General features: G+C 65.0%; 48 protein-coding genes (2 of these 48 only partly in view). 28 read left to right on the forward strand and 20 right to left on the reverse strand.

From position 1 onward, the window contains the following. From sucB to MUG94_RS06715, 3 genes are all read right to left on the reverse strand, one after another. On the reverse strand, window positions 1–1,046 hold the 5' portion of the coding sequence (sucB, locus tag MUG94_RS06705; protein ID WP_227908862.1) for a 2-oxoglutarate dehydrogenase, E2 component, dihydrolipoamide succinyltransferase. It extends 739 nt beyond the left edge of the window; only the first 1,046 of its 1,785 coding nucleotides appear in the window; its start codon is at window positions 1,044–1,046; the stop codon falls past the left edge of the window. A gap of 119 nt (window positions 1,047–1,165) precedes the next feature. Continuing rightward, a complete protein-coding gene (gene lpdA, locus MUG94_RS06710; protein WP_104054649.1) occupies window positions 1,166–2,548 on the reverse strand; it encodes a dihydrolipoyl dehydrogenase in 1,383 nt (460 codons plus the stop codon). Between the two features lie 204 nt (window positions 2,549–2,752). After that, window positions 2,753–4,282, reverse strand: a complete 1,530-nt coding sequence (locus MUG94_RS06715) for a leucyl aminopeptidase (protein WP_227908860.1) — start codon at window positions 4,280–4,282, stop codon at window positions 2,753–2,755. A 382-nt stretch (window positions 4,283–4,664) separates the two neighbouring features. Here MUG94_RS06715 and MUG94_RS06720 point away from each other — a divergent pair, with 382 nt between their 5' ends. The 4 genes from MUG94_RS06720 to MUG94_RS06735 all read left to right on the forward strand — a co-directional run bounded on the left by MUG94_RS06720 (window position 4,665) and on the right by MUG94_RS06735 (window position 10,045). Continuing rightward, on the forward strand, window positions 4,665–5,714 hold the full coding sequence (locus tag MUG94_RS06720; RefSeq protein ID WP_227908858.1) for a proteasome assembly chaperone family protein: 1,050 nt from the start codon (window positions 4,665–4,667) through the stop codon (window positions 5,712–5,714). A 15-nt stretch (window positions 5,715–5,729) separates the two neighbouring features. Further along, window positions 5,730–7,097 (forward strand): MFS transporter, encoded by a 1,368-nt coding sequence (locus tag MUG94_RS06725; RefSeq protein WP_227908856.1) that lies wholly within the window; start codon window positions 5,730–5,732, stop codon window positions 7,095–7,097. A gap of 116 nt (window positions 7,098–7,213) precedes the next feature. Then, window positions 7,214–8,491: a DUF4192 domain-containing protein gene (locus MUG94_RS06730; protein ID WP_227908853.1), complete on the forward strand. Its 1,278-nt coding sequence runs from the start codon at window positions 7,214–7,216 to the stop codon at window positions 8,489–8,491. Between the two features lie 264 nt (window positions 8,492–8,755). After that, complete coding sequence (locus MUG94_RS06735) at window positions 8,756–10,045, forward strand: RNA polymerase sigma factor (RefSeq protein WP_227908851.1); 1,290 nt, start codon at window positions 8,756–8,758, stop codon at window positions 10,043–10,045. Window positions 10,046–10,237: 192 nt separating this feature from the next. Here MUG94_RS06735 and MUG94_RS06740 read toward each other — a convergent pair whose 3' ends face one another. After that, window positions 10,238–10,462 (reverse strand): DUF7455 domain-containing protein, encoded by a 225-nt coding sequence (locus tag MUG94_RS06740; RefSeq protein WP_227889406.1) that lies wholly within the window; start codon window positions 10,460–10,462, stop codon window positions 10,238–10,240. 252 nt (window positions 10,463–10,714) lie between these two features. Between MUG94_RS06740 and MUG94_RS06745 the strand changes: the two genes are divergently transcribed. Then, a complete protein-coding gene (locus MUG94_RS06745; protein ID WP_227908850.1) occupies window positions 10,715–12,826 on the forward strand; it encodes a DNA gyrase/topoisomerase IV subunit B in 2,112 nt (703 codons plus the stop codon). Window positions 12,827–12,892: 66 nt separating this feature from the next. Here MUG94_RS06745 and MUG94_RS06750 read toward each other — a convergent pair whose 3' ends face one another. Then, window positions 12,893–13,861 carry a M56 family metallopeptidase gene (locus MUG94_RS06750; RefSeq protein ID WP_227889408.1) on the reverse strand — a complete coding sequence of 323 codons (969 nt, stop codon included), beginning with the start codon at window positions 13,859–13,861 and terminating at the stop codon, window positions 12,893–12,895. A gap of 29 nt (window positions 13,862–13,890) precedes the next feature. Further along, window positions 13,891–14,268 carry a BlaI/MecI/CopY family transcriptional regulator gene (locus MUG94_RS06755; RefSeq protein ID WP_227889409.1) on the reverse strand — a complete coding sequence of 126 codons (378 nt, stop codon included), beginning with the start codon at window positions 14,266–14,268 and terminating at the stop codon, window positions 13,891–13,893. 223 nt (window positions 14,269–14,491) lie between these two features. Here MUG94_RS06755 and MUG94_RS06760 point away from each other — a divergent pair, with 223 nt between their 5' ends. Genes MUG94_RS06760 through MUG94_RS06775 form a run of 4 tightly spaced genes read left to right on the forward strand, consistent with a single transcriptional unit; the run spans window position 14,492 to window position 21,745 of the window. Beyond that, window positions 14,492–16,138, forward strand: a complete 1,647-nt coding sequence (locus MUG94_RS06760; RefSeq protein ID WP_227908849.1) for a cytochrome ubiquinol oxidase subunit I — start codon at window positions 14,492–14,494, stop codon at window positions 16,136–16,138. A gap of 36 nt (window positions 16,139–16,174) precedes the next feature. Continuing rightward, a complete protein-coding gene (cydB, locus tag MUG94_RS06765) occupies window positions 16,175–17,194 on the forward strand; it encodes a cytochrome d ubiquinol oxidase subunit II (RefSeq protein WP_227908848.1) in 1,020 nt (339 codons plus the stop codon). Continuing rightward, window positions 17,191–20,715: a thiol reductant ABC exporter subunit CydD gene (cydD, locus tag MUG94_RS06770; RefSeq protein WP_227908847.1), complete on the forward strand. Its 3,525-nt coding sequence runs from the start codon at window positions 17,191–17,193 to the stop codon at window positions 20,713–20,715. Before cydB ends, cydD begins: the two co-directional genes overlap by 4 nt. Window positions 20,716–20,749: 34 nt before the next feature. Continuing rightward, entirely contained in the window at window positions 20,750–21,745 is a 996-nt protein-coding gene (locus tag MUG94_RS06775) for a GNAT family N-acetyltransferase (protein ID WP_227889413.1), read from the forward strand. A 42-nt stretch (window positions 21,746–21,787) separates the two neighbouring features. On the opposite strand, the gene MUG94_RS06780 is transcribed toward MUG94_RS06775, so the two are convergent. The 3 genes from MUG94_RS06780 to MUG94_RS06790 form a co-directional block, all read right to left on the reverse strand. Next, window positions 21,788–22,363, reverse strand: coding sequence for a hypothetical protein (locus MUG94_RS06780; RefSeq protein WP_210233477.1), 576 nt, complete (start codon window positions 22,361–22,363; stop codon window positions 21,788–21,790). 4 nt (window positions 22,364–22,367) lie between these two features. Then, on the reverse strand, window positions 22,368–23,078 hold the full coding sequence (locus MUG94_RS06785) for a metal-dependent transcriptional regulator (RefSeq protein ID WP_227908843.1): 711 nt from the start codon (window positions 23,076–23,078) through the stop codon (window positions 22,368–22,370). 114 nt (window positions 23,079–23,192) lie between these two features. Beyond that, window positions 23,193–24,224 (reverse strand): NAD(P)-dependent alcohol dehydrogenase, encoded by a 1,032-nt coding sequence (locus MUG94_RS06790; RefSeq protein WP_227908841.1) that lies wholly within the window; start codon window positions 24,222–24,224, stop codon window positions 23,193–23,195. 151 nt (window positions 24,225–24,375) lie between these two features. Here MUG94_RS06790 and MUG94_RS06795 point away from each other — a divergent pair, with 151 nt between their 5' ends. Beyond that, window positions 24,376–24,951, forward strand: a complete 576-nt coding sequence (locus MUG94_RS06795) for a TetR/AcrR family transcriptional regulator (RefSeq protein ID WP_227908839.1) — start codon at window positions 24,376–24,378, stop codon at window positions 24,949–24,951. Window positions 24,952–24,990: 39 nt separating this feature from the next. On the opposite strand, the gene MUG94_RS06800 is transcribed toward MUG94_RS06795, so the two are convergent. Both MUG94_RS06800 and MUG94_RS06805 read right to left on the reverse strand, forming a co-directional pair. Further along, window positions 24,991–25,476: an SRPBCC domain-containing protein gene (locus MUG94_RS06800; RefSeq protein ID WP_227908838.1), complete on the reverse strand. Its 486-nt coding sequence runs from the start codon at window positions 25,474–25,476 to the stop codon at window positions 24,991–24,993. 9 nt (window positions 25,477–25,485) lie between these two features. After that, window positions 25,486–26,574 carry a hypothetical protein gene (locus MUG94_RS06805; RefSeq protein WP_227908835.1) on the reverse strand — a complete coding sequence of 363 codons (1,089 nt, stop codon included), beginning with the start codon at window positions 26,572–26,574 and terminating at the stop codon, window positions 25,486–25,488. A gap of 34 nt (window positions 26,575–26,608) precedes the next feature. On the opposite strand from MUG94_RS06805, the gene MUG94_RS06810 reads away from it, so the two are divergent. The 4 genes from MUG94_RS06810 to MUG94_RS06825 all read left to right on the forward strand — a co-directional run bounded on the left by MUG94_RS06810 (window position 26,609) and on the right by MUG94_RS06825 (window position 30,261). Beyond that, window positions 26,609–27,010, forward strand: a complete 402-nt coding sequence (locus tag MUG94_RS06810) for a VOC family protein (RefSeq protein ID WP_227908833.1) — start codon at window positions 26,609–26,611, stop codon at window positions 27,008–27,010. A gap of 119 nt (window positions 27,011–27,129) precedes the next feature. Next, entirely contained in the window at window positions 27,130–27,480 is a 351-nt protein-coding gene (locus tag MUG94_RS06815; protein WP_227908832.1) for a metal-sensitive transcriptional regulator, read from the forward strand. A gap of 59 nt (window positions 27,481–27,539) precedes the next feature. Beyond that, window positions 27,540–27,761, forward strand: coding sequence for a heavy-metal-associated domain-containing protein (locus MUG94_RS06820; RefSeq protein WP_104054630.1), 222 nt, complete (start codon window positions 27,540–27,542; stop codon window positions 27,759–27,761). A gap of 79 nt (window positions 27,762–27,840) precedes the next feature. Beyond that, window positions 27,841–30,261 (forward strand): heavy metal translocating P-type ATPase, encoded by a 2,421-nt coding sequence (locus MUG94_RS06825; RefSeq protein ID WP_227908830.1) that lies wholly within the window; start codon window positions 27,841–27,843, stop codon window positions 30,259–30,261. 403 nt (window positions 30,262–30,664) lie between these two features. Here the strand turns inward: MUG94_RS06825 and MUG94_RS06830 are convergent, their stop codons facing one another. Next, entirely contained in the window at window positions 30,665–33,190 is a 2,526-nt protein-coding gene (locus MUG94_RS06830) for a DNA gyrase/topoisomerase IV subunit A (RefSeq protein WP_227889423.1), read from the reverse strand. A 114-nt stretch (window positions 33,191–33,304) separates the two neighbouring features. Between MUG94_RS06830 and MUG94_RS06835 the strand changes: the two genes are divergently transcribed. The 4 genes from MUG94_RS06835 to MUG94_RS06850 all read left to right on the forward strand — a co-directional run bounded on the left by MUG94_RS06835 (window position 33,305) and on the right by MUG94_RS06850 (window position 38,767). Next, window positions 33,305–36,001 (forward strand): bifunctional acetate--CoA ligase family protein/GNAT family N-acetyltransferase, encoded by a 2,697-nt coding sequence (locus MUG94_RS06835; RefSeq protein WP_227908828.1) that lies wholly within the window; start codon window positions 33,305–33,307, stop codon window positions 35,999–36,001. A gap of 94 nt (window positions 36,002–36,095) precedes the next feature. Beyond that, window positions 36,096–36,767, forward strand: coding sequence for a DUF5998 family protein (locus MUG94_RS06840; RefSeq protein ID WP_227889425.1), 672 nt, complete (start codon window positions 36,096–36,098; stop codon window positions 36,765–36,767). Between the two features lie 6 nt (window positions 36,768–36,773). Beyond that, a complete protein-coding gene (locus MUG94_RS06845; RefSeq protein ID WP_227908827.1) occupies window positions 36,774–38,009 on the forward strand; it encodes an alkaline phosphatase family protein in 1,236 nt (411 codons plus the stop codon). Window positions 38,010–38,011: 2 nt separating this feature from the next. Further along, window positions 38,012–38,767, forward strand: coding sequence for a thymidine kinase (locus MUG94_RS06850; protein ID WP_227889427.1), 756 nt, complete (start codon window positions 38,012–38,014; stop codon window positions 38,765–38,767). A 399-nt stretch (window positions 38,768–39,166) separates the two neighbouring features. Here MUG94_RS06850 and MUG94_RS06855 read toward each other — a convergent pair whose 3' ends face one another. Genes MUG94_RS06855 through MUG94_RS06870 form a run of 4 tightly spaced genes read right to left on the reverse strand, consistent with a single transcriptional unit; the run spans window position 39,167 to window position 42,656 of the window. After that, complete coding sequence (locus MUG94_RS06855; RefSeq protein WP_227908826.1) at window positions 39,167–39,982, reverse strand: ABC transporter ATP-binding protein; 816 nt, start codon at window positions 39,980–39,982, stop codon at window positions 39,167–39,169. Between the two features lie 24 nt (window positions 39,983–40,006). Further along, window positions 40,007–40,792: an ABC transporter permease gene (locus MUG94_RS06860; RefSeq protein ID WP_227908824.1), complete on the reverse strand. Its 786-nt coding sequence runs from the start codon at window positions 40,790–40,792 to the stop codon at window positions 40,007–40,009. Continuing rightward, window positions 40,789–41,646: an ABC transporter permease gene (locus tag MUG94_RS06865; protein ID WP_227908822.1), complete on the reverse strand. Its 858-nt coding sequence runs from the start codon at window positions 41,644–41,646 to the stop codon at window positions 40,789–40,791. Before MUG94_RS06865 ends, MUG94_RS06860 begins: the two co-directional genes overlap by 4 nt. Next, window positions 41,643–42,656 carry an ABC transporter substrate-binding protein gene (locus tag MUG94_RS06870; RefSeq protein ID WP_227908820.1) on the reverse strand — a complete coding sequence of 338 codons (1,014 nt, stop codon included), beginning with the start codon at window positions 42,654–42,656 and terminating at the stop codon, window positions 41,643–41,645. The genes MUG94_RS06865 and MUG94_RS06870 overlap by 4 nt, the downstream gene beginning before the upstream one ends. Window positions 42,657–42,925: 269 nt before the next feature. Between MUG94_RS06870 and MUG94_RS06875 the strand changes: the two genes are divergently transcribed. Then, entirely contained in the window at window positions 42,926–43,606 is a 681-nt protein-coding gene (locus tag MUG94_RS06875) for an IclR family transcriptional regulator (RefSeq protein ID WP_227908819.1), read from the forward strand. Between the two features lie 2 nt (window positions 43,607–43,608). On the opposite strand, the gene sepH is transcribed toward MUG94_RS06875, so the two are convergent. After that, window positions 43,609–45,078: a septation protein SepH gene (sepH, locus tag MUG94_RS06880; RefSeq protein ID WP_227908816.1), complete on the reverse strand. Its 1,470-nt coding sequence runs from the start codon at window positions 45,076–45,078 to the stop codon at window positions 43,609–43,611. Window positions 45,079–45,389: 311 nt separating this feature from the next. On the opposite strand from sepH, the gene MUG94_RS06885 reads away from it, so the two are divergent. Then, window positions 45,390–45,692 (forward strand): DUF4193 domain-containing protein, encoded by a 303-nt coding sequence (locus MUG94_RS06885; protein ID WP_227889429.1) that lies wholly within the window; start codon window positions 45,390–45,392, stop codon window positions 45,690–45,692. 20 nt (window positions 45,693–45,712) lie between these two features. Here the strand turns inward: MUG94_RS06885 and MUG94_RS06890 are convergent, their stop codons facing one another. After that, the gene (locus MUG94_RS06890) at window positions 45,713–46,177 is read right to left on the reverse strand and encodes a DUF3093 domain-containing protein (RefSeq protein WP_227889430.1); all 465 of its coding nucleotides are present in this window, start codon (window positions 46,175–46,177) and stop codon (window positions 45,713–45,715) included. Window positions 46,178–46,405: 228 nt separating this feature from the next. On the opposite strand from MUG94_RS06890, the gene dut reads away from it, so the two are divergent. From dut to MUG94_RS06910, 4 genes are read left to right on the forward strand one after another with little or no spacing between them, the layout of a single operon-like run. Next, complete coding sequence (gene dut, locus MUG94_RS06895; protein ID WP_227889431.1) at window positions 46,406–46,855, forward strand: dUTP diphosphatase; 450 nt, start codon at window positions 46,406–46,408, stop codon at window positions 46,853–46,855. 59 nt (window positions 46,856–46,914) lie between these two features. After that, window positions 46,915–47,649 carry a DUF3710 domain-containing protein gene (locus MUG94_RS06900; protein WP_227908815.1) on the forward strand — a complete coding sequence of 245 codons (735 nt, stop codon included), beginning with the start codon at window positions 46,915–46,917 and terminating at the stop codon, window positions 47,647–47,649. A 3-nt stretch (window positions 47,650–47,652) separates the two neighbouring features. Beyond that, window positions 47,653–48,006, forward strand: a complete 354-nt coding sequence (locus tag MUG94_RS06905) for a single stranded DNA-binding domain-containing protein (protein ID WP_227908813.1) — start codon at window positions 47,653–47,655, stop codon at window positions 48,004–48,006. Next, the gene (locus MUG94_RS06910) at window positions 48,003–48,764 is read left to right on the forward strand and encodes a DUF3159 domain-containing protein (protein ID WP_227908811.1); all 762 of its coding nucleotides are present in this window, start codon (window positions 48,003–48,005) and stop codon (window positions 48,762–48,764) included. Before MUG94_RS06905 ends, MUG94_RS06910 begins: the two co-directional genes overlap by 4 nt. Here the strand turns inward: MUG94_RS06910 and MUG94_RS06915 are convergent. Together MUG94_RS06915 and MUG94_RS06920 are read right to left on the reverse strand one after the other, a co-directional pair. Beyond that, window positions 48,761–49,453 (reverse strand): potassium channel family protein, encoded by a 693-nt coding sequence (locus MUG94_RS06915; RefSeq protein WP_227889435.1) that lies wholly within the window; start codon window positions 49,451–49,453, stop codon window positions 48,761–48,763. The genes MUG94_RS06910 and MUG94_RS06915 overlap by 4 nt on opposite strands. Beyond that, the gene (locus MUG94_RS06920) at window positions 49,450–50,124 is read right to left on the reverse strand and encodes a potassium channel family protein (protein WP_227908968.1); all 675 of its coding nucleotides are present in this window, start codon (window positions 50,122–50,124) and stop codon (window positions 49,450–49,452) included. The genes MUG94_RS06915 and MUG94_RS06920 overlap by 4 nt, the downstream gene beginning before the upstream one ends. Window positions 50,125–50,261: 137 nt before the next feature. Here MUG94_RS06920 and MUG94_RS06925 point away from each other — a divergent pair, with 137 nt between their 5' ends. The 4 genes from MUG94_RS06925 to MUG94_RS06940 form a co-directional block, all read left to right on the forward strand. Then, window positions 50,262–51,572 (forward strand): class I SAM-dependent RNA methyltransferase, encoded by a 1,311-nt coding sequence (locus MUG94_RS06925; RefSeq protein ID WP_227889436.1) that lies wholly within the window; start codon window positions 50,262–50,264, stop codon window positions 51,570–51,572. Window positions 51,573–51,866: 294 nt separating this feature from the next. Continuing rightward, complete coding sequence (locus tag MUG94_RS06930; RefSeq protein ID WP_227908809.1) at window positions 51,867–54,692, forward strand: aconitate hydratase; 2,826 nt, start codon at window positions 51,867–51,869, stop codon at window positions 54,690–54,692. A 184-nt stretch (window positions 54,693–54,876) separates the two neighbouring features. Next, window positions 54,877–56,850: a 1-deoxy-D-xylulose-5-phosphate synthase gene (gene dxs, locus MUG94_RS06935; protein WP_227908808.1), complete on the forward strand. Its 1,974-nt coding sequence runs from the start codon at window positions 54,877–54,879 to the stop codon at window positions 56,848–56,850. A gap of 48 nt (window positions 56,851–56,898) precedes the next feature. Beyond that, window positions 56,899–57,671, forward strand: partial view of an SDR family oxidoreductase gene (locus MUG94_RS06940; RefSeq protein WP_227908806.1) — the 5' portion only. 76 nt of this gene lie beyond the right edge of the window; only the first 773 of its 849 coding nucleotides appear in the window; it begins with the start codon at window positions 56,899–56,901; the stop codon falls past the right edge of the window.

A 57,671-nucleotide genomic window follows, 5' to 3' on the forward strand; every position in this document is an offset into this window, starting at 1 on the left:
CTGATCTTTGCCGGTGCAGCCTTGTCCGAGGATGAGGCTGCTGCGGGAGCAGCCGCGGGGGCCGGTGCGGAGTCCGCAGCCTTCTTGGCTTCGGCGGCTTCCAGGACATCCTGCTTGCGGATGCGGCCGGCTACGCCGGAGCCCTTGACCGTGGAGAGATCCACGCCGTGCTGGTTCGCAAGCTTGCGCACCAGCGGAGTGACGTAGGTACCCTCGGAATCAGCGGCAGCGGGAGCTTCCTGCTTGGGAGCCTCCTGCTTCGGAGCTTCGGCCTTGGGCTCAGGCTTCTTCTCCTCCTGCTTCGGAGCTTCCTGCTTGGGGGCTTCCTTCTTCTCCGGTTCGACGGCCGGAGCTTCGCGCTCGTCCTTCGACGCTGCTGCAACCGGCTCGGCTGCCTTGGGCTCGGCCTTGGCCGGAGCTGCGGAACCGGAACCGATGACGGCAAGGACAGCGCCAACCTCGGCGGTGTCATCCTCGTTCACCCGGATTTCCAGCAGCTTGCCGGCAACGGGGGAGGGGATCTCGGTGTCAACCTTGTCGGTGGAAACCTCCAGCAGCGGCTCGTCCATTTCGACGTCGTCGCCCACGGCCTTCAGCCAGCGGGTGACGGTGCCTTCGGTAACGGACTCGCCCAGTGCGGGGAGGGTTACTTCGGTGCCTTCGCCGTTGCCGGAATCGGCGGAACCGGAGTCGGAAGACTCAGCGGGAGCTTCCTCTGCCGGGGCCTCTTCGGAAGCGGGAGCCTCTTCGGCTGCGGGTGCTTCTTCAGCGGCGCTGCCGCCGTCGTCCTTTGCATCAGCTGAACCGGAGCCGTCGCCGATGCGCACGAGCGCCTCGCCAACTTCAGCGGTTTCGTCTTCAGCCACGAGGATTTCCTCAATGACGCCGGCCACGGGGGACGGGATTTCGGTGTCGACCTTGTCTGTGGACACTTCCAGCAGCGGCTCGTCTACCGCGACGGTGTCGCCGACGGCCTTGAGCCAGCGGGTGACGGTGCCTTCAGTAACACTTTCACCAAGGGCGGGTAAGTTCACGGTTTCAGACATATTGTCCCCGTTTCTCCTTATTAGATCTTCTGAACCAGCCGTACCGCTGGTGCTGGTGGTGGAAAGCCTAGTGCACCCGGGGTTTGCGGGCCCGGGTGCACCAGGCGGTAATTCTTTGCCTAGCCGTGCAGCGGCTTGCCGGCGAGTGCCATGGCGGCCTCGCCGAGGGCTTCGTTCTGCGTGGGGTGGGCGTGCAGCAGGCTCGCCAGGTCTTCCGGGTAGGCCTCCCAGTTCACGATCAGCTGTGCTTCACCGATCTGCTCGCCGATGCGGCCGCCGATCATGTGGACACCCACAATGGGGCCGTTCTTTTCGCGGACCATCTTGATCAGGCCGGAGGAGCCCAGGATGGAGGTCTTGCCGTTGCCGGCAAGGTTGTATTCCTGGACCTGGACGTTGTCATCGCCGAGCTTGGCCTTGGCGGCCTTTTCGGTCAGGCCGACCGACGCGATTTCGGGCTCGCAGTAGGTCACCTTGGGGATGTTGACGTCTTCGACGATGACCGGCTTGAGGCCGGCGATTTCCTCTGCCACAAAGATGCCCTGCTGGAAGCCGCGGTGGGCCAGCTGCAGGCCGGGAACAATGTCGCCCACGGCGTAAACGTTGCCGACGCCGGTGTGCAGGCGCTCGTTGGTGATGACGAAGCCGCGGTCCATGGTCAGGCCCGCTTCCTCGTAGCCCAGGTTGGCGGTGACCGGTCCGCGGCCCACGGCCACGAGCATCAGGTCCGCTTCGTAGGTCTTGCCGTCAGCCAGGGTGACGACCACGCCGTCGTCGTTCTGCTTCACGTTGTCGAAGAAGATGCCGGTGCTGAACTTGATGCCGCGCTTCTTGTACGCGCGTTCCAGCTGCTTGATGATCGCTGCGTCTTCGTTGGGAACCAGCGACGGCAGGCCTTCGATGATGGTGACGTCCACGCCGAAGGAGTTCCAGACCGAGGCGAACTCGACGCCGATGACGCCGCCGCCGAGGATGATGGCGCTCTTGGGAACGGTGTCCATCTTCAGCGCCTGGTCGGAGGTGATGACCTTGCCGCCGATTTCCAGACCCGGCAGAGAGCGGGAGTAGGAGCCGGTGGCGAGGATGATGTTGGCGCCGGTGTAGGTCTCGCCGTTGACCTCAATGGTCTTTTCGCTGGTGAGCTTGCCTTCGCCCTCGATGACCGTGATGCCCTTGGACTTGATCAGGCCCTGCAGGCCGCGGAACTTGCCCGCAATGATGTTGTCCTTGTAGGAGTTCACAGCCGTCATGTCGATCGAATCGAAGGTGGCGTTGATGCCGTACTTCGATGCGGTCTTGGCGTTTTCGGCAATCTCGGCCGAGTGCAGCAGGGCCTTGGTGGGGATGCAGCCGTTGTGCAGGCAGGTGCCGCCCAGCTTTCCCTTTTCGATGAGTCCTACAGAGAAACCCAGCTCCACGGAGCGAAGGGCAGCGGCGTAGCCACCGCTTCCTCCTCCGAGGATCAGGATGTCGAATTCTTGCGCAGTTGCCTTTTCGGCCACTTGGACGCTCCCTCGCGTAATCGGTGACGCACATGGGCGCGTCGTTTTAGTGATTTGGGCGGTTGTGATCGTCTCTCACACTATCCCGCCGGCAGGGCTGCATCCACTCAGTGAAGTCCCGCCGGCGGGAAGTGTAAGGAGAAACACCACGCCGATTGCTTATTCCCGGTGGCTCCCGAAGGAGTCCGGTGCTATATGCCCGCCTTAGACGGAGCGGGCGACGACGTCTTCCGCGTAGGCCACCAGCGTGCGGACCGCGACGCCGGTGCCCTCCTTGGGCGTGTAGCCGTAGGGGGAACCCTCGTTGAACGCCGGTCCGGCGATGTCCAGGTGGGCCCACGGGATCTTGACGCCGTCGACTTCGCCGACGAACTCGCGCAGGAACGTTGCCGCGGTCATCATGCCGCCGAAACGCTCGCCGTGGTTGGCAATATCCGCGACCTGGGAGTCCAGGGAGGCACGCAGTTCTTCGGGAATGGGCATCGGCCAGAACAGCTCTCCGGCGCGGTCCGCGGCGGCCTTGACGGCGTCGCGCACCCCTTCCTCGCCCATGACGGCCGAGACGCGGTTGCCCAGGGCGATCATCTGCGCACCGGTGAGGGTGGCGACGTCGATCAGCACGTCAGGAGCTTCCTCCGAGGCGGCTACGAGGCCGTCGGCCATGACCAGGCGGCCCTCGGCGTCGGTGTTCAGCACCTCGACGGTGCGTCCGCCGTACGTGGTCATGACATCGCCGGGACGCTGGGCGGTGCCCGAAGGCATGTTCTCGGCGAGGCACAGCCACGCGGTGACCTTGACGGGCAAGCCCAGTTCGGCGATGGCCAGCAGAGCGTTGAGGACGACGGCGGCGCCACCCATGTCGCACTTCATGGTCTGCATTCCGGCAGCAGGCTTCAGCGAGAGTCCGCCCGAGTCGAAGGTGATGCCCTTGCCCACCAGGGCCAGCTTGGCCTTGGCTCGCTGCGGCGCGTACTCCACCTTGACCATCCGCGGCGGGCGGGAGGAACCCTTGCCCACGCCCATGAGTCCGCCGAAGCCGTCCCGCTCCAGCTTCTTTTCATCCATCACCGTGACCTTGACCTTGGCGGACAGCGGCTTGGCCAGGTCCTTGGCTGCCGCTGCAAAGGTTTCGGGGTAAAGGTGGCTCGGGGGCTGGTTGACCAGGGTGCGGGTGGCGTTGACTGCACGGCCCAGGATGCGGGCACGCTCCACGGCCGCCTTCAGCGCCTTGTCGTCTGCGGCGGGGGAGATGACGGTGATGGTGGTGACCGGCTCCTTGACCTTCGCCTTGTCGGTGCGGTGTTCGCTGTAGCCGTAGGCGCCGAACAGGGCGCCCTCGGCAACGGCTGCGGCGTCCGCCACCGTAGCGGCCGGCAGGGCCAGGGCAACGGATTCGGTGCCGGCCAGCTGGCGCACGGCGGATCCGGCCGCACGGCGCAGGGCTTCGGAACTCAGTGGAACTCCGGCCTCTACCTTGCCGACTCCGGCAAGGACAAGCGTCTGGGCTTCGAGTTCGGGCAGGCCGGGAAGGCGGTGGATCTCGTCGGCCGCACCGGTGACTCCCAGCAGGGGCAGCGATGCCGCAAGGGCGGAGGCAGCCTTGGAACTCAACGGGCTGTCGATCAAAACGGGACCGCCCGGGGTCTGGCCGATGCCCACCACGAGGGCCTGGGCGGGCACCTTCTGCACGTCCTTGGAAATCACCGTTAGAGTCGGCTCGTTCGTTTTCACCACGAAGTTACATCCTTACGTTCACAAATATTGGTTGGCGCCGCGTTTGGCGCGGCCCGCATCCTGCCGGCGCGGTTCCTTGTTACCGATCGTAGTCTCTTGTCCGGAGCGTGCATGTTTGTCCGTCGACTTTGTCTGCCCGCTTTGTCTGCTCGCTTTGTCCTGCGGTGTGTTGCACCGGGTTTGCCGCCGGCCGTGCGCATTCGGCAGGAGCCTGGGGACCTGCGCCCGCGGCGGACGGGAATGAAACCCGGGGGCGGGGACGTTTACCCTTGAGTAAACAGCGCAGTCCGCGCTCTTTCGCCGTTTCGGGGATTTCCCCACGGCGGGAAGATTCCACAATTGTCGAAAGTCCAACGCGCATGGAAGCACAGAAGGGGAAGACATGCTTGATCCGCTGACCCTGTTCAATCTGAATCCGGAGGTGGCCGACGACGCCGCCCTGCACGGGTTGCAGCTTCTGGTGGGCTTTACCGGGTTTGCCGAGGCGGGCCACGTGGTTGCCCAGATCCGCGACGAGCTGCTGGAGAACCTCGATCATGAGGTGGTGGCGTCCTTCGATTCCGACCAGCTGATCGACTACCGCGCGCGCCGGCCCCAGATCTCCTTCGTGGAGGACCATCTGACCGACTATGAACCGCCGGAGCTGAACCTTTACCGGATGTATGACGGTCTGGGTGAACCGTTCCTTTTCCTGACCGGCTTTGAACCGGACGTGCAGTGGGAACGTTTTGCCGCCGCAGTGGTGCATCTGGCCAAGACTTTCGACGTGGAAATGATGAGCTGGATCCATTCGATTCCCATGCCGGTGCCTCATACCCGTCCCGTTGGTGTGACCGTCCACGGCAACCGCCCGGACCTCATGGCCGGCATCAGCGCCTGGCGTCCCCAGGCGCAGATTCAGGCTGCGGTGGGCCATGTGCTGGAGCTGCGCCTCACCCAGGCCGGGTTCGACGTCGTCGGGCATGCCATGCACGTGCCGCACTACCTGGCGGAAGCGGAATTCCCGCCGGCAGCGGTGGCCGGACTGGAATATCTTGGCGCCGCTGCTTCCCTGGTACTGCCGACCGACAGGCTCCGCGAAGCCGGCCGTGAGGTGGAGCGCCAAATCGCCCAGCAGGTGGAGGCATCCGCTGAAGTCAAGGGCGTCGTGGCCACCCTGGAGAAGCGGTATGACGAATACACGGACAGCACGGTGCGCCGGTCACTGCTTGTGAAGGATAATGACGAGCTGGCGGACGCTGAGGAACTGGGCGCCGCCGTCGAAGCCTATTTGGCGAGCCCGCAGGCGGAAGAGGAATCCGAAGCGCTGCGGCCCGAGAGCTCAGCTGATTCAACGGAGGATGCAGACACTGGTGGGAATGCTGACGGTTCCGAACAAGCCGACGCCTCCGGACCCTCGGATCGGGGAACAGGTCCAGGCCCGAAGGATTAGCCCGGCGGCGCGCCGATGAACTCCAAGCGCGCCTGGATCGTCTGGGGAATCGGCGTCCTGGCCTATCTGGTCGCTGTCACCCAGCGCACCACTTTTGGCGTTGCCGGGCTGGAGGCCACCGCCCGGTTCGATGCCACCGCCTCCATCCTGTCCGTCTTTACGGTGGTGCAGCTGCTGGTTTACGCCGGCCTGCAGATTCCCGTGGGTGTGCTGGTGGACAGGTTTGGTCCGCGCCTCCTCATAGCAGGGGGTGCTGCCCTCATGGTCGCCGGGCAGCTGCAGCTTGCGTCCGCGGAATCCGTCGGAGCCGGCATCATGGGCCGTTCGCTGGTGGGAGCCGGTGACGCCCTGACCTTCATCAGCGTGCTGCGTCTTTTGCCGGCATGGTTTAGCGGGCGCCGCATCCCCGTCCTGACCCAGTGGACCGGAATTGTTGGACAGCTGGGGCAAATCGCCAGTGCCGTCCCCTTTGCCTATGTGCTGCACCGGTTCGGATGGAGCACGGCTTTTGTGTCGGCGGCCTCCCTGTCCGTGCTGATCGTGGTGCTTACCCTGATTTTCGTGCGCAACCGCCCGCCGGGGGCTCCCACCCCGGTGCTGCTGCCGCTGCGCCAGACCGCCACCTCGCTGGCGGAGGCCTGGCGGCAGCCCGGCACCCGGCTGGGAATGTGGACGCACTTTACGATTCAGTTTCCCGGCACCGTCTTCATCCTGATGTGGGGGTTCCCCTACCTGGTCAGCGCGGAAGGAGTTGACCCGTCGTGGGCCTCCGCCCTGATGACGCTTTTTGTGGTGGTGGCCATCATCTGCGGGCCGTGGCTGGGTTCCTGGGTGGGCCGTCATCCGCTCCGCCGGTCCACCATGGTGCTGCTCATAGCCGCGGCCATGGCCTGCGCCTGGCTGGCCGTGCTGCTCTATCCGGGTCCCGCGCCGCTGTGGCTGCTGGCGCTGCTGGTGGCGGCGCTGGCCATCGGCGGACCGGGTTCGATGATCGGGTTCGATTTTGCCCGTACCTATAACCCCGGCCACCGGCTGGGAACCGCCACTGGAATCGTCAACGTGGGCGGGTTCATAGCCTCCCTGGTGTCCATGTACCTCATTGGAGTGGTCTTGGACGTCCTGAATGCCCGCGGCTTTTCCGGGGGAAATCTTTACGCCCTTGAGTCCTTCCGCATTGCACTCGCAGTCCAATTCTTCGTGATGGCCGTGGGCGTGGCCGGCATCCTGCGCACCAGGGCCCAGGCGCGCGCACGGATGGCCGACGACGGCGTACGGCTTCCACCGCTGCGCCAGGCCATCACCCGGGAGAGGCAGCGGAAGCAGGTCGAGCGCGGAGCACGGCAGGCTGACAGGAAAGCGCCGGAGAGAGAAAACGACAAATAAGGCGGTGGGAACGGCTGTTCCTCCACTGTTGGGCTGATGGTCTCCAGAGCCTGCAGTTGTCCACAACATCGTCCGCCCCGCTCCCGGCGCGTCCTCCGAACCGGGAACCTCGGACCATGACGAACCCACGCAGCGGCCAGCGTCCGCCGGATCCGTTTCCGGTCAGCGGACCGGCGGACATTTTGGCCTACATTCCCCACAGCCTCGGTTTCACACCGGAGGAGTCTCTGGTCCTCATGACGGTGGACTCCACCCGCCTCGGGGCAACCCTGCGTCTGGACCTGCCTGCGTCAGCCCTTGACTACTCGGAGTTTGCCGCCAAAGTCAGCGACATTCTGCGCTCGGATGCCTCCGCGAACGGTGTGCTGATGGCCCTGTACACGGACCGGGCATGGAAACAGCCGGGCAGCCCGCCCTACCGCAGGCTCATCGATCAGCTCAACCATTGTCTTACCGGCAACGGCCTGCCCATCCGGGATGGATGGGTGGTTTCGGCACATGCCTGGCGGGAGTATTTCTGTACCGACAGCACCTGCTGTCCCTGGCCGGGCCGCCCCCTGCATGACATCACCAACAGCACCCTCAGCGCGGAGATGGTGTACCGGGGCAGCGCCTACGCTCCATCACTGGAGCAGGCAGTGGCCCAGGACCTTCCCGGGCCGTGGGGCGCAGGCGCCGTGGCCGCGATGAAGCACAGCAGCGATTACGGACGGCGTTTGACGGGCCGCTGGTGCAACTCATCGCAGTTCGCGGCAACGCTCGACGTTTGGGAGACGGTGTTTGCCGGTGCAGCCCCCTTGCTGCGCACCGCCCATGAGACCGCGGGTTTCCTGCTGGCCAGTCTGCGCGCCCGTCCGGTGAGGGACACGCTCCTGGTCATGGCTGCGTTGGGCAAACAACAGGCCCTTGCCGGAGCCGCCGCCTGCCAACTGCTGTCGGCGGACGCCCAACGTCCCCTGGTGCCTCCGGGCCCGTCCGGCCCCTCACCCAAGAAAGGCCTGGCTCTATCCGGCGGCGGGGTTATCAGCCGCGACGCGGGACGGGATTATCGTGACGTGCTGGTCGGCCAGTACCCGGAATCGCCGCAGTGGTCCGGCCTGGACGCAGCGTTCGCAGTTTTTGCTGAGCTTTTGGCGGCCGCGGCCGTGGAGGGAAACACGGACCGGGAAGCGGCTTCAGCCCTGCTCAGTCTCCTGGCCTGGATTGAATGGGCGCGGGGGAGAGGTTCCCGGGCACAAGTGTTCCTGACCCGCTGCTTGGAAGCCCACCCCGGCTACCGTTTGGCTGAGCTGCTGGAGGAGCTCCTGGCCACCGGCGTGTTCCCCGGGTGGGCCCGGAATGCAGGAACTGCCTGGAAAGGCGCTGAACGTCATCCCGGCGCAGCTCGGGCCTGAGATGGGAAACGGTGCCCGCCATGCTGGCGACAGTAGGAAACCATGAGACAATGGGAACCGAGACCCGGTTGGGTTCGTGTATCAAGTGTCGCTTCTTGTTCCGTTCTCCGTTTGCGCGGAGGGGAACAGAAACCGCAGCAGAAGTGTTCTCCATGAGAGCACCACTGGTTACGGGATCGCTTGAAATCAAGCACGGACTTGACAGGGTCATAGTGGTGTTGCCCCCAATGGCGATTCCACAGCCCGCCGTATGAAAGGTTATCTGTGTCGCCGAGAAAGACAACTGCAGTCGAAGAGACTGACACTGCAAGCAAGCGCACTGCCGTAGACGAAGCCCCGGCTCCGATAGATGCCGCTGCCGGCGAAAAGACCGCGGTAAAGACCGTCCGCAAGGCTGCAGCGCGCAAGCCTGCTGCTGCCAAGTCAGCCACCGCTGCAGCCGGCCGCAAGACCCCCGCCAAATCAGCCAAGGCAGCCAAGGCTGCGGCAGCAGCGGAAGAGGAAGAGTCGCACAGCGACGCCGATCCCGCCGAGCCGGAAATCGATGCTGCCGACGCACCGGAAGCAGCTCCCACAGGCTCGGGGTTTGTTTACTCAGATGCCGACGACGACGATGCTCCTGCCCAGCAGGTAGTCTCCGCCGGAGCAACTGCGGATCCGGTCAAGGATTACCTGAAGCAGATCGGCAAGGTTGCCCTGCTGAATGCCGAGCAGGAAGTTGACCTCGCGCTTCGAATCGAAGCCGGACTCTTCGCTGACGAGAAGCTCGCTGCGGACCCCAACATGGACCCCAAGCTCAAGCGGGAGCTGGAGTTCATCGTCCACGATGGAAAGCGCGCCAAGAACCACCTGCTGGAGGCCAACCTCCGCCTCGTGGTTTCCCTGGCCAAGCGCTACACCGGCCGTGGCATGCTGTTCCTGGACCTCATCCAGGAAGGCAACCTGGGCCTGATCCGTGCGGTCGAGAAGTTCGATTACACCAAGGGCTTCAAGTTCTCCACGTACGCCACGTGGTGGATCCGCCAGGCCATTACGCGTGCCATGGCCGACCAGGCCCGCACCATCCGTATCCCCGTGCACATGGTCGAGGTCATCAACAAGCTCGCCCGCGTGCAGCGTCAGATGCTTCAGGACCTGGGCCGCGAGCCCGCCCCGGAAGAGCTGGCACTGGAACTGGACATGACCCCTGAGAAGGTCGTCGAGGTCCAGAAGTACGGCCGTGAGCCGATCTCCCTGCACACCCCCCTGGGTGAAGACGGCGATTCCGAGTTCGGTGACCTCATTGAGGACTCCGAGGCAGTGGTTCCCGCCGACGCGGTCAGTTTCACGCTGCTGCAGGAACAGCTGCACTCCGTACTGGACACACTGTCCGAGCGTGAAGCCGGTGTCGTGGCCATGCGCTTCGGACTGACTGACGGCCAGCCCAAGACCCTGGACGAAATTGGAAAGGTTTACGGGGTTACCCGTGAGCGGATCCGCCAAATCGAGTCCAAGACCATGTCGAAGCTGCGCCACCCGTCCCGTTCACAGGTGCTGCGCGACTACCTGGACTAACCACCCCGGATGTTAGAACGCCCCCGATCCGCTGACGCGGACCGGGGGCGTTGTGCTTTAACCCGTTGTGCTGCAACCAGGGTCCGCCGGTACCGGATGCACTCATGGAAAAGGCTCCCCCCGCTGAGCGGGAGGAGCCTTCCAAGCTGTATGCGGTGCCGGCCATCTGCCGGTCACACCGAGTAGTGCCGGCTAGTCTGCGGGGACTGCTTCCGCCTTCTTCGTCAGGCGGGATGTTTCATCCTGCCACTCTGAAGTCAGGGGGCGGAGGTTTGCCTCCACAGCCCGTGCGTGGTGTCCGCAGAAGAGCAGCTCCCCACCCGAGGATTCAAGTACCGCACGTACGTACGCCTGCGCGCCACAGCGGTCGCAGCGGTCCAGCGTATTCAGTTCACGAGTAGCTACTGCTGCTGTCATGAAAGCCTCCTTTGGGGTGTTGATACTTCATATAACCATCTTTGCGCGCCGGTTCTTCGCGCATCGGAGGGTCTTTCGCTCTACGCGTACCATTCAGCTGCCCTCTTGTGAGGTAATTCACCGATGCTGAGTCGCTGGCGGGCAGTGTCACCGGCGGGCCTTAACCTTGGAAGTAGCCCGGTTGATCCGGGTGTGCAGCTGGATCGGCAACCTGCCGGCCAACGGTTTCAATGCCTGAGGAGTTTCAAACACGTGGCGCCCCCGAATACTGAGTACAACGCCCGCCACCTTTCCGTCCTGGAAGGGCTCGAAGCCGTCCGGAAGCGTCCCGGAATGTACATCGGGTCCACCGACTCCCGCGGGCTCATGCACTGCCTGTGGGAGATTATCGACAACTCCGTCGATGAAGCCCTGGCCGGCTACGGGCAGAGCATCAAGATCATCCTGCATCCGGACGGCTCCGTGGAGATTCACGATGACGGCCGCGGCATTCCCGTGGACATCGAACCCAAGACGGGCCTGTCGGGCGTGGAGGTCGTCTTCACTAAGCTTCATGCGGGCGGCAAGTTCGGTGGCGGTTCCTACGCAGCCTCCGGTGGACTGCACGGCGTCGGCGCCTCAGTGGTCAACGCCCTGTCCTCCCGCCTGGACGTTCAGGTGGACCGCGCAGGCAAGACCTACCAGATGAACTTCCGGCGCGGCGAGCCCGGCCATTTTGCAGACACGGGCAAGTCTCCGAGCCCCGATGCCAAATTCTCGCCCTTCCTGGAGAGCTCCAAGCTGGAGGTGGTGGGCAAAGCCAAGCGCGGCGTGACCGGAACCCGGATCCGCTACTGGGCGGACCGCCAGATCTTCACCCCGGACGCCAAGTTCTCCTACACGGAACTGCAGGCCCGGGCCCGCCAGACCTCTTTCCTGGTTCCCGGACTGCGGATCACCCTGCGCGACGAGCGCCGGCTGCCCGGAACCCCCGGCGAGGCCGGCCCGGTGGAAGAAGTCTTCCAGCACGACGGCGGCATCACGGAGTTTGTTGAATACCTGGCGGCGGACGCTGCGGTCACCGACATCTGGCGTTTGCAGGGCAGCGGCAAGTTCAAGGAATCCGTTCCCGTTCTGGATGATTCCGGGCACAGCAAAATCGCTGAGGTGGAGCGGGAGTGCGAGGTCGACATCGCGCTGCGCTGGGGGATTGGCTACGAAACGAACATCCGCAGCTTCGTGAATATCATTGCCACTCCCAAGGGCGGAACGCACCAGGCCGGCTTTGAACAGGCGCTGCTGAAGACCTTCCGCAAGGTCATCGAGGCCAACGCCCGCAAGCTGAAGGCCGGCAACGACAAGATTGAAAAGGACGATGTCTTCGCCGGGCTGACCGCGGTCCTGACCGTCCGGCTTGCCGAGCCGCAGTTCGAGGGCCAGACCAAGGAAATTTTGGGCACGTCCGCGGTGCGCGCCATCGTCGCCAAGGTGGTGGACAAGGAGATTACGGCGCGGCTCAATTCCAGCGCCCGGCAGGACAAGGCGCAGTCTGCCCTGCTGCTGGAAAAGGTGGTTTCGGAGATGAAGTCCCGCATCTCCGCCCGCGTCCACAAGGAAACCCAGCGGCGGAAGAACGCCCTGGAGACCTCCTCCATGCCGGCGAAGCTGGCGGACTGCCGGATCGATGACAGTGAGCGCTCCGAACTGTTCATTGTCGAGGGTGACAGTGCGCTCGGCACGGCCAAACTCGCCCGGTCATCGGACTACCAGGCACTGCTGCCGATCCGCGGCAAGATCCTGAACGTGCAGAAGGCCTCAGTGGCGGACATGCTCTCCAACGCCGAGTGCGCTGCCCTGATCCAGGTCGTGGGGGCGGGTTCCGGGCGGAGCTTCCAGCTGGAAGCAGCACGCTACGGCAAGGTTATTTTCATGACCGACGCCGATGTGGACGGCGCTCACATCCGAACCCTGCTGCTGACCCTGTTCTTCCGCTACATGCGGCCGCTGGTCGAGGCCGGCCGAGTCTACGCCGCTGTGCCGCCGCTGCACCGGGTGGAGGTCATCAACCACGGCTCAAAGGCCAACGAGATGATCTACACGTACTCCGAAAAGGAGCTGCACCAGTTGCTGGCCAAGCTGCAGAAGGAGGGCAAGAACTACAAGGAGCCCATCCAGCGGTACAAGGGCCTTGGAGAGATGGACGCGGACCAGCTGGCTGAAACCACCATGGATCCGCGGCACCGGACCCTCCGGCGCGTACGGATCGACCAGGCAGCCGACGCCGAACGCGCTTTTGAGCTGCTGATGGGCAGTGAGGTGGCCCCGCGCAAGGACTTCATCATCGCCGGAGCGGCAATGCTGGACAGGGACCGCATCGACGCCTAAGCGTTCACGGACCCGGGGCGGGCTGCGGCGCCGGCCCGTGCCCGGGGTCCGGACCCCGGGTACCGCCTAGACGATGCCCGGGGCGATCAGCAGCGTGGTGGGAACGGCTAGGAGCAAGCCGGACAGGATGAGCACGGCGGCGCGCTGCCAGGCGGGCAGCGGAGGCAGAGGTGTCAGCAGCCGGCTCAGCCGGTGAGCCGTGCCCAGTTTTTCCTGTTCATCCGGGCTGCCCAGAAGCGGAGCACTTCGTATCTCGGCAGCGGCAAGGCTCTCCGCAGGGGCCGCACCGCCGGTTCCCACTATCGCGACGGCCCGAATCAGCGTCTCCGGCTGGACGGTGTGCAGTGCCTCGTCGTCGGCCAGCATCTCGATGAGTTCATTGACGGACTGCTGGGCCAGCTGGGAGGTGGGCAGCCACGGCAGGGCGGCGCGCCAGGCGGCAAAAGCCCACAGCAGCAGGTGATGGTGCTGGGCCAGATGGGCTTTCTCATGGATCAGGACGGCTGAGAGTTCATCATCGGAGAGCATCTCAAGCAGGCCGTCCGAGAGGACAGTGACCGAACGTGCGCCGCCCGGAAGGCAGTACGCCACCGGTACGGGGTGGTTGATGACCAGCGTGGCCGGTCGCGTGTCTGACGGGGAGCTCAGCAGCGTGAGCATGTCCCGGTGCCTGCGGCGGCCGCGGCGGATCCGGTAGTAGGTCAGCAGGAGGGTGAAGACGAGGTGTGCGCTGAGCAGGAGCGCAGCGCTAAGTGCGAAAACATGCACCAGGCCCAGGGTGGTGGCCGGCTGGCGGTTTATCAGGATGCCCCAGAGGTTGACCAGGGCGCCGATCAGGTTGTTGCCCAGAGGCTCAAGGCCCCAGGTGAGCATGGAGCCGATCATCGACAGGCCGCCGGCCAGGGCGATGGCCTGCCACAGCACCATCGCCGAAAAAGGTGACCGTGCCGGCCACTTTGCCCGTGAGAGGGCGATCGGAACCGGCCACGCCAGCACAAGGGCCAGTGCGGCCAACAAATATGAGGCCCAGATCATCGCGGCGGAGAGCGGTGGGTGCTATCCGGTCAGACGCCGCCGAGCAGTCGTCGCAGGGTTTCTGCCTCGGTTGCCGACACTGAGCCGACGAAGCGGGCCAGCACAGCCTCCCGGTCATTGACGGAGCCGAGAACCTCGTGCATCAGTTCGGCCGTATGTTCGGCCTTGGACGTGATGGCACGGTAGCGGTGCGGGCGGATGTTCCGCTCACGCTCAACCAGGCCCTTTTTTTCAAGCCGGGAGAGCACGGTGAGGATGGTGGTGACCGCCAGGCCCTTGCCGCCGCCTGCTCCGGCCGCGGGGTTGGCCAGGGCGAGTTGTTCGCGCAGTTCGTTTGCCGTGGCCGCGTCCGGAGACTCCCAGAGGAGGTCCATAGTCGCCCGTTCCAGCTCGCCGAGGGTAGCCATCTGTGTTCCCGTCCTTCACCATTAACATTGTCCGGAACCGCCACAGAAGCTTGGCCCTTCCAGCCTTCCGCCAATTCAGCGGAAAGGGTCCGGATATCTAATCTACAGTGTTTTTGTGAGCGGTTCTACATCGCGTAGAAATCTTTTTCGAACTGATCTACGATCAGAAGCAGAATGGTTTCTACGCTCTGTAGAAGTCTGGCTCGACTGAAGGAATCCTCCCTTGGAAGCACTGGATATTGCCCGCTGGCAGTTCGGCATCACCACCGTTTACCACTTCCTCATGGTGCCGCTGACCATCGGCCTGGGGCTGGTGGTGGCGACTCTGCAGACCATGTGGGTCCGCACGGGCAAAGATGAATACCTGCGCATGACCAAGTTCTGGGGAAAGCTCTTCCTCATCAACTTCATCATGGGCATCGCCACCGGCCTGGTTCAGGAATTCCAGTTCGGCATGGCCTGGAGTGAGTACAGCCGCTTCGTAGGTGACGTGTTCGGCGCCCCGCTGGCGCTGGAATCGCTGCTGGCCTTCTTTACGGAGTCCGTGTTCCTGGGGCTGTGGATCTTCGGCTGGGGCAGACTGTCCAAGAAGCTGCACCTGGCCTGCCTGTGGATTGCAGTCCTGGCATCGGTCCTCTCGGCCTACTTCATCCTGGCCGCCAACTCCTGGATGCAGCACCCCGTGGGCGTGGAAATGGTGGACGGCCGGCCCGTCCTGAATGACATCTGGGCCGTCCTGACCAACAACACTTTGCTGGTGGCCTTCCCGCACCAAATCACCGCCGCACTCTCCGTGGCCGGCGGCTTCCTGCTCGGCATCGCCTGGTACCACCTGTGGAAGCGGCGCCGCGACGGCATCGACACCGTCAACGAGGACGGCACCGTAAACGTCGGTGAGCGCCCGGAAATCGGCCGCGACAAGGCTGACCACAGCGTCTGGATCAAGTCCCTGCGCATCGGCGCCGTGGTGGCCATGGTGTCCTTCGCCGGCACGGCTGTCACCGGTGACCTTCAGGGCAAGCTCATGTTCGATCAGCAGCCCATGAAGATGGCTGCAGCTGAGGCCGCCTGCCACGACGGCACCTCCTTCTCGATCCTTTCCGTCGGCGACGTCGGCGCCAAGAACTGTGATGACGTCAAAGCCGTGATCGAAGTGCCAGGCCTGCTGTCTTTCCTGGCGAACAACAACTTCGACACCGAGGTCAAGGGCGTTAATACCCTGATCCCGGAGTATCAGGAAGCGTACGGCACCCACATCCCGGACGATCCCAAGTACGGTGAGCAGGCCGGCACCGAGATCGACTACCTGCCGGTCATGTCCGTCACCTACTGGGGCTTCCGCATCATGATCGGTTTCGGCGGCGTTGCTACAGCCGCGGCTGCCTTTGCCCTGTGGATCACCCGCAAGGGCACCGTCCCCGAGTCCAAGTGGCTGATGCGCCTGGCCGTGTTCGGCATCCTGGCCCCCTTCGGGGCCAACAGTGCCGGCTGGATCTTCACGGAAATGGGACGCCAGCCCTTTGTGGTGGCACCCAACCCGAGCTTCACCGGCATCGACCAGGTCTTCATGTTTACGGCGGCCGCAGTGTCCCCGGGGGTCTCCAGGGCCGAGATGATCTTCTCCCTTTCCTGCTTTGCGCTGGTGTACCTGGCGCTCCTGGTGGTGGAGGTACGGCTGCTGTTCAAGTTCACCCGCGGCGGAGTTCCGTCCGCCATGCCTGAACTGCTGAGCAGCGGCGGGCATGACGGCGGTTCCTCCGGCGGCATGGATTCCGCCGGGGGCGATGACGGGACGGGCAGCGACGGCAGCGACAGCTCCGGCGGAACCAAACCCAAGCAGCCCGACGATGTCCTCGGCTTTGCCTACTAACCCGGCTTTGCCCACTAAGCGATCTGGAGCACAGAAGTGATTTCGCTACCCACCCTTTGGTTCATCGTCCTGGCCTTCCTCTGGACCGGTTACCTCTTCCTGGAAGGCTTCGACCTCGGCGTCGGCATGCTCATGAAGCTGATGGGCCGCAGCGAGAAGGACCGCCGGGTCATGCTCAACACCATCGGCCCGGTCTGGGACGGCAACGAGGTGTGGCTGATTACCGCCGGCGCCATGACCTTTGCCACCTTCCCGCTCTGGTACGCCGCCCTCTTCTCGGCCCTGTACATTCCGCTGGTGCTGGTCCTGCTGGGCCTGATCTTCCGGGCGGTGTCCATCGAATACCGCGGCAAGCACGATGACGACCGCTGGCGCAGCCGCTGGGACTGGGCCATGGCCCTGGGATCCTTCGTCTCGGCCTTCGGCGTGGGTGCTGCCCTGGCACTGACCACCACCGGACTGCCGCTGAATGAAAACGGTGACCGGGTGGGCGGGGCGTTTGCCTGGTTCAACGGCTATGCCGTCCTGGGCGGATTCGCCGTCGTCGCGTTCTGCCTGGTCCATGCCTGCGCGTTCCTGGCGCTGAAGTCCCGCGGCGACATTGAAATGAGGGCCCGCCGCGCCGTCGTGCGCTGGCTCCCGCTGGGCGTGCTGCCGATGGCCGCCTGGGCCATTGTGGTTCAGCAGCAGAACGGCAAGGCGCTGACCCTGATTCCGCTGGTCATCGCGGTGGTGGCGGTGGTGCTGGCCTGGGCCGCCGCGCGCCGCGGCCGCGAAGGCTGGAGCTTCATTTGGATCGGAGCGTTCCTGGTGGCGGGCGTGTTCACGATCTTCGCGTCTGTGTACCCGAACGTGCTGCCCTCCACGCTGAACCCGGCCTGGAACCTGACAGTGAACAACGCGTCCTCCTCCGACTACACACTGACCGTGATTTCCTGGGTCTCGCTCTTCGGCCTGCCCTTGGTGGTGCTTTACCAGGGCTGGACCTACTGGGTCTTCCGCAAGCGCATCACCGCTGACTCCATTCCGGCTGCCCACTCGGTGACCGCTCAGTGAAACCTGTCCTTCCGGTCAGTGCCGCCAGCCGGCGGGCGCTGTACCTGCTGGGGCTGCTGGCCGCCGTCAAGGCAGCGGGCCTGGTTCTCCTGGCCACCGGTGTTGCCGCCGGCGTGGCAGGGCTCGCCGCCGGCGGGCCGGACTGGCGCTGGGTGCTCGCCAACGGCATTGCCGGTGCAGTGCTGCGATCCATCGCCGTGTGGGGCACCGAAACGGTGTCCCAGCGCGCAGCGGCCGGCGTCAAGGAGGAGCTGCGCGCGTCCCTGACCAAGCGCGCGCTCGACGACGGCGGCAACGTTCCCGGGATGGGGTCCGGCGCGCTGAGCGTGCTGATCACCCGAGGCCTGGACGGGCTGGACAATTACTACGCCAAGTATCTTCCCGCCCTGGTGACCTGCGCCGTCGTTCCCCTGCTGGTGGGACTGCGGATCCTCTCCGCGGACTGGCTCAGCGCGGTGGTGGTGGTCCTGACTGTTCCGCTGGTGCCGGTGTTCATGATCCTGATCGGGCTGCACACCGGCGACAAGACCGCTGCCGCCGTCGATGCATTGAACCGGCTGTCCGACAACATGCTGGAGCTGGCCAAGGGGCTGCCCGTCCTGGTGGGCCTGGGGCGGGCGAAGGCGCAGACCCGCGCCCTGCGCGATGTGGCGGAGAACTACCGTGTCCGTACGTTGGAAACCCTGCGGGTGGCGTTCCTGTCCGCCCTGGCGCTGGAACTGATTGCCACCATCTCGGTGGCGCTGGTGGCCGTGGTGATCGGCGTGCGCCTGGTCAACGGCTCCATGTCCCTGGAGCTGGGCCTGCTGGCCCTGATCCTGGCACCCGAGTGCTATCAGCCGCTGCGTGACCTGGGCACCGCCCACCACGCCAGCGAAGACGGTCTCGAAGCCCTCAAACGCACCAACGCCGTTCTGGACGCGCCGGCCGCCGTTCCGCTGGTTCCCGCCGGCGCCCCGAAAACTGACGCCGCTGCGGCAAAGCCGGAGGATTCCGCCGCCGCCGGACCGCCGTTGTCGGTGGCGGGGCTGACCATCCGGTATGCCGGACGTCCCCGCCCGGCAGTGTCCGACCTCAGCTTTGAGGTGCCTGCGGGGAGCATTGCCGCCCTCACCGGTTCCAGCGGCAGCGGCAAGACCTCCGTCCTGGAAACGCTCGCCGGGCTGCGCCGCCACGGTGGAGACACTGCGCTGGACGGGACAGTCACCGGCGTCGACCGTGCCGGCATTGCGTGGATTCCGCAGCACCCGGTGCTGGTCGAAGACACCACTGTTGAGGAGATTGCCCTCTATTCAGGGCTGGGGCCGGACGAGGAAGGCCGCCGGGCTGCCGCCAAGGCGCTCGCCGCCATTGGGTCCCTGCATTTGCTGGACACCCGCACCGCTGACCTGAGCCCCGGCGAGCAGCGCCGCGTCGCCGTTGCCCGTGCACTGGCCCGCATTGCCTGCCAACCGCAGGTGCGCGTGCTGCTGGCCGATGAACCCACCGCTCATCTGGATGCGGAGAGCGCCGCCGCCGTGATCCGTGCCCTGAGAAATCTTCGCGGAACGGTCACGGTGCTGCTGGTGGCCCACGACCAGGCCGCCGCAGCCATCGCCGACCGCCTGATTCCGGTGGACGCCGGACGCCAGGCCGGGCTTGAATCCGCAGTGTGGAACGCCGCAGCCGCACCGGAGACTCCGCAGGCCGTCTCCTTGCCGGCTCCCGTAACCAATCCCGCGGCCCACTCCTCGCCGGCCCCCTCCGATCCAGCCCCCTCCGATCCAGCGGGCGCCGACGCGGAAGAACGCGCCGCCGCCCCCGTCCGCTGGCAGGAGGAGCTCGCGGAAACCGAATCCCATCCGGTGCACCAGCCGCTGTGGAAGAACCTGCTGGTGCTGCGGCCCTGGAGCCCCCAGTTCCTGATGGCACTGCTCCTTGGCACCGGAGCGACGCTCTTTGCCGTGGCCCTCACCTCGCTGTCCGGCTGGTTGATAGTCCGGGCCAACGAACAGCCCCCGATCATGCTGCTGCTCACTGCGATTGTTGGCGTCCGGTTCTTCGGCATCGGCCGGGCCGTGCTGCGCTACTTGGAGCGGCTGCGCCTGCACGACGCCGTCTTCCGTGCCACCAACGCCATCCGCATCCGCCTGTGGAACGGACTGCTGCAGCGCCCCGAGGGATGGCGCCGGCTGGCCCGCGGCGGGGGAGCCCTGGAGCGTCTGGTCGGCGACGTGGACGAGCTGCGGGACATTGCCCCGCGTGTCGTCTTTGCGCCCCTGACGGGGTTCTTTACCGCCGTGGCCGCCTGCATTGCCACCGGCCTGCTGCTGCCTGAAGCCCTCGGCGCGCAGATCCTGGTGTGCCTGGTGGGCCTGGTGGCAGCTCCGCTGCTGGCACTGGGTGCCGATGCTGCGGCCCGTGCGGCAACCGTGCGCCTGCAGTCCCGGTCCATGGCGGCCATGGCACGCCTGCTTTCGGCGGCGCCGGACCTGGAAGCCAACAGCAGTTCCGCCCCGGTGTTCGCCCGGCAGCAGCAGCTCGACGCGCGCGCCTCAGCGGCGGTGCGCCGGAGTGCGTGGGCGCAGGGTTTGGCCAACGCCGTCACCGCCCTGGCCTGCTCGCTCGGTGCCCTCTACATACTGACCCTGGCCGGGAACATTCCCGCGACGGTGGCCGCCGTCGTCGTGCTCATGCAACTGGCACTGATCGAAGCCTTCGTGGCTGTGAACGGCTCCATCCAGCAGTTCTTCGCCTGGCGGACCCTGGGCGACAAGGTGCTGCCGGATTTGGGGACGCTTACCGTGGAGCCGCTGGATCTTGAGCCTGATGCGGAGACGGAACCTGCCGGGAAAGAAGCGGTCCGGAGCGTGGACACCGTTGAGCTGCGGGGGATCAGTTACCGCTACCCCGGCCAGAACACGCCGGTGTTCGAGCACCTGGACCTGGACCTGCGCCGGGACAGCTGGCTGGCAGTCACCGGACCCTCCGGCAGCGGAAAGTCCACGCTGCTCGGCGTCCTGCTGGGCTTCCTTACCCCGCAGGAAGGGTCCTTCCTAATCAACGGAAGGCCGGCTGCCGAGTTCCCGCCCACTGCCCGCCGGATGGCCTGGTGCCCGCAGGAAGCCCATCTGTTCGATTCCAGCCTGCGCGGCAACCTGCTGCTCGCCCGCGACCGCCGGCGGCCGCCCACGGAAGCGGGGATGGTTGCCGCCCTGGACGCCGTCGGCCTGGGTCCCTTCCTTGCCGGGCTGCCGGAGGGGCTGGACACCCGCGTGGGCGGTGGAGGGCACTTCCTCTCCGGCGGACAGCGTCAGCGGCTTGCGGTGGCGCGCGCACTCCTGACGGAAGCCGACGTCGTGCTTCTGGATGAGCCTACGGCGCACCTGGACCCGGAAGCGGGGGAACAGCTGATGGCCGATTTGGCGGCCGGACTGCGCGGCAAAGCCGTGGTGGTCGTGACCCACAACCCCGCCGACGCCGCATGGTGTCAGCGCAGAATTGTGCTGGGGCCGGCCGCATGTGCCGCGTCACACACTTAGGAAGTGCCCCGCAGGATTGTCATAGGGTGGAAAAATGAGTATTTCAACACCTCCGGAAATTCCTGGTCCCGCGACGGGCCTGCGCTGGCGGGCCATCACGGCCGAAGACGTTGACGCCTGGCTGGAACTGGTCCGGCGCATCGCCGCAGTGGACAAACCGGGATATGTCCAGCAGCGTGCGGATTTGGAACATGTCCTGGCCGCCAGCTCGGACAACCCGGCCAGGGACACCCTGTTGGGACTGGACCGCAGCGGCGTGGCGCGCGCCTACGGCTACCTGGTTCGGACCGAAGGTTCGGACAAAATCCACGGTGCCGGGGGAGTGGACCCGCAGTGGCGCCGTCGCGGCATCGGGACCGCCCTGCTGCGTTGGCAGCAGCAGCGCGCCCGCGAACGCCTGCTGGAAACCGGCCACGAGAAGGGCCTGCTGCGGTTCATGGCGGAGGAGGACAACGCCTCGCACGTGGCACTGTTCCATGCCGCCAACGCCTCTGTGGTGCGCTACTTCACGGAGATGACCCGGCCGCTGGATACCGACATCCCGGACACAAAGCTGCCGGACGGCCTGGAATACGTCACCTTCAACGAGGACATTTCCGAGGCACTGCGCGTAGCGCACAACGAAGTCTTCCGGGACCACTGGGGCAGCGAGGAACGGGATCCCGAGCGCTGGCAGCACAACGTGGAACACCCGCACTTCCGCGCGGACTGGACCTTTGTGGTCATGGACACCGCCGCCGGGGAAATTGCCGGCTACAACATTGCCTCCTTTGATCCTGAGGGCGAAAAGCTCAACGGCTACACCGAGGGTTACACCGAGCTGCTGGGCGTGCGCCGCAGCTACCGGGGCCTGGGCCTGGCACCGGCCATGCTGGGAGAAGCGATGCGCCGGTACAAGGCAGCGGGCATGGAGCGTGCCGGGCTGGGCGTGGACACGGAAAACCCGTCCGGAGCGCTGGGACTGTACGAAAGCCTGGGCTACACGCCCACCTTCCGCGAGGTGTTCTTCGACCTGCACGTGCTTCCGTAGGGCGATAAGCCGAAGATCGTCGACGATGGACCGGGCTGGCAGTCAGGGCGGCGATACGGAGGCGGCAGCTAAACCCGCGGCCCAGCCCGGCGCACTACCGCCGTGCGGCGGGCGGATGGTTCCGGCGTCGATCCCCGCGCCGTGAAGCAGCCAGGACACGAGCGAATTCGAGTTCCACATGTCGGCCGAGCCGGGCACCTTGCGTCCCCACACATGGCGCGGCACCTGGGCCGTGCGTTGCAGCATCGCGGCGCCGGCTGAGGGGGAGAGCCGGAATTCGACAGGTGCCGCGGCCGCAAACGCGCGGTCCGGCAGGACGCCGTCGCGCCAGCAGCGCACCTCGTAACGGAACAGTCGTGAGCGGCCCAGCCAGCCCAGCCCCACCGGTCCCGTGGCTACGACACCGCGGGCCGGATCGTGCCGGCCCCACGCCGGCGACATTTCGATGACGTATTCCGCCCCGCCCAGACGCACGATGAGGGCGCTGTGGAACAGCGGCTGCGGCGCACGGTGGTCCAGACGAGCCCGGACGCATTCCCACCATCGGCTGGTATGGATCACCACGTGGCCGCCGGCTCCGACCGGCAGCCACCACAGCTGCACCCGGGCCTCATCCATGGGGTTAGGAGTGAACTGCCGAGGGCTGTGCGGTGTCGGGCTGAACGGCGGCGGGCAGGACCCAGATGGACTGGGCCGCGGGAAGACCCAGTTCCAGCTGTTCCCCGCCCACTGTCACCGTCAGGGTTCCGGCGTAGGCCTGGCGCGAGAGCACGCGGACCTGCACGTCCAGGTGCAGGCCCAGGGTCGCCAGATACCGCAGCAGCTCCGGGTCGGTGTCCGAGACGCGGGCAACGGTGGCGGTGGTCCCGTCCTCGCAGGCACTGAGCCGGACGGCGGCCAGCGGGGGGAAACTCCCGTCCTTGGAGGGAATGGGATCGCCGTGCGGATCGCGGACGGGATACCCCAGCCGCCGGTCCAGGGCATCCACCATCTTGTCCGACACCGCGTGCTCCAGGTGTTCGGCCTCGTCGTGGACCTCGTCCCAGCCATAGTCCAGGTACTCCACGAGGAACGTCTCGATCAGCCGGTGCCGGCGCACCATGGCCACGGCCTCGCGGGTTCCCGCCTCCGTAAGGGTGATCGACCCGTACCGTGCGTGGGTCAGCAGCCCCTGGGTCGTCAGCTTTTTCACCGCTTCGGAAACCGACGACGGTGAGTTTCCCACGTGTGCGGAGAGCGCCGACACGGTTACCGGTGCATCGGTCCACTCCTGGGCGGTCCAGATGACCTTGAGATAGTCCTCGGATGCGGTTGAAAGCTGTTTGGTACCCACCCCTTTACCTTACGTGTTGCGGTCTGGATCGGCGGGCGGCAGCTGCGGCACCTGCCGCGGGTCAGCCTTCACGCGTACCCGGTGCACCGTTCACTCCGCGCCGGGGTTCCGGGCTCAGAATTCCTTCATATCCAAGGCGAAGCGGAACCGGACGTCATTGAGTTCGAGTCTGGCGAGGGCAGTGTTGATGTCCCGTGCCGGCAGTACTTCCACATCTGCGGTGATTCCATGGCGGCTGCAGAAATCGAGCATGGCCTGTGTCCCGGCGATCCCGCCGCTGCCGGCAGAGGCAATACTCTTTCTGCCGATGAGCAACGCCAATGGATCGAACTCCATGGATCCGAGCGCGCCGAGTGCGCAGAGTGTTCCGTCAAGTCCGAGGGCGCGGAGATAAGGGGTGAGGTCGTGAGGAGCGGAGGCCGTGTCAAGAATGAGGTCAAAGCGGTTTGACTGGGCCTGCATAGCGGTTGAATCTTTCGATACGACAACCTCGTCGGCCCCCAGCTGTTTGGCGCCGGAGGCTTTTTCCCGGGATGTGGTGAACAGGACGACGTGGGCGCCGAGTGCGTGGGCGAACTTCACGGCGAGGTGCCCCAGGCCTCCGAGGCCAACGATTCCTACGGTCATGCCTGGTCCTGCGTTCCAGCGGACAAGGGGTTCCCATACCGTGATCCCGGCGCACATGAGCGGGGCGACTCCAGCGGGGTCGAGGTTTTCGGGGAGCGGATAGACGAACTTTTCAGAGGCAATGTATTCGCGAGCGAATCCGCCCTGGGTTGTGGACCCGTCAATCCGATCGGTGCCGCCGTACGTCAGAGTGGGGAATTGCTCGCAGTAGTTCTCCTGGCCGGCGGTGCACATGGTGCAACTGCCGCAGGAATCCACGATATTGCCGACTGCAACTGAATCCCCAAGACGGAACCTGGTAACGTCCGGTCCTGTTTCCGTGACAGTGCCGACGAATTCGTGGCCTGCCACCAGTGGCTTGTTTCCGGGGCGGTGTATCTCGTTGAGGTCGGAGTGACAGACCCCGCAGAAGGTCACATCGATGGCAACGTCGTTGCTGCGGAGCTCCCGCCGTTGAATGGTCTCGACTGTCAGGGGCTGGTTGGCTGCAGTAGCGGTGAGTGCCGTGGTTTTCCGCATGGGAATCTTCTTTCCGGTGGGAACTGCTGTTGGCGGGCTTGGGAGCAGGTACGTGGAGAGCCTCAAAAACAAACTGGTTAGTTACTTGATTCGGCGACCCTACGCCGTGTACGGATAAAAGACAAACCAACTAGTTTGTTAGGGTGGAAGAATGAAGCCAGGAGACGCTACCCGCAAACGCCTACTCGCTGCCGCAAGCGAGGAGTTCGCGGCATACGGGATTGCCGGCGCCCGGGTGGACAGGATCGCGGCCAACGCCCAGGCAAACAAGGCCCAGCTCTACGCGTTCTACGGCAGCAAGGAGGCCTTGTTTGAAAGAGTCTTCAGCGCAGCCCTTGACGGCATCGTCAATGCCGTTCCGATAGACGGAAAAGATCTTCCGGGATATGCGGTGCGGCTTTACAACGAATATCTCGAGCACCCCGAACTGGTCCGCCTGGCGACCTGGGCCCGCCTGGAGCGGCGTCCGGCCGGACACCTGACCGCCGACGCTGACCGGCTCGATTCGGACAAGCTCGCCAATATCGCGGACGCCCAGAAGGCCGGCTATATCGACAAGTACTTCACCCCGTTCGAGGTGCTGACTACGGTTATCGCAATCTCAATGACCTGGTCTCCTGCCAGCACAACGTTCACTGCGACGTCGGCCGACGCACCCGCTGAACATGAACGCCGACGCGACGTATTAACCAGAATCGTCCACAGAACCTTCGCGCCGGCAACGTAGCTGGAGCCGGCCGGGGCGGACCAGCGGCGCACTGGAGCGCTACAACCGTTTCGATCTGTACTTTCGGTCCAGCCGTTCATGCACCTGCCAGAATTCCTCCATGGGCAGAGGGCGGCCCTGGAGCAGATGTTCGAGGTAGAACAGATGTGTCTGCCAACCGGAAAGATAGCCGGGGGCCTCGTCTTCGAGCCCCTCATGAATTAAGTCCAGTTGTGTGGCGCCGCCCTCTTGTGCCAACTCGATGCGCAGTTGCGACAGGGGTTCATCGGGGAACTTCCAGGTCAAGGCCAGCCATGCCTCCGGCCCGCAGTCCAGAATCTCGCTGGTGCAGGAATAGTCCTCGGCGTGCCGGATGGTTACCACGGCTCCAACAGTCATTTCTCCGGTGGTCACGGTTCCTATCCAATGCGGAAGCGCTTCCGGAGAAGTCAGTCCCCACCAAACGCGGTCCGAGGCAGCCGGCAGGGACCAACACACGGAGACGCGACCGGCCGCGGCATCGATCGATCGGCTGGTCAGAGGCATGGCCGGAGCCTAACTCACGCCGTCCCGGCGCACCAGCGTCCATGCGTCGCCCGGCTGTGCGCGGTGCCAGTGCTGCCGAGGGGCGTCAATTTCCCGGGCGACGTCGGTGAGCCAGATGGTCCGGTCCGGATCCCAGCCGGCGATCAGGGAACCCCATTCTTCATCGATGTGTTGCACCCGCCCCGCTGTGCTGAGATATCCCAGGACGCTCAGGTGGACGGCGTCCCATTCCCCGGCTACCCGCTCCCAGTCAGGGATCAGCCATCGGCCGTCCCGTCCCGTGACCTGGAACCAGACGTTGCGGCGGGACGCCGTCACCTCCAGCGGGAATTTGCGGCATAGGGCTGTCCAGTCGTCCCCGGTTCGTATTTCATATGTCCTGCCGGCGCCGCGGACCGGAATGGTGGTGGCGTCCTCCCATCCCAGGGGATCCTCGATGAGGTTCAGTCCGGCGGGGAGCCTGCCGACCGTGCCGACAAGCCCCGGAGGGATGGACCACCAGTCACCTGACATGTTCGAGTCCAATCCGTAGGCATTTGCCCTCCACTGCCTCTCATCGGCACGTATGTTCCGCCCCCACTGTGCCAATTTCTGCTGCGGATCCCGGTCCAGCGGCGCCGGATCATCGGGGACGCGCCAGTCAATGGCCCACTGCTCTACCCGGCGGGCCTCCGTGCTCCGCTGCATCGAGGGCGTGGCCATCACCCGGGCGGCAAGAGGAGCGATTGCTTCCCTGATGATCGGCAGCGACGCCAGAACATCCTCGCCCTCCGGAGGCTGCCAATACCGGGCAGTGCCCACTGAGCGCTCAAGGGCCGGCTGAACCGACTCGTCGGTCACGCCAGACAGATCAAGGGAGGCAAGGCGGGCAGCCAGATCACCGGACGAGCCAACGGCAGGCGGGCGTGCGTCGTCGTCGTTGGTTTCCTCAGGCGTCATCAGGCCGAACAGCACCCGGGAGGTTCCCTTTCCAGGATCGAGCTCGTACCCCAGCCGAGACACAGCCACGCTGACGCCCGAATTCAGTTCCATCGCGAGCTCGAGGCACAGACGGCGGCCCCGGGGGCCGGCGAGGAGCGGTTCGGTCTTGGCGTTCATCGGCTTATCCTTACACGAGCGTTACGCTGCCTCCATGACCGCCCTGATCTCGCATACGTCCTTTGACAGTCTCGACCCGTTCGCCCAGTCAGTGTTCTGGTGCGGAGTGCTCGGTTTCCATGACGATCCGGACGACCCCAACGACCCGAATCATCCCGGCGACGAGGAGTGCATGATCGCCTCCGACGACGGCTCCCAGCGCCTGCTGTTCATCAAGGTCCCGGACGGCAAGCAGGTCAAAAACCGCGTGCACCTTGACCTAAGGCCCGCCGAAGGCACCCGGGACCGGGAACTTGAGCGACTGCTGGCACTGGGGGCCCGGGAAGTTGCGGATCGGCGGATGGCCAATGGGACGGGATGGGTGGTGCTCGCCGATCCGGAGGGCAATGAGTTCTGCATCCTGCGCAGCGATGCCGAGCGGGAGCAGGCACTTTGACACCCGGCAACATGTGCCCATAGGTACTGAGACGCGATTTCTCAATACCCCCCAGGGGTAATTGACGCCATACCCTATGGGGGTATATGTTCGTTACAGATCGAATTCTAGGAGCGGACATGACCACAACCCATGAACAGGCCCCGGGTGGCCTCGCCGGGCAGGACCATTCCGGCGCCCACGGGTACGCCACGGACAAAGTGGCCTACCTCAAGCGGCTCCGGCGCATCGAGGGCCAGGTGCGGGGAATTGCCCGCATGGTGGAGGAAGACAAGTACTGCATCGATATCCTCACCCAGGTTGCTGCCATCAACAAGGCACTGCATGCGGTGAGCCTGGGCCTCGTCCAGGACCACATTTCGCATTGCGTGGTGGGGGCCGCCCGCGAGGCGGACGCCACCGGCAACCCGGAACTGGTTCAGGCCAAGGTACAGGAAGCCACCGACGCCATCGGCCGCCTCCTGCGCTGAGCCGCACTGCCCGCCCGCACGTTCCACATATCTCCCTTTACGGAAAGAGGATCCACCGCATGGAAACCACACTGAACATCTCCGGAATGACCTGCGGCCACTGCGTCGCATCCGTTACTGAAGAACTCGAAGCGATCGACGGCGTCGACAACGTCAGCGTTGATCTCAACGCCGGCGGCATTTCGACCGCCGTCGTTACCTCCAGCCGGACGCTTTCACCTGTTGAACTCGGTGAAGCAGTGGCAGAGGCGGGCTACCTCGTCGTGGAACCCTCCGCCTAGTCTCGCCGGATCCACCCGGCAGCGGATGCGCGACCCGCGATCCGCGCCGCACAGCACTTCCCGGAAGGACAGCACTCCCATGAGCACCGACAACCTGCTCCGGCAGCCGAACCCGCGGATCATCGACCTTAAAGTTGAGGGCATGACGTGTGCCTCCTGCGTCGGCAGGGTGGAGCGGAAACTCGGAAAAATCGAGGGCGTCGAAGCTACGGTCAATCTTCCGCTGGAATCCGCCCGGGTCAGCGTCCCGGACGGCGTAACCGACGAGCAGATCCTGCAGGCCGTGGATTCGGCCGGCTACAAAGCACACCTGGTGCGGCCCGCAGAATCTTCCCGGGCCAACGGCGGAACGCGGGAGGCCGGATCGCGCGACGGCGGGGCCGGGCACACCGGAGCAGGCGACCACTCCGGATCCGTGCATGCCGGCCACGACAACTCCGGCATGGAGCACTCGGGCGAGGACCACATGGCGCACGGCGGAACTGCCGCTGCCCTGCGGCCGCGGCTCATCCTGGCCGCCGTGCTGACAGTTCCGGTGTTTCTGGTTTCCATGATCCCGGCTCTGCAGTTCAACAACTGGGGCTGGTTCGCCGCCCTGCTGACGCTGCCGGTGGTGACCTGGTCCGCGTGGCCCTTCCACCGGGCCGCAGCCATCAATGCGCGGCACTTCGCCTCCACCATGGACACGCTGGTGTCCCTGGGCGTGATCGCTTCCTACCTCTTCTCGCTGGGAACCCTCCTGGCGGATCCGTCGCTCACGGCCCACGCCGGCATGACGGATATGCAGGGCATGGCCGACGGCGGACACGCCAACCTCTACTTCGAAGTTGCCGCCGTCGTCGTCACCTTCCTGCTGCTGGGGCGGTACCTGGAAGCCAACGCCAAGGCCCGCGCCGGTGATGCGCTGAAAGCACTCCTGAGCCTGGGTGCCAAAGACGCCACCGTGCTGCGCGACGGTGCCGAGGCCCGGGTACCGGCGCAGGACCTGGTTGCGGGTGACGTCATCGTGGTCCGCCCCGGCGAGAAGATCGCCACTGACGGCATCGTCACCGACGGACACTCGGCTGTGGACGCCTCGCTGATCACCGGTGAATCCGTTCCGGTTGAAGTGGGTCTGGGGGATACCGTTACCGGCGCCACAGTCAACACCTCCGGGCGGCTGCTGGTTACCGCCACCAGGGTGGGCAGCGAAACCACCCTGGCCCAGATGGGACGCCTGGTCAGCGATGCACAGTCCGGCAAGGCACCGATTGCGCGCCTGGCGGACCGGATCAGTGCTGTTTTCGTTCCGATCGTTTTAGCTGTCGCAGTGCTCACCTTTGTGCTGTGGATGGTCTTCAGCGGCGACCCGCAGGCCGCGTTTACGGCCGCCGTCGCTGTCCTGGTTATTGCCTGCCCGTGCGCACTGGGTCTGGCCACGCCTGTCGGCCTGCTCACGGGCACCGGACGCGGGGCCCAGCTGGGCATTTTGATCAAGGGCCCGCAGGTGCTCGAAGATACCCGCACCGTGGACACGATTGTGCTGGACAAGACCGGTACTGTGACCGACGGGCGGCTCTCGGTGGTGCGCACCCTGGCCCTGGAAGGGACCCTTGATGAGGCGGAGCTGCTGCAGTTGGCCGGCTCCGTGGAGGCTGCGGGGGAGCACCCCGTCGCAGTAGCCATCGCTGCCGCCGCCCAGGACGTTTTGGGCCTGGACACGGCAGGCCGGAACGCAACAGCCGGCGGAGCTCTGGCCCCGGTCACCGGGTTCGACTCCGCTCCCGGCGGTGGCGTCCGCGGAACCGTGAACGGCCGTGCCGTCGTCGCCGGGCGCCCCGGCTGGCTGGAGGAGAACGGCGTGGTCCTGTCTGAGGATGCCCGGACGGGGCTGCGGGCCGAGCAGGAAGCCGGATCCACTGCCGTCCTGGTGGCCGTTGACGGCCGCGCCGCCGGCATCATCAGCCTGCGGGACAACATCAAGCCCGGCTCTGTGGCCGCCGTTGCGCGGTTGCGGGCTCTGGGACTGCGGCCCGTGCTGCTTACCGGAGACAATGCCGTGGTGGCTGCCCGGGTGGCTGGCGCCGTCGGCATTGAGCCGGAAGATGTGCTGGCCGATGTCCGGCCCGAGGGCAAGGTGGAGGCCATCAAGCGGTTCCAGGCCGAAGGTGCCACCGTGGCGATGGCCGGTGACGGCGTGAATGATGCTCCGGCACTGGCACAGGCGGACCTGGGCATCGCGATGGGCTCCGGCACCGACGTCGCCATTGAAGCGGCGGACCTGACCGTAATGGGCAACGATCTGGGCCAGGTGGCCACCGCCATCGAACTCTCCCGGCGCACGCTGGGCACCATCAAGACCAACCTCTTCTGGGCCTTTTTCTACAACGCCGTCGGCATTCCGGTGGCCGCCCTGGGTCTGCTGAACCCAATGATTGCCGGTGCAGCCATGGCCGCCAGCTCCGTGCTCGTGGTGGGCAACTCGCTGAGGCTGCGCAACTTCGGCAAGCAGCATGCATAAGCGCCGCGTCAACAACTCATCCCGATAAAACACAGCACCTGCCGGCTTCCTCGGGACGGCAGGTGCAGTGTTTATCGGGTCCTGGCGGGTGAGCCTAACGGGTCAGCGCGCGCGGTACGGATTCTGTGTGCAGCTCTGGCGGGATGCCGGGTTGTGCCGGAGATCCTGTGTGCAGCTTTGGCGGGATACGGGCGCTCCAGCCCGCCAGAAGTGCACACCAGATGGCCTGCGGGTGGAGCGAAGTCGCCAAATGTGCGCACCGGTTGACTCCGCCAGCAATCTTCGTGCAGATAACGGGCTTTGCCGTCATCTGCACGAGAGACTCTGCGCTGCATACGCATAAGCCTCAGGAGACAGGAAAGGCCGGACGGTCCACAGACCGCCCGGCCTTTCGCACGCCGCGTCAGCCCGCGGCCGGATCCTCACCCGGTTCAACCGGTGTGTTGCTCGGTCCCACTTGGTCCACCTGGCTGGTCAGCGGAATGCCGGAGCCGTCCCGCCGTCCGTGCTCAGTGGGCAGCGCCCGTGCCACGCCGTTGGCGGCGGCAGCCTTCGCCGGACCGTGCCCGGCCCACGCCACCACCAGCGCATCCTCGCCCTTCAGGAACCGGTGCGCGCGCACGCCGCCGGTGGCGCGGCCCTTCACGGGGTACTCGGCAAACTCGGTCACCTTCACCGATCCGCCCGGCGTTCCGGGCAGCGTCTCGCTGCCCGTGGACACAGTGACGACGACGGCGGCCGGATCATTCTGCGCCACCACGCCGAAGAACAGCACATGGTCATCGGCGCCGAGCTTGATCCCGGCAACACCGCCGGCGGTGCGTCCCTGCGGACGAACCAGCGAGGCGCTGAAGCGCAGCAGCTGTGCCTGTTCGGTAATAAACACCAGCTCGTCGGTGTCCTGCTGCGCCACGCCCAGGCCCACCACTTCATCCTTGGGCTTGAGCGTGATGGCTTCCCAGTCGTCCCGGTTCAGCGGGTACTCGGGGTTGACCCGTTTCACGATGCCGTTCCGGGTGCCCAGCGCAATGATCTCGTTCAGCGGCACCAGGCCGATCAGCTTTTCGCCCTTGGCCAGCGTCATGAAGTCCTTCACCGGAACCCCGCCGGCCATGTTCGGCAGGCCCGATGTGGGCGGCAGAGCCGGCATGTCGAGGACCTGGACACGGACCATCCGGCCCGACGACGTCACCGCCCCGATCTCGCCGCGCGCCGTGGTCTTCACCACCGAGCGGAACACATCGTGACGCACCCGCTGGCCTGCCTCGGTGAGCGGCTCCTGATTGGAGGTGCGGGCCAGCTGGCCGGAACTGGTGAGGATGACCCAGCAGGGATCGTCGGCAATTTCCAGCGGCAGTGCCGCTTTGGCCCCCTTGCCGGTGACGGCGGGAGCGGCGGCAACACCCTTGAGCGGTGATGCAGCCTCGGATTCCAGCAGCACCGTCCGCCGCGGAGTGGCGTACTTGGCAGCCACTTCGCCGAGTTCATCGGAAACCAGGGACCGCAGCCGCTGCTCGGAATCGAGGATCGCCTGCAGTTCCTTGATCGCCAGTTCCAGCTCGTCCTTTTCCTTCTCCAGCTCGATGCGGGAGTACTTGGTGAGCTGGCGCAGCCGCAGTTCCAGGATGTGGTTGGCCTGGATCTCCGTCAGGTCATAGATGGCCATCAGCCGTTCGCGGGCCTGCGCCGTCTCATCCGAGGAGCGGATGATCTGGATGACCTCGTCAATGTCCACGATTGCGATGAGCAGGCCCTCGACCAGGTGCAGCCGGTCCTGCTTCTTGCGCAGCCGGAACGCCGTGCGGCGGCGGACGACGCCGAGGCGGTGCGCCACGTAGACCTGCAGCAGCTCCACCAGCCCCAGGGTCCGGGGCTGCCCGTCCACCAGGGTGACGTTGTTGATGCCGAAGGAATCCTCCATGGGCGTGTACCGGTAGAGCTGGGCCAGGACGGCGTTGGGATTGAAGCCGTTCTTGAGCTCGATGACCAGGCGCAGTCCGTGGCTGCGGTCCGTCAGGTCCACCACGTCCGAGATGCCCTGCAGCTTCTTGGAGGTGACCGCGTCCTTGATCTTCTCGATGACTTTCTCCGGGCCCACCATGTACGGCAGCTCGGTGATCACCAGTCCGGTGCGGCGGGCATTGAGCTGCTCCACCTCCACCTTGGCGCGGGTCTTGAAGGACCCGCGGCCGGACGCGTAGGCGTCGCGGATCCCGTCCAGGCCCACAATCCGCCCGCCGCTGGGCAGATCCGGGCCGGGGATGAACCGCATCAGCTCATCCAGCGTGGCCTCGGGGTTGGCGATCAGGTGCTGGGTGGCGGCAATGACTTCACCCAGGTTGTGCGGGGCCATGTTGGTGGCCATGCCGACGGCGATGCCTGTGGTCCCGTTGACCAGCAGGTTGGGGAAGGCGGCCGGAAGCACCTCAGGCTGCATCAGCTGGTTGTCGTAGTTGGGGACAAAGTCCACCACGTCTTCATCCAGGTGATCCGTCAGCGTCAGCGCCGGAGCGGCCAGCCGGGCCTCGGTGTACCGGGCGGCGGCGGGGCCGTCGTCGAGCGAGCCGAAGTTCCCGTGCCCGTCGATCAGGGGCAGCCGCAGCGCCCAGTCCTGGGCCATGCGGACCATCGCATCGTAAATGGCGGAGTCGCCGTGCGGGTGGAGCTTGCCCATGACCTCGCCCACCACGCGCGCGGACTTCACATGGCCGCGGTCCGGCCGCAGGCCCATGTCCGCCATCATGTACAGGATGCGCCGCTGGACGGGCTTGAGGCCGTCACGGGCGTCGGGAAGGGCGCGGGAGTAGATCACCGAGTACGCGTACTCGAGGAAGGAACCTTCCATCTCGGTGGTGACATCAATGTCGATGATGTTCTCGGCGATTTTCTCGCCGGGTGCTGTTTTGGAGACGGTTTGGCGCCGGGCCATGCTGTTGTCGGGTCCTTGCATTGGTAGGGGACTATATGGGTGTGCAGGGGGATCCGGCGCGGCGGCCGAAGCGTCCTGCAGACAGTGGAGAAAATTTCCCACTACTCTGAGTCTATGGCGGAGCAGGGACATTACCCCGAATATTGGGAAGCTGACGTGGTGTTGCGGGACGGGGGAACCGGGCATTTGAGACCCGTGACACCCGGGGACGCCCAGGCGCTGCAGGAGTTCCACATGCGCCAGTCCCAAAGCTCCATCTACCTGCGCTTCTTCACCTACAAGGCCAAGCTCAGCAACAAGGAGCTGGCCCGGTTCACCAACGTGGACTACAAGGACCGCGTGGCCTTTGTCATCACCATCGGCTCGGAGATCATCGGGATCGGCCGCTACGACCGCCTGGATGACCCCACCGAAGCGGAAGTGGCGTTCAACATCGCCGACGGACACCAGGGCCGCGGGCTCGGGTCGATCCTGCTGGAGCACCTGGCTGCCGCGGCACGGGAAAACGGCATCCGCCGCTTCTCCGCCGAAGTGCTTCCCGAGAACCGGAAAATGATCGGTGTCTTTGCTGATGCCGGCTACGAGGTCCGCCGCCACTTCGACGACGGGGTGATCGCCCTGGACTTCAACATCGACCCCACTGACAAATCCCGGGCCGTCATGGAATCCCGCGAACACCGCGCCGAGGCCCGCAGCGTGGCGGACCTGCTCTCGCCGTCGTCCGTTGCCGTGATCGGTGCCAGCCGCGAGTGGGGCACCGTGGGCTACCAGCTGCTGGAACACATCATCGAGGGCGGCTTCACAGGATCCGTGTACGCCGTGAACCCGGAGGCCTTCGAGCTGGCCGGAATGGTGTCCTACGCCCGGATCGGGGACGTGCCCGAACCCGTCCAGCTGGCCATCATCGCCGTTCCCTACGACCAGGTGCAGTCGGTGGTGGAGGAGTGCGGGCGCGCCGGGGTCAAGGGACTGCTGGTGGCCACCGCGGGCTTCGCGGACGACGGCGAACGCGGCCTCGCCCGGCAGCGGCGCCTCGTGCGGCACGCCCGCGCCAACGGCATGCGCGTGGTGGGCCCGGCGTCGCTGGGCTTGATCAACACCCGCCCCGGCGTCAGCCTGAACGCCTCGATGGCCCCGTCCATGCCCGAAGCCGGCGGGCTGGGCCTGTTCAGCCAGTCCCCGGGCATCGGTGTTCTCCTCTACGCGGCGGCCCAGCGGCGCAGCCTGGGCCTGTCCTCCACCATTTCCGCCGGGAACCGGGCCGATGTGTCCGGCAACGACGCCATGCAGTACTGGGAAGACGACACGGACACGCGGGTGGTGGGGATGTACCTGGAGTCGGTCGGCAATCCCCGAAAGTTTTCCCGCATCGCCCGCCGCCTGGCCACTTCCAAACCCGTGATCGTCGCCAAGTCCGACGTCACCGGACTGCAGCTGCCGCCGGGCCACGCCGTGCGGACCACGCAGGCACCGGCCGGAGCGCTGGACGCCATGCTGCGGCAGTCAGGCGTCATCCGGGTGAACACCAACGAGCAGCTCATGGATGTAGCCCAGATTGCCGTCAGCCAGCCGCTGCCCGCCGGCCGGGCCCTGGCTGTCTTCAGCAATTCCGGCGCCCTGGGCCGGGTGGTGGCGGACGCCGCCGTCGGCCTGGATCTGGAGGTGGCCAGCCTGCAGACCGATCTGTCGCTGGATACCGGCATGAGCGTCGCCCTGCCGCTGCTCCGCGCCACCATCACCAAGGCGCTCGCCGACGACGGTGTGCACGCCGGCGTCGTGACCCTGCTGCCGTCGCCCGGGCTGACGATGGAGAAAATCGCGGCGTGCCTGCAGGAGTGCGTGGCCGAGACCGGGAAACCCGTTGTCGCCGCCTTCACCGGGATCATGGATCCCTCGGCGCATGTGGAGGGACTCCTGACCCAAGGGGGCAGGGAGGAGGACGGACGGCAGTCCGGACTGCCGTGCTTCTCCAGCCCGGGGGCCGCCGTTTCGGCGCTCGCCTCCCTGGTCCGGTACACCGAATGGGCCGCCCGCGACCACGGCCACTTTGTCGAGCCGGCCGGGGTGGATCCCGACGGTGCCCACGCCTTTGTGGAAAAGCTCCTGGCCCGGGTCTCCGGTGACGGGCTGATGCGGCTGTCCTCCGAGGAAACCACGCAGCTGTTGGACTTCTACGGCGTGCAGCTGCTGCCGTCGGTTCCGTTCAACACCGCGGAGGAGGCCGTGGCGGCAGCGGACTCCCTGGGCTGGCCGGTGGTCATTAAGACCATGGACGAACATCTGCGCCACCGGCTCGACCTGGGCGGGGTGCGGCTGAACATCTCCAGTCCGGAGGAGCTCCGGTCCAATATTGCGCAGATGAAGCAGTCCCTGGAGCCCTACGGCAGCTTTGAACTCGAGGTGCAGAGCATGGCGCCGTCGGGACAGGGCTGCACCGTACGGGCCATCGAAGACCCTTTGCTGGGTCCGGTGCTGTCCTTCGGCCTGGCCGGAGACGCAGTCAATCTGCTGGATGACTGGGCCCACGGGATTCCGCCGCTGACGGACAATGACGTTGCGGACCTGGTGCGCGCCCCGCGTGCTTCCGGCAAGCTTTTCGGTTACCAGGGACTGCCCAAGGCCAACGTCGCTGCCCTCGAGGACCTGATTTCCCGGCTCGCGCTTCTCAAGGATGAGCATCCGGAAATTGCGCTGCTGGAAATCAATCCTGTCCTGGTCTCCACCGCAGGGGTGACTGTGCTCAGCGCGGACGTCCGGCTCGGCAATCCGCAGCAGCGGACCGACAGCGCCCGGAGGGCGATGCGGGACTAGCTCTACTGAGGCGGCAGAGCGATCCAGGACTCACTTGGGTATGCTCCCGCGCGCCATTTAGGTACTGGGGCTCTCTCTGGGGGAAACTGGATGCATGTCGCCGTTACTTTCCGCTGAACGCCGCAGCCTCGACGCTTCCATGGAGCGGGCAGGCTTTTACCCCACCCTCCTGGCCGACGTAGTTCACGATGCCCTGGACGGCCGTGAACCGTTGTCCCACCTGATTCATTTGGAAACGCACTTCGAGCGCACAGAGGTGCACCGGCACATCACCGTGCTCGTGCTGACCGAGGACATGCTGGTGATCACCCATGTGGATGACCAGCAGCTGGACGACGCCGGCGAGCAGATGATGGCCCAGGTTTCCACGGAATCCGTTCCCGTCACCCAAATCCGTTCGGTGGTCCTGGGATACATGTATGCCCAGCCGCAGGACTACAAGCCCTCCGACCAGGCCCGCGAACTGACCCTGGCCATCGCCTGGTCCGGCGGCCAGCGCCTGGACATGGGTCCGGCAGGCTGCGCGGATCCGCAGTGCGACGCCGACCACGGCTACACCGGCACCATCGCCCAGGAGGACATTGTGCTCCGGGTCAGTGCAGAGGCAGACGGCGCCCAAGCCGTGCAGAACGCCAAGGACTTCGCCCGTGCGCTGCGCAAGGTCAACACGGACACCGTTAACGCGCGGGCCATGGAACCCGGAGATGCCCGCCAGCGCGTTGCGGGCATCGGCAGCCGGTTCAACCGCAGCCACCACCAGCGGTAAGGGGTTATGAACTCCTCCTCCGGAACAGGATCCGCCTCCGAACGTCCGTCCGCTGACCCGCTGCCGCCGGCCCCCGGCTACGGACGCAGCAGTGTTGCAGACGTCCTCACCAGCTCGGCCGCTGTCCTTGGCGTTCCCGGTTTCGAGAACACCCTGAACCTGCCGGCCGCCAGGCGCGTGTGCGTGGTCATGGTGGACGGCCTCGGCTGGTCCCTGCTCAAGCAGCGCGGCGGCCACGCACCGTTCCTGCGCGGCTTCGTGCCTTCGGCGCGGGTCCTGACCGCCGCTTTCCCCACCACGACGGCGGCGTCCCTGGCCTCGCTGGGGACAGGGCGCCCCCCGGGTGAACACGGCATGGTGGGCTATGACGTACTGGATCCCGAACAGGACAAAGTCGTCAACATGCTCGGCAACTGGGATGCCGGCGTGGACCCTCAGCGCTGGCAGCCCTGCCCCACGGTCCTGGAACGCGCAGCCGAACACATCCCGGTGGCCTCAGTAAGCCTGCCCCGCTTCGCGGACTCGGCCATGACCCGGGCCGCCCTGCGCGGAGGCGAGTTCATCGGCGCCACCGGCGTCCATGCCCGGGTGGCGGCTGCGGCCCAGGCCCTGGCCGCAGCTCCGCGGATGCTGATGTACCTGTACTGGAACGAGCTGGACAAGGCCGGTCACAAGCACGGTTCGCAGTCCCAGCAGTGGGGCTTCCAGCTTGAGGAGCTGGACAGCGCGCTGAAGCTGCTGGCCGCCCGGCTTCCGGCTGACACGCTGCTGCTGCTTACGGCGGACCACGGCATGGTGGACATCGCGCCGGAGCACCGCTATGACTTCTCGGCCGACCCCTCGCTGACTGCCGGAGTGCGGCACACCGCAGGCGAACCCCGCATGGTGCACCTGTATCTCGAGCCCGGCACCGGCGAGCAGGACCGGGAGAGCCTGATGGACTCCTGGCGGCGCGCCTATGGCAAGAAAATCTGGATCGCCACGCGGGAGGAAGCCGTCAACGCAGGCTATTTCGGCGCGGTTGTTTCACCGGAGGTACTGCCGCGCATCGGGGACGTGCTGGTGTTGGCCCGCGAGCCGATCGCGCTGTACGACCTTCGGCGGATGAAGTCCTCGTCCTTGGAAGTGGTGGGCCAGCACGGCTCCCTGACCCGCGCGGAGCGGGAAGTTCCGCTGCTGCAGCTCGCTGCACCGGCCATGAAGCGCAATCCCGGGGCACAGGCCGGCGGGAGAAAGAAGTAACCGTGGCCGAGCTTGTTTTCTTTTCCGGGACCATGGACTGCGGCAAATCCACGCTGGCGTTGCAAATGGACTACAACCACAGTGCCCGCGGCCGCGGTGGAATCCTCTTCAGCCGCAACGACCGGGCGGGGGAATCGATGATTTCCTCCCGTCTGGGCCTTCGCACACCGGCGGTTGAAGTCACTGATTCCACCGACTTTTGGACCGAAGTCACGGACCGCCGCCGGTCCGGATCAACAGTGGACTACCTCATTTGCGACGAAGCGCAGTTTTACTCTGCCGATCAGGTGGAGCAGCTGGCACGGGTGGTGGATGAGTTGTGCGTGGATGTCTTTGCCTTCGGCATCACCTCGGATTTCCGAACCCGGCTTTTCCCCGGCTCCCAGCGCCTGATCGAGCTGGCGGACCGGATGGAAGTGCTGCAGGTGCGCGCCCTGTGCTGGTGCGGACGCCGCGCCACCCACAATGCCCGGACCGTGGACGGGGTCATGGTGGTCGAAGGTGATCAGGTGGTTGTTGGCGACGTGGGCAAGCATGCTCCGGCGGCAGGAACGCCCGGGGCCGCCGAGTCCGTCACGGAGGAACCGCTCTTCGCCGCCGATGCGGTGAAAACTGCGCCGGTGGTCGGTTATGAGACGCTGTGCCGGCGGCATTACATGCGCCGGGTCACGGCCCACAAGGCCCAGGCCATTTCCGAAGTGGCAGCCGAGGCACCGGCGGATCTGGACGTCTGCGCCGTGCATCCGCGTTTTCCCTGACGCTCGGCAGCATGTGCGGCCCGCGCCGCCTGGCCCTGTATGTCGGTGGAAACGCGGGCCAAATCGTGAAGCGCCGTGATGGCGGAGATCAGTTGCTCTTTGGTGGGTGCAGTGCCGTCGGCTGGGCCTGCATCGTGCTGTGCCGCGATCCGGGACAGCTCGACCGCAAAGCGGTCATCGATCTGCAGCGTCGTCGCCCGGGCGCCAGGATTCTGGCCGGGAGATGGCGGCAGAACGCCGGCTTGCGCCGATAGGAGCGAAACAATGCGCCCAATCGCCAGAGCCCAACCCGCAACGCTGGGCTCGCTTGCATGTTGAGCGGAGACAAGGTCACCTTGCGGGCACGGCGGCGAAAGCCGTTCGACGGCACCGTGCGTCTGGCGTCCCCGGCCCGCGATCCTATGCTTCGGGAGCGGTGGCCGGGATCGACGCCGTCACCGAGAGTGCCGAGTGATGTTTGGCCTTCTGAATCTCCGCATAGAGATCATGCCGCAATTGCGCGAATCGCGGCAGAGCCCGAGTCGATAGCTGATCCCGGTCGTCGGGAAGATCGATAATCATTTCCTTTTGAACGATAGTGGGCGTCGAAGAGAGCACTATGACCCGCTCAGAAAGGTAAACTGCCTCGTCGATGTCGTGGGTAACAAAGAGCGTCGTGATGCCGAGATCACGCCATATTTGCCTCACCAAATCCTCAAGGTCCGCGCGCGTCTGCGCATCCACCGCAGCGAACGGTTCATCCATCAGCAGCACATCCGGCTTATAGGCGATGGCTCTCGCTATGGCCACGCGCTGCTGCATCCCTCCGGAGAGTTGCCAAGGATAAGATCGACCGGACTTGTCGAGCCCAACAAGGGCCAGGGCTTCCGCTACCCGCGCCTTTCGCTCGGTCTTGGCAACTTTCTGTTCGGTCAACGGCAGTTCGACATTCTGGTCGACCCGCATCCACGGAAACAGGCTGCGCCCGTACTCTTGGAAGACCACGGCGAGGCCCTCCGGTGGACCCGAGACCGGCTTTCCAGACACATGGACTGTGCCCTTCGTCGGCTTCAGAAGTCCTGCCATGCATTTGAGCAGAGTTGTCTTGCCGCTGCCGGACGGTCCGACCAGGCAAACAAATTCACCTTGGCCAACGGAGAAATCGACATCACGAAGCGCTTCAAAAGAGGAATCAGCGGTTCGGTAGGTCTTCTGCAGATTTCTTACTTCAAGCATCAGTGTCCTTTTTCTGCTCAGTGATTACGAGTCCCGGGATGCTTGACGCATGCCGTTGTACCACCGCAGGCTGCGGTTTTCGAAGACCTGGAACAACAGTGAGGCGAAGAGGCCCAGCATGCCCAGCACAATAATGCCCGTCCACATTTCAGGCAGCGCAAAGTTCCGTTGGAACTGCACCACGGTGAATCCCAATCCGCTTGTAGCGGCGAACATCTCACTGATCACCATCAGGATTATTCCCACGGAAAGGCCCTGGCGCATTCCCGCAATAATCTGGGGGGATGCGGCCGGCAGAATGAGTTTCTGTATGCGCCGTAAGGTTTTCAGGTGATATGACTTAGCCGTTTCAATCATGACTGTATCCACCGCGCGAACCCCCTCAACTGTGTTAAGCAATATGGGCCACAAGCAACCAAGCATGATCACGAAAATCTTCATCTCGTCGCCAATCCCAGCGAACAGGCTGATGACCGGAACCAGTACCGGAGCCGGGATGGCACGGAAAAGTTCCAGCGTCGGTTCGCAGTAGGCGCGTGCCCTCGAAGAAAGGCCTATGAGTGTTCCCAGCGTCAGGGCCAGCAAGGTAGCCAAGGAAAAACCCACGGCCAATCGCCATACGCTTGAGAAGCCGTCAACAACAATCCTGGAGTTCCAGCCGCCCTCGAACCAGGTTGCCGGAAACACGCCAAGAATTCGTCGAAGCGAGGGGAAATACACGTTGGTGCTGTAAGCGCTGAATACCCACCACGTGGTAAAAAGCACCGCCGGAAGAGCGAGAACGTAGAGAGCGGATCGCAGCACTTTCATTCTTCGGCGTCCTTCCGGAATGACATATGCCAAGAGAGCACTTTCTTCTCCACCAGCCGTACTAAAAGGTTGACCGTGAGTCCAAGCAGTCCAGTAACCAACACCAGGGCATACATTCTGGCGTTGGCGCCGGCAGATTCTGCCAGCGCAATGTCCCGCCCCAGACCGGGGGTTCCAATGATGAGCTGTGCGGTAACGGTCAAAACCAAGGCCACCGTGGCCGCGAGCCGGAAACCGGTCATGATGAATGGCAAAGCCGTAGGCCAGACGACGTGCCGGATCACACCCAGTTTGGTGAAGCGGTATGACCGTGCTGTTTCGGTGACCACCGGATCCACATCGGCCACACCGTAAATGGTTTGCACGAGCACCTGCCAGAATGCGGCATAAATGACCAGGACCAGTGCTGACTCATAGCGCGGGCCAAAAAGCAGGACCACCAGCGGTACGAGTGCGACGGATGGGATCGGGCGCAGAAACTCCACGGTGGAAGACAGAGCCTTCCGCAGCCGCTCCAAGCTACCGATGAGCAGGCCGAGCAGAACACCTGCAACGGTTGCCGCGGCTAAGCCGATTGCCCAGACATACACGGTGTCGTAAACGGCTTGCCATATCGAGCTGTCCCCCAGCAGCTGGAAGAAGGCCGTGAGAATGTCGGTGGACGGTGGCAGGTCCTGCGCCCTGACCAGTCCCAGCGGCGCCAGAACCTGAAGGATGAGGGCGACAGTGAGCAGTCCGGCGGCGCCGAGCAGGACGTTGACCGGTTTTCCACGCGGAGACTTCAGCAGTCCCGGCTGCGCTGAAGTCCCGGCTTCTTCAGCCGACGCACGCTGGACAGCTATGCGGTTGGTCATTCTGCGATAAAGCCTTCGTAATCCGGCTCCTTGGTGAGCACGCCATACTTAAGGGCCGATCCGGCGAGCTCTTCCAAGCCCTCACGATTGATCTCCGGGATCCACTGAGAAAGTTCGACCTCAGCGGCGAGCTCGGGACTCAAGCCTGCGTAATCCTGAATAATCTCACGGACCGAGCTCTCGTTCTCCGAGGCATATTGGAACGACTCGGCAAGCGCAGACCTAAAGCGCTCCACAAGTTCCGGGTTCTCTTCTGCTGTTTGCGTGGAGGCGAAGTAGAAGGCGGAGTCGAAGTTCTCCGCCATATCAGTCATCGGGCTGGCCACAATCGCACCACCCTCCTGGAGGATCTGTGTGCGGAAAGGCTCGGTGGTCCAGGCCGCATCCACTTCGCCCGCGGCCAGCTGTGCCGGCATATTCGGGTAAGGGACTTCGACAAACGTGACCGTGTCGGGATTACCTCCGGCCTGCTCAATTGAATTCCGGATGGTGATTTCACCGAAGTTGCTGAGGGCATTGATGGCCACGGTCTTGTTTTCCAGATCAAGGACGCTCGAAATACCGCTGCTTGGCATGGCCGCTACTTCGGTGGAGTCCTCGCCTGCAACGCTGGTTGAGGTTGAACCATTGGAAATTACCGAAATGGGGATCTGGTTCTGATGGGCAACCAGCAAAGATACAACGTTGCTGTATCCAAACTGGTACTCGCCCGAGACCACTGCGGGGACGATTGCTGCACCGCCCTGTGCGAGCTGGATGTCCAGCTCCAAACCGTGGTCTTTGAAAATGCCTTGTTCTATCCCCAGATAGACGGGGGCCACGTCAGTAATGGGGATGAGCCCGAGCGTTACTTGGTCCAAGCCGCCTTCTTCAGTGGATGCTGTGGCATCCTCCATGGGATCACTGGGGCTGCATCCCATCAGCGCAAGCGCACTGATAGCAGTGATGGCGCCGGACTTCAGGAGAAAGTGCTTCGATAAACGGTTCTGGCGAGTGCGTGATTCCCTCATAGCCTTCGGTCCTTTCAGGACGGTTTGGTTTGTTGAGCGCGGGGGAGGAGCAACGAGCTTTGAACAAAGCATGCCGACAGATAGCATCCGGTTGTCAATCAGTGAAAAGTACAGTCAGGGGTAGAAGTTGTCAACGCCCAAACATTCATGGCTGAATTGTGACGGACTCGGGCCAAAGGAGTTCACGGGGCCACCGCATTGTCACGCAATGAAACAGGTGCTGTACTCAGTGCAAGCAAGGATGCACGGACCGATTTGAGGAGCTTCATTTGAGAACACCGCCTGTGGACGACGGGGGCCACGAGAGAGCCAAAGTTGCCACCACACGCACGGCCGAACGGGCCCTGTCACTCCTCAGTGTTGTTTGTGAGCACGGTTCCGTCACCCTTGGCGATGCAGCTAAAGCCGTGAATCTGTCAGCCAGCACCGCAATGCGGCTCCTGAGGACACTCGAATCCACAAACTTTGTTCGCCGCGACGATGACGGCACCTACTTTCCGGGAGCTGCCGTCGTGCAGCTCGGTGTGCTCGCCCTGAGCCAGGAGTCCCTCATTCCCCTATGCCAGGAACCCATGGCCAGAATCGTCGAGCATACGGGCGAGTCGGCGTACCTCAGCATTCCTGCATCAGGTGAACAGGGGCTCTATATCGCTATAGTGGAAGGAACCCACTCCGTCCGGCACGCAAATTGGGTGGGACGCAAATTCCCGCTCACCATGAGTGCGGCGGGACGGGCAATGAAGGGCGGCACGGGGCCGGAGGGATACTGCGTTGTCAGCGCCGGGGTGGAACAGGACATTACAGCCGTTGCAGTCCCCATTCAGGTGGGAAAAAAGGTGGTTGGCGCCTTAAGTGTCGTTGTGCCCAGTTACCGGATCACTGCCTCCAGCATCGAGCATATCGGCCAGATATTGTTGGCCGAGGCAAGCGGCTTGTACGGTCAGGTTTGAGGCTAGTCGCCCTTGGTGCCGAAGACGATCTCATCCCAGCTGGGCACCGAGGAACGCTTGGGCTTGATCGGGCGCCGGTCGGCACCGTCCTCATCCTTGGCAGAGTCAGCGGTGGATGCCGCGTCGGTGCGGCTGCTGCCGGAACCCATCCGGTCCCAGGGGAAATCGGTCCTGCCGCCCTTGCGGCCGCCGGACTTGGCCTTGCCTTTCAAAGCTGGCGCGGTTCCGCCCTCAGCGGCCTTGGCGGCTGCGTCTTCCCCAGCCGCAGCGGGTGAAGCCTGTGCAGCGCTTCCGGCCGGCTTGTCGCCGTCGGCTTGCGGGTTGGCCGTTGTTCCAGAGTCAGTCGTTTTCGCTGGGTCCGTGGTTTTCGCAGACCCGGCACCGGCGTTCGCAGCCGAATCTTTTCCTGCTCCGTCGGCAGCCTCGCTGCGGCGGCGGAAGGGACGGGCCAGGACACTGATTTCACGCGTATCGGTGCTCAGCGCATCGGGCAGACGGAGCGAATCGGGACGGTCCGGGGAGTCGGTGCCGGCAGCGCTGTCGGGTGCCAGCGTCAGACGTCCGGTGCGCGGACGGCTGGAGGCGGCGTCATCCAGCTCAGTGCGGCCCTCGCGCGGATGTGCGGCAGGGATGCTGCCCTTGGCCAGCAGTGCTGCCAGGGCGTCGTCGCCGTCTTCATCAGCCCCGAGCCGCTGTCCGCGGCGGGAGCGCAAAACTTCCAGGAGGTTGGCAGTCTCCTCGTCCTCAGAATCGGCACCGTCCGCTTCAGGCGCTGCGACGGCCTCGAAATCAAAAACGCGGTCCGCGACGGCGGTAAGCCGGCGGGAGGGCACGGGGGAGTCCAGCGGCTCCAGCTCACTGAGCAGCTGCGCCCAGCGGTTGGCGTTGGAAACGCTCTTGCGCAGGGGACTGAACGTCCAGCGCGCCGGGGGCTCCTCGCCCACGGATACCTGGGAGTCGGTGCCCAAATCAAACCGTGCGACAACGTCCCACGTGGAATCCGGGCGGCGCCAGGCGTCCCATTCGACGCTGTCGGGGTCCACGCCGAAGGCCTTGAGCCGGTGGTTGACCATGTCGCCGAGATTGACCGGGCTGTCGCCGAAGGTGCTGCGGTAGCCGTCATGTGTGGCGGAGAGCGGTGCAGCCACTTCCACAGCCTGCGCCTGGCGGGCAACGTATTCACGTTCTGCCCGCACCGGGCCCTCATAGCGGCGGATGTGGGCGAGGTCCAGACCCGAAACCTCAGCGACGTCTTCGGCGCTGGCTCCGGACCGGATTCGTGCCTGAATGTCGCGGGGGGTCATGGCGGGGCCCTCGGGCCGCTCAGGAGCGGCGGTGGAACGGTGCACTGAGCGGGCTACCGCCACTCGAAGCGCTTCATCCATGCGAAGCCGGAATGTTTCCCCACCCTTGCCGCTGAGCAGCAGATGTTCGCCACCCTCATGGACACCCACGAGACGTAGATCCTGCATGAACCATTCCTCCACCCGATAGCAATTCCTTCTGGAAACAATGCCATCCGCGAGGCCGAAAGCCTACTGTTTGCGGGGGCGTGGCGCGGATCGGCCTCTCCCAGGGACACCTTTTTGGTCTCCGGGAGGCCCCGAGGCGGCCCCAAGGTGGATTTTCGCTTTCGAGTAGACAAAAATCTCCGGTTTACGGGCACAAAACGGAACCCCGTTGCGTTGATACCTCAAAGCTACGAACCTGCAGATCCCAGACCGGCAGGCGTGGCCCGAAAAATCCTCTACAACAACTCGACCGGATGGTGAGAGTACATATTATGGCGACTGACTACGATGCGCCGCGCAAGACAGAAGAGGACATCAGCGAGGAATCCCTTGAGGAGCTGAAGACACGCCGCACCGCCACCACGCAGTCGGCGGTGGTGGATGAAGATGAGGCCGAAGCCGCAGACAGCTTCGAGCTGCCCGGCGCCGACCTCTCCGGCGAAGAACTCCTGGTGCGGGTGCTTCCTGCGCAGGCTGACGAATTTACCTGTGCGTCCTGTTTCCTGGTTCGGCACAGGTCACAGATCGCGGCGGAAAAAGATGGACTGTACTACTGCATTGACTGCGAAGGCTGAGCAGAAATACTTCTGGGCGGCTAGCTGCTCAGTGCCCGGACCAGGTCCTCAGGGCGGCGGGTGGACGTGAGCCAATACGGCGTGCGGTCTGCCGGGTCGGTGATTTCGATTTTGACCACTGGTGAGATCCACCCCCGGATGCACATGTACGACGTGGCGTTCAGCCCCCGGCCGCGCTGGAAGGTGGCGTCATCTCCGCGGAAACCTTCCACGGTTCCGACGTAGCGCCGCTCGATTTCCGCCTTGCCGACCTGCAGGGTGTCCGGGGTGACGCGGATGGTCGGGGTGCTCAGGAGGAGCAGGACCGTCAGGATCACCAATACGACGACGGCGGCGATCAGCCCTGTTTCCATGCTGATCGGCACGAACACGAGGATGCTTGAGGCGGAGATGCCCAGGACCATCACCCAGATCCAAAACGAGGGAAGAAGCCGTTCGGAGTACAGAACGGTGCTGGCGGGAGTCTGGGCAGAAGGGGATGACATACCTCCAGCTTGGCATCTTTGTTCCGGCATTTCATCTTGGCGCCGGACCGTGAATTGCCGGTCCGCGGCATACGGAGAAGCGTCAGGAAAACGCGCTAAAGTGAGGTGCGGTATTCCCTGGAAGCTTCCGGGGGCCGAACTGGAGAAGCAGGCGCGCGGCCCGGACCGGGACGCGGGCCACACACGAGGGAAGTCGGAGACACACCGGTGCTTGAAGCAGGCCCCACTATGACCGTGCAGCTGAAAATGCTCGACGACGGACTGGAACCGCCGTCGTACGCCCACCCGGGCGACGCCGGCGCGGACCTTCGCACCCGGGTCGACTTTGTGCTCGAACCGGGGGAGCGGAAGCTCGTTCCCACCGGGGTGGCCATTGCCCTGCCCTTCGGTTATGCAGCCTTTATCCATCCGCGGTCCGGTCTGGCCACCAAGCACGGCCTCACCGTGGTCAACGCTCCCGGCACAGTGGACGCGGGCTACCGGGGAGAAATCAGCGTCACGCTCCTCAACACCGATGCGACCAGCCCCATCCGTTTGCAGCGGGGGGACCGGATTGCCCAGATGGTGATCCAGCGGGTGGAGACGGCGTCCTTTGAACTGGTCGATGAACTGTCCGATTCCGTCCGCGGCACCGGAGGATTCGGTTCCACCGGCGGCTTTACTGCACTGCCTGCCTAGAGCGGCTGTCCCGGGGGCCGGCAGCATGCGGCCTCCCTACAAGAGAGAGGAACCCGGTCATGGCATTTGGGCGACTGAAGAAGAACAAGCAGGAACAAGACAAGCAGGAACTCGGCGAACAGCAGCAGGGCGACGGGGCCGCTGAAGCTGCCGCCGGCACCTCGGGATCCGGTGAAGCGGAGCAGCCCGCCACCGGCCCGTGGGACGCCAGTGACAAGCCGTCGGAAGACGGGTACGTGGATCTGGGAGCGTTGCGCATCGCCGCCGCCCAGGGCCTCCAGCTGCGCCTGGAAGTGGAAGAAAAGACCCAACGCGTGGTTGCCGTGACCCTGGACCTGGACGGGTCCAGCCTGCAGTTGCAGGCTTTTGCCGCACCGCGCTCAGAGACTCTCTGGGACGACATCCGCGGCCAGATCGGCAAGTCCGTGGGTTCCCAGGGCGGCACCGTGGACGAGCTTGAGGGTGTTTTCGGCACCGAACTGCTGGCGAAGGTTCCGGCGCAGGCACAGGACGGCTCCAAGGGGTACCGCGTGGCCCGGTTTGTCGGAGTGGACGGACCGCGCTGGTTCCTGCGGGGTGTCTTCGGTGGACCTGCCGCACTTGACCCGCAGGCCGCCGGTCCGCTGGAAGAGGTCTTCCGCAACGTCGTCGTGGTCCGCGGCGAACAGCCGCTTCCGCCGCGGGACCTGCTGCAGCTGCGGTTGCCGCGCGATGCTTCGCCCCTGCCGCGGCCTGCTGCCCCGGAAAAGCCAGGTCCGCCGGAGCGCGGTCCTGAAATCACGACCATCGGCTGACGGATGCCCGAGCAAGCCGCGACGGCCGGGGAGCGGACCCCGGTCCCTGTCAGCTCACTGCCGGAGCGGGGCCGGGTGTACAGCGGCGGCTACGTAGAGTCCATCACCGTGCTTCCCGCGACGGACTCTCCGCGCTTCACTGCCATGGTGGAAGACCGGGAAGCGGCGTACCGCGATCCCTCGTCCCGCAAACCCCGTGCCCGAGTCCGCCTCATCTGGCTTGGGCAACGGCGGGTGCCCGGAGTCGAAGCCGGCACCCAACTGGCCTTCGAAGGCATGGTCAGCACCGTGGGAAACTACCCCACCATCTACAACCCCCGCTATGAAATCATCGGACGTCCGGAGAACGAAACATGAGTGAGCGACCCGGCAGGGACCTGCCCGAACCCCGTCGTCGGACGGCCGACCCTGCCGGCGGGAACCCGCCGGCCGGGGAGCAGCAGCCCACACTCGGCGACGTCGCCGGCGCGTACGCGGCCAAGGCGGGGGTGGAACGCGGCGACGACGGGCAGATCGATGTGCTCAAGTCAGTCGGCGGGGTGCGCGGGCTCGCGGAAGCCATTGTTCCCGGCCTGCTGTTTACGCTGCTCTTCACGCTGACGTCGGAGCTGTACCTGTCGCTCGCCGCTGCGGTGGCCTCTGCCGCAGCCTTCTCAGCAGCAAATCTGGTGCAGAAGCGTCCGCTCATGCAGTCCCTGACGGGTGTTGTCGGCGTCATCATTTGCGCCGTCTTCGCGCTGCGCAGCGGCAGCGGGACGGAGTTCTTCCTGCCGGGCTTTTTCGTCAATGCCGCGTACATCCTGGCGTTTGCCGTCTCCATTGCCGTCCGCTGGCCGGTGGCCGGACTCCTGTTCGGCTTCATCCGCGGCGAGAACCTGGAATGGCGGGCCAGCCGGAAGCGGATCCGCGCCTATGCCCTGGCCACCTGGATCATCATCGCCGTGTTCGCCCTGCGCCTTGGTGTCCAGCTTCCGCTGTACCTGGCGGACAACGTGGGGGCGTTGGGCACCATGCGCCTCGCCATGGGGGTACCGCTGTACGCCCTGGGGCTGTGGCTGGCCTGGATGGTGTCCCGGCCGATGACCCAACAGGACCCCCAGGACCGTCCAAGCTAGGACGGTTCAGGCTCGGATCCGGGCGCAGACCGGTCTGGAAGCAGAACAGCACGCAGCTGGTCTTCGGCTGCGATCGTGCAGATAAAGAACAGCTCGTCGCCGGGCTCGATCACGTCGTCGTTGCTGGGAGTAATGGGAGCGTCGTCGCGCAGGATGGCCGTGACGGTGGTGTCCAAAGGCCAGTCGATGGATCCCAGGGTTCTGCCGGTCAGCGGGGAATCGGACGGAACGGTAAATTCCACCATGGACGCGACGCCGGTCTGCAGCGTCAGCAGCCGCACCAGGTCGCCCACCTCCACGGCTTCCTCCACCAGAGCGGTCATCAGGCGCGGTGTATTCACTGCCACGTCGACGCCCCAGGAGTCATCGAACATCCAGTCATTCTTGGGGTTGTTCACCCGGCCCACTGTGCGTGCCACGCCAAACTCGCTCTTGGCCAGCAGGGACACCACCAGGTTGACCTTGTCATCCCCGGTGGCGGAGACCATGACGTCGGCCTCTTCCAGCCGGGCATCCTTCAGCGTGGTCAACTCGCATGCATCACCGATCAGCCAATGCGCGCCCAACAATCCGCTGCGACCCACCACTTCGGGCTTTTCATCGATGAGAAGGACCTCGTGATGGTGGGAAAGCAGCTCCTTGGCGATGGAGGACCCCACACTCCCGGCACCGGCAATGACAACTTTCACTGGTTCTCCCTGGCTGGCGCAACCGAAAGGATGCGGCTGATTTCGCTGGTGCGCTCCACGTTCATCATGGCGTGCAGGACGTCGCCCTGCTGGTAGCTGGTGTCGGGCCGGGGGAGGATCCCCTCACCGAACCGGGTGACATAGGCGATGCGGACATTCGCTGCCTGCTCGATGCCGCTCAGCGTGGTGCCGAGCCAACCCTCATGCAGGGACAGCTCGCCCAGGATCAAGCGTCCCGAGGACTCCCGGAAGTCGCCGTTGATGCTCTGCTCAGGCAGGATGCGCCGCAGCACCTGGTCGGCGCTCCACCGCACGGCGGCAACGGTGGGAATTCCGAGGCGCTGATAGATTTCTGCGCGCCCGGGATCGTAGATCCGTGCCACCACGTGCGGAACGTGGAACGTCTCGCGGGCCACGCGGGTGGCGAGAATGTTGGAATTGTCACCCGAGGAAACAGCGGCGAAGGCATAGGCCTCCTCAATTCCGGCCTCTTTGAGGGTGACGCGGTCAAAGCCGACGCCGGTGACTTTCCGGCCCGTGAAGGTGTGCCGCAGACGCCGGAATGCCCGTTCATCCTGGTCGATGACGGCCACCGTGTGCCCGGCATTGTCCAGCGTGTGGGCCAGTGAAACGCCTACGCGCCCGCACCCCATGATGACGTAATGGGCCACCTGCCACCTCGGTTCCTGATGATTGACTGCGAAAAAACCCAAACGGCCAGCATAGACCCGCAGCCCCGCCGAATATGCACCCGCGTCCGGACGTGATGTGATGGTCTTTTAGGCTCCATCAGGAAGTATCCGGCACTATGACGACCGACACCACTGCATCCGAGATTGAACTCACCATTGGCGCCCCTGCGCACGGCGGCCATTTTGTGGCCCGCCACGAGGGCCGCGTGGTCTTTGTCCGGCACGCCCTGCCGGGCGAGCGGGTCCGCGCCCGCCTGACGGAAGCGGGCGACGGCGCCAAGTTCTGGCGCGCGGACGTCGTCGAAGTCCTCGAACCGGCTCCGGGACGGGTGGAGCACTTCTGGCCTGAAGCCGATGCGCTGCGGGCCGCTTCCCGCGGCCGGCTGCCGGTGGGCGGGGCCGAGTTCGGCCACATTGAGCTGGGGGTTCAGCGCGAACTCAAGGCGCAAATCTTCGCCGAGCAGCTGAACAGGTTGGCCAAGGAGGACCGGACGGTGACGGTGGAACCGGCCGTTGAAGAACGTGAGGACGGCCTGCACTGGCGGACCCGCACCAGCTTCTCAGTGGCTCCGGGCGGACGCTTGGCAATGCACGCCCACCGCTCCGAGGAACTCATCCCGGTCCAGCGCATGCCCCTGGCCGTGGATGCCGTGAACGATCTGCAGCTGTGGGACGTGGACTTCAGCGGCGTCTCCCGGGTTGAGGTCGCCGTTCCGGTGTCCGGCGCACCCCTGGTCCTGCTGATCCCGGCCGAAGGCGCGCATCCCAAGGCGCTGGGCCGCATCGCCTCCGCCCTTCCCGAGGGAACCTCCATTGCCTCCTGGGACCCCGAAACCTCCACGCTGAACCGTCTGCGCGGACGCACCTGGGTGCAGGAGAGCGTGCTGGGGCATGATTACCGGGTGACCGGGGCGGGCTTCTGGCAGATCCACCGCAGTGCTCCCCTCACCCTGGCGCAGGCAGTGCTGGACGGCCTGCAGGTCCAGCCCGGAGAGCAGGTTGCCGATTTGTACGCCGGCGCCGGCCTCTTCACCGCGCCGCTGGCCGACGCCGTCGGCGAAACGGGACGGGTGCTGTCCGTGGAGGGTTCCCCCGGAGCCAGCCGCGACGCGCGCAAAAACCTTTTCGCCGCCCCGCAGGTGGAAATCCTGCAGGGGCGCGTGGACAAGTCGCTGGCCGCCTACGAGGGCCGGCTCGACGTCGTGCTGCTGGATCCGCCGCGCGTTGGCGCCGGCAAGGACGTGGTACGCCGGATCGATGCTGCCGCACCCCGGACAGTGGGCTATGTGTCCTGTGATCCGGCATCCTTTGCCCGCGACCTTGGCTATTTCAAGGACCTCGGCTGGAAGCTGGATTCGCTGCGGGTCTTCGACCTGTACCCGCACACCCACCACATGGAGTCCTTTGCGGTCCTGACCCGCGCGTAACCGTTTGTTACGGGGGTATCAGGCATTGCTTTTTGAACGCCCCGCCGCTATCTTCCCCGTCACACGGGTCTGTAACGGATAGGATAGGACCAGTTGTGCAGATCCGCGCCGTGTTGGGGAGCCTCCGCCCGCTTTAGCGGGCAGAGTTTTCGTTCGGCAGTGGGGGGCCTAAACCGGGTAGAGAAATAGTCCACCATTTCCTGCCTTCCCCTGTGGCGTGCCGGTTAGGGAGACCTAACTGGCATGCCGCGGACCGCTGGACAAAGATAAAACGGTGGCGAGAGGAGTCCTATTATGACTAATGTGGACAGCTTCGGATCCAAAGGCGTACTAAACGTCGGTGGAAACGAATATGAAATTTTCCGGTTGAATTCCGTCGAAGGTGCAAAGAGCCTTCCGTTCAGCCTCAAGGTCCTGCTGGAAAACCTGCTGCGCACCGAAGATGGTGCCAACATCACCGCAGATCACGTGCGTGCACTCGCACAGTGGGATGCCAATGCAGAGCCCAGCACTGAAATCCAGTTCACCCCGGCCCGGGTGATCATGCAGGACTTCACCGGCGTTCCCTGCATTGTGGACCTGGCGACCATGCGTGAAGCAGTTGCCGAACTGGGCGGAGACCCCAAGCGGGTCAACCCCCTGGCGCCGGCGGAAATGGTCATTGACCACTCCGTGCAGATCGACGCCTTCGGTAACTCCGGCGCCCTCGAGCGCAACATGGAGATCGAGTACCAGCGCAACGGCGAGCGGTACCAGTTCCTTCGCTGGGGCCAGACCGCCTTCGACGACTTCAAGGTTGTTCCCCCGGGCATGGGCATCGTCCACCAGGTCAACATTGAGTACCTGGCCCGCACCGTCATGACCCGCGAAGTTGACGGCGTCCTGCGTGCGTACCCGGACACCTGCGTCGGCACCGACTCCCACACCACCATGGTCAACGGCCTGGGCGTGCTCGGCTGGGGCGTTGGCGGCATCGAGGCCGAGGCAGCCATGCTTGGCCAGCCCGTCTCCATGCTGATCCCGCGCGTCGTCGGTTTCAAGCTCACCGGTGAAATCCCCGCCGGCGCCACCGCGACCGACGTTGTACTGACGATCACCGAAATGCTGCGCAAGCACGGTGTGGTCGGCAAGTTCGTGGAATTCTACGGAGAAGGCGTCGGCGCTGTGCCGCTGGCCAACCGCGCCACCATCGGCAACATGAGCCCGGAGTTCGGCTCCACGGCCGCCATGTTCCCGATCGATGATGTCACCCTGGACTACCTGCGCCTGACCGGCCGCTCCGAAGAGAGCGTTGCCCTCGTTGAGGCCTACGCCAAGGAGCAGGGCCTGTGGCACGACCCGTCCGTCGAGATCCAGTACTCCGAGTACCTCGAGCTGGACCTGTCCACGGTTGTTTCCTCCATCGCCGGACCGAAGCGCCCGCAGGACCGCGTGGAACTGACCAACGCCAAGGACCAGTTCCGCAAGGACCTGAAGAACTACGTCCACGAGACCGTTGAAGCCGAGAGCGGCACAGTGGACGAGACCCTGGAAGAGACTTTCCCGGCCTCCGATGCTCCGTCGTTCAACGCCAATGCCACGCAGGTTGAAGACCATGAACACGACCTGGTGAAGAAGGCTGACGCTCCGGCTGAACGCTCCACCAACTCGGTTCCGGTCACCATGGCCGACGGCCGCAGCTTCGAGCTGGACCACGGTGCCGTGTCGATCGCCTCGATCACCTCCTGCACCAACACGTCCAACCCGTCGGTGATGATGGCGGCAGCAGTGCTGGCCCGCAACGCCGTCGAAAAGGGCCTCACCACCCAGCCGTGGGTCAAGACCTCGATCGCACCGGGCTCCAAGGTAGTCACCGACTACTACGAGAAGTCCGGCCTGATCCCGTACCTGGAGAAGCTCGGCTTCTTCGTGGTCGGCTACGGCTGCGCCACCTGCATCGGTAACTCCGGCCCGCTGGAAGACGAGATCTCCACGGCCATCCAGGAAGCCGATCTGGCAGTGACCGCAGTGCTTTCCGGTAACCGCAACTTCGAAGGGCGCATCAACCCGGACGTCAAGATGAACTACCTGGCCTCCCCGCCGCTGGTAGTCGCCTACGCCCTGGCCGGCACCATGGACTTCGACTTCGAGAATGACCCGCTGGGCCAGGACGAAGCCGGCAACGATATCTTCCTGAAGGACATCTGGCCGAACCCGGTTGAGGTCCAGGAAATCATCGACGCCTCCATCAACAAGGAGATGTTCAGCAACAGCTACGACACCATCTTCGAAGGCGACGACCGCTGGAAGTCGCTGCCCACCCCCGAAGGCGCAACCTTCGAATGGGATACGGAGTCCACGTACGTCCGGAAGCCCCCGTACTTCGAGGGTATGAAGGCCCAGCCGGAGCCCGTCACCGACATCGAGGGCGCCCGCGTCCTGCTGAAGCTCGGCGATTCGGTCACCACCGACCACATCTCCCCGGCCGGTTCCTTCAAGTCCGACACCCCGGCAGGCCGCTACCTGCTGGAGCACGGCGTCGAGCGCAAGGACTTCAACTCCTACGGCTCCCGCCGAGGCAACCACGAAGTGATGATCCGCGGCACCTTCGCGAACATCCGCATCAAGAACCAGCTGCTCGACGGCGTTGAAGGCGGTTTCACCCGCGACTTCAGCCAGGCAGACGCACCGCAGGCAGCCGTCTACGACGCGTCCGTCAACTACCAGGCCGCCGGCATTCCGCTGGTTGTCCTGGCGGGCAAGGAATACGGTTCCGGTTCCTCGCGTGACTGGGCAGCCAAGGGCACCGCTCTGCTGGGCGTCAAGGCCGTCATCGCCGAGAGCTACGAGCGCATCCACCGCTCCAACCTCATTGGCATGGGCGTCCTTCCGCTGCAGTACCCGGCCGGCGTCAACGCCGAGTCCCTGGGCCTGACCGGAACGGAGACCTTCGCGGTTTCCGGCGTTACCGAGCTCAACAACGGCAACACACCCAAGACCGTTATGGTCACGGCAACGCCGGAGAACGGTGAAGCCATCACCTTCGAAGCGGTCCTGCGCATCGACACCCCGGGTGAAGCTGACTACTACCGCAACGGCGGCATCCTGCAGTACGTCCTGCGCCAGATCACCGCTAAGTAGCCCTTAGCGCTCCCTAAAGCCGCAGCAGCGGCTTTGGGGAACGAGGAGCCCCGTCGGCCGAGTTTTTGAACTCGGGCGGCGGGGCTCTTTGCTTGTCGTGGAACAGAAGGAGTGCGTTCAAGCGTTAGAGTTAATCGTTGTAACGGTGTGCAGTGCCGTTGCCTGAAAGCAAGGGAGACGCCCGTTGGGACTTCTGGAAACCATCCGTGATCCGCGGGACCTCAGCAAGCTCACCACTGAGCAGCTGGAGCGTTTGTCCGCGGAGATCCGGTCCTTCCTCATCAGCAATGTCGCTCAAACGGGCGGTCATCTGGGCCCCAACCTGGGCGTCGTTGAGCTGACCGTGGGGATCCATCGGGTCTTTGACTCGCCGCGGGACAGCATTGTCTTCGATACCGGACACCAGTCCTACGTCCATAAGATCCTGACCGGGCGCCAAGATTTCTCCACCCTGCGCCAGCAGGGCGGGATGTCCGGCTATCCTTCACGGGCCGAGTCCGTGCATGACATCGTCGAGTCCTCCCACGCTTCCTCATCCCTGTCCTGGGCAGACGGCATCTCCCGTGCCCGGCAGCTCACCGGCGAAGGGGACCGCTACACCGTGGTGATGGTGGGCGACGGCGCCCTGACCGGCGGCATGGCCTGGGAAGCACTGAACAACATTGCGGCGGATCAGCGGCGCCGGGTCGTGATTGTGGTCAATGACAACGGACGCTCCTACGCTCCGACCATCGGCGGCGTTGCCGATTACCTCGCGTCCCTGCGGCCCACCCTCGACGCTGTGCGCACCCACCGGGTGTACGAGAACACGCTCGGCTGGTGGAAGCAGCGCCTCCAGCAGGGCGGGCCGGTTGGAAAATTCACCTACCACAGCCTGCATGCCGCCAAGCGCGGCATCAAGGACTGGTGGGCACCCCAGGGCCTGTTTGAGGACCTTGGCATGAAGTACATCGGGCCCATCGACGGGCACGACATGGCTGCCGTGGAGCGCGCACTCATCAAGGCGCGGAACTACAACGGCCCCGTGCTGGTTCACGCCATGACCGAGAAGGGCCGCGGCTATGCGCCCGCCCGCGCCAATGTGGCCGACCAGTTCCACGCCGTGGGCATCATCGACCCGGAAACCGGCAAAGCGGTTGAGCCGGGCAGCAAGCAGTCCTGGACTTCAGTCTTTGCGACGGAGATCGCTGACATTGCCGACGAGCGCGAAGACATCGTGGGCATCACCGGTGCCATGCTGATTCCCGTTGGCCTGCACCGTTTCGCTGAAAAGCATCCCGAGCGGGTGTTCGACGTCGGCATCGCCGAGCAGCACGCACTCACCTCCGCGGCGGGCATGGCCTTCGGCGGGCTGCACCCCGTCGTCGCCCTGTACGCCACCTTCCTGAACCGGGCCTTCGACCAGCTGCTGATGGACGTGGCCCTGCACAAGGCCGGCGTGACCATTGTGCTGGACCGCGCCGGAGTCACCGGACCCGACGGCGCCAGCCATCACGGCATGTGGGACATGTCCATGCTGCAGATTGTGCCCGGCCTGCATCTTTCTGCTCCGCGCGATGCCACCCGCCTGAAAGAGGAGCTGCGCGAGGCGGTTGCCATCAGCAACGCACCCAGCGTCGTCCGGTTCTCCAAGGGAACAGTTGGACCTGACGTGGACGCACTGGAACGCACCTCCGACGGCGTGGACGTCCTGGCCCGCCGCCCAACCGGGGAAAGCTCCAACGACGTCCTGATCGTCAGCGTCGGAGCCATGGCCGAAATGGCATTGCAGGTGGCCACCCGGCTCGGCGACCAGGGCATCAGCTCCACGGTGGTCGATCCCCGCTGGGTACTGCCCGTGCCGCGGTCGATCATCCGCATGGCCGCCGAACACCGGATCGTGATCGTGATCGAGGACGGCGTGCGCGCCGGCGGCGTGGGATCGCGGATTCGTCAGGAAATGCGGGCGGCCGGTGTCGACACCGCACTCAACGAGGTTGGCCTTCCGGTGGAGTTCCTGGACCACGGCACCCGTGCCGAGGTCCTTGAGCGTGTCGGCCTGACGGCCCGGCAGGTGGCCAACGACGTCGTCGCACAGGTTCTGGGAACCAAGGTTCCGTTTGCGCGCCCCCTTCCCGGACAGGAAATGCCCACCGGCCAGATCCCGAAAATCCAGTAGGCTCGGCACCCGGCGAACGGCTGCGGCAGTAACCGCAAGGAGTGGACCATGGCACAGAAACAACCGGACATAGCTGTCACCGGTGCCACCGGTGCTCTGGGCGGCGCGGTCGCGCGGCTGCTGGCAGAGGCCGGCGTTCCCCAGCGGCTGCTGGCCCGCCACACTGCCCGACTGCCGGAGCTGCCCGGAACGCCGTCGTACGCGATTACCTACTCGGACCGTGGGCACTCCGCCCGCGCCCTGGAAGGGGTGCAGACGCTCTTCATGGTGTCGGCGGCGGAGAGCCGGTACCGGCGCCAGGACCAGCGCACCTTCGTGGATGCCGCCGTCGACGCCGGGGTGCGCCATATCGTTTACACCTCCTTCATGGGGGCTGCACCGGATGCAGTGTTCACGCTCGCCCGTGACCACGCGGACACGGAGGAATACATCAGGGCCAGCGGCGTGGAGTACACCTTCCTACGGAACTGCCTCTATCAGGACGTGCTGCCGTCGTTCGTTGGCCGCGACGCTGTGCTGAGGGGCCCGGCGGGCACCGGCCGGCTGGCAGCAGTGGCGCGGGCTGACATAGCCCGGGCGGCGGCCAGAGTCCTCAGCGAACCGGACGAACACAGGGGAGCGGTCTACACGCTCACCGGTCCGCAGGCCTTGAGTCTTGACGAGATTGCCGGGGTTCTCACGCGGGTGACCGGGTCCAAGGTGAGCTATTACAACGAAACCCTGGACGAAGCACTGGAATCCCGGAGTCTCAGCGGCGCCCCGCAGTGGCAGATCGAGGCATGGGTCAGTACGTACACGGCCATTGCGGCAGGTCAGCTGGC

This window comes from Arthrobacter gengyunqii (assembly GCF_023022985.1).
Lineage (GTDB): Bacteria > Actinomycetota > Actinomycetes > Actinomycetales > Micrococcaceae > Arthrobacter_B > Arthrobacter_B gengyunqii.

Excerpts from the sequence above, each read along its gene's own strand:
- MUG94_RS06720 (WP_227908858.1), top strand. The coding sequence starts at position 4,665 with ATGCTTGATCCGCTGACCCTGTTCAATCTGAATCCGGAGGTGGCCGAC.
- MUG94_RS06725 (WP_227908856.1), top strand. The coding sequence starts at position 5,730 with ATGAACTCCAAGCGCGCCTGGATCGTCTGGGGAATCGGCGTCCTGGCC.
- MUG94_RS06730 (WP_227908853.1), top strand. The coding sequence starts at position 7,214 with ATGACGAACCCACGCAGCGGCCAGCGTCCGCCGGATCCGTTTCCGGTC.
- MUG94_RS06740 (WP_227889406.1), bottom strand. The coding sequence starts at position 10,462 with ATGACAGCAGCAGTAGCTACTCGTGAACTGAATACGCTGGACCGCTGC.
- MUG94_RS06750 (WP_227889408.1), bottom strand. The coding sequence starts at position 13,861 with ATGATCTGGGCCTCATATTTGTTGGCCGCACTGGCCCTTGTGCTGGCG.
- MUG94_RS06755 (WP_227889409.1), bottom strand. The coding sequence starts at position 14,268 with ATGGCTACCCTCGGCGAGCTGGAACGGGCGACTATGGACCTCCTCTGG.
- MUG94_RS06775 (WP_227889413.1), top strand. The coding sequence starts at position 20,750 with ATGAGTATTTCAACACCTCCGGAAATTCCTGGTCCCGCGACGGGCCTG.
- MUG94_RS06780 (WP_210233477.1), bottom strand. The coding sequence starts at position 22,363 with ATGGATGAGGCCCGGGTGCAGCTGTGGTGGCTGCCGGTCGGAGCCGGC.
- MUG94_RS06790 (WP_227908841.1), bottom strand. The coding sequence starts at position 24,224 with ATGCGGAAAACCACGGCACTCACCGCTACTGCAGCCAACCAGCCCCTG.
- MUG94_RS06795 (WP_227908839.1), top strand. The coding sequence starts at position 24,376 with ATGAAGCCAGGAGACGCTACCCGCAAACGCCTACTCGCTGCCGCAAGC.
- MUG94_RS06800 (WP_227908838.1), bottom strand. The coding sequence starts at position 25,476 with ATGCCTCTGACCAGCCGATCGATCGATGCCGCGGCCGGTCGCGTCTCC.
- MUG94_RS06805 (WP_227908835.1), bottom strand. The coding sequence starts at position 26,574 with ATGAACGCCAAGACCGAACCGCTCCTCGCCGGCCCCCGGGGCCGCCGT.
- MUG94_RS06810 (WP_227908833.1), top strand. The coding sequence starts at position 26,609 with ATGACCGCCCTGATCTCGCATACGTCCTTTGACAGTCTCGACCCGTTC.
- MUG94_RS06815 (WP_227908832.1), top strand. The coding sequence starts at position 27,130 with ATGACCACAACCCATGAACAGGCCCCGGGTGGCCTCGCCGGGCAGGAC.
- MUG94_RS06820 (WP_104054630.1), top strand. The coding sequence starts at position 27,540 with ATGGAAACCACACTGAACATCTCCGGAATGACCTGCGGCCACTGCGTC.
- MUG94_RS06825 (WP_227908830.1), top strand. The coding sequence starts at position 27,841 with ATGAGCACCGACAACCTGCTCCGGCAGCCGAACCCGCGGATCATCGAC.
- MUG94_RS06830 (WP_227889423.1), bottom strand. The coding sequence starts at position 33,190 with ATGGCCCGGCGCCAAACCGTCTCCAAAACAGCACCCGGCGAGAAAATC.
- MUG94_RS06835 (WP_227908828.1), top strand. The coding sequence starts at position 33,305 with ATGGCGGAGCAGGGACATTACCCCGAATATTGGGAAGCTGACGTGGTG.
- MUG94_RS06840 (WP_227889425.1), top strand. The coding sequence starts at position 36,096 with ATGTCGCCGTTACTTTCCGCTGAACGCCGCAGCCTCGACGCTTCCATG.
- MUG94_RS06845 (WP_227908827.1), top strand. The coding sequence starts at position 36,774 with ATGAACTCCTCCTCCGGAACAGGATCCGCCTCCGAACGTCCGTCCGCT.
- MUG94_RS06855 (WP_227908826.1), bottom strand. The coding sequence starts at position 39,982 with ATGCTTGAAGTAAGAAATCTGCAGAAGACCTACCGAACCGCTGATTCC.
- MUG94_RS06860 (WP_227908824.1), bottom strand. The coding sequence starts at position 40,792 with ATGAAAGTGCTGCGATCCGCTCTCTACGTTCTCGCTCTTCCGGCGGTG.
- MUG94_RS06865 (WP_227908822.1), bottom strand. The coding sequence starts at position 41,646 with ATGACCAACCGCATAGCTGTCCAGCGTGCGTCGGCTGAAGAAGCCGGG.
- MUG94_RS06870 (WP_227908820.1), bottom strand. The coding sequence starts at position 42,656 with ATGAGGGAATCACGCACTCGCCAGAACCGTTTATCGAAGCACTTTCTC.
- sepH (WP_227908816.1), bottom strand. The coding sequence starts at position 45,078 with ATGCAGGATCTACGTCTCGTGGGTGTCCATGAGGGTGGCGAACATCTG.
- MUG94_RS06885 (WP_227889429.1), top strand. The coding sequence starts at position 45,390 with ATGGCGACTGACTACGATGCGCCGCGCAAGACAGAAGAGGACATCAGC.
- MUG94_RS06890 (WP_227889430.1), bottom strand. The coding sequence starts at position 46,177 with ATGTCATCCCCTTCTGCCCAGACTCCCGCCAGCACCGTTCTGTACTCC.
- dut (WP_227889431.1), top strand. The coding sequence starts at position 46,406 with ATGACCGTGCAGCTGAAAATGCTCGACGACGGACTGGAACCGCCGTCG.
- MUG94_RS06900 (WP_227908815.1), top strand. The coding sequence starts at position 46,915 with ATGGCATTTGGGCGACTGAAGAAGAACAAGCAGGAACAAGACAAGCAG.
- MUG94_RS06905 (WP_227908813.1), top strand. The coding sequence starts at position 47,653 with ATGCCCGAGCAAGCCGCGACGGCCGGGGAGCGGACCCCGGTCCCTGTC.
- MUG94_RS06910 (WP_227908811.1), top strand. The coding sequence starts at position 48,003 with ATGAGTGAGCGACCCGGCAGGGACCTGCCCGAACCCCGTCGTCGGACG.
- MUG94_RS06925 (WP_227889436.1), top strand. The coding sequence starts at position 50,262 with ATGACGACCGACACCACTGCATCCGAGATTGAACTCACCATTGGCGCC.
- MUG94_RS06930 (WP_227908809.1), top strand. The coding sequence starts at position 51,867 with ATGACTAATGTGGACAGCTTCGGATCCAAAGGCGTACTAAACGTCGGT.